Here is a 57,671-nt window from a genome sequence, read left to right as displayed (position 1 = left end):
ATACCTAAAAGTTCCTCTGGAAGAATTGCGAACCGTATCGAAATTTATCCCGATTGGGCAATTGAAGTTCTTTCCCCAGACCAAAGCCAAACTAAAGTCCTGAGTAAATTATTGCATTGTTCACGCAATGGCACTGAATTAGGCTGGTTACTAGACCCAGAAACAGAAAGTATTTTAGCAGTGTTTTCTGGTCAAAGAGTTGAAGTTTATGAAGGTGTTAATCAGTTGCCAATAATTGAAGGTATCGAGTTGGCATTGACAGTAGAACAGGTTTTTAGCTGGTTAAATTTTGATTAAATTTAAGTCCTGAAAAATTTAGGACTGACGCACTCGCCACGAAAATCAAGGCTTTGAGATTGCTTCTTTACGGTCGCAATGACGGAAATACGTGGTTGGTTACGTAAGTCCTGAAATTTATAAATTCCTATAGACTTCATTATCATTACGCTTACCAACACGGAAAACATCAACTAACTGATTCTCGTCATTGATGGTGTACAAAATTCTGTATTCACCTTGATCAACACGATAACCACCTTGATATCCCTTCAAAGCTTTACAGTCTTGGGGCTGAGGATTACCTTGAAGTGAAAAAATTTTTGATACAACCTGCTTAAACTGTTTGGCTTGCAAGTCTAATAAATCTTTTTCAGCAGTCTTGGCAATCCTCAAAGTATAGCGTTCACTCATTTTGCTGCTTGGCAATAATTTCCTCTAACGTAGTAAAGCCATCATTTGCCTCAACAGCACGATGAAGTTCAGCCGAATCAATTGCATCTTCTATAGCTTCTAGTAACTGCAAATCATTTAAACCAATAATTGCAACAACAGGCTTTCCATGACGCTGAATTAAAATGCGATCGCCTCGATACTCGGCACGATTCATCAGCTCTTGAAAGTTAGCACGTGCCTCAGTTGCACTGATGACATCCATAGGGTCTCACAAAATTAAATAATTTTTACTGCCTCAAATTATAAAATTGTACATTTTTAGCAATTTGTACAAATTATATATTTTGTAATAATATTTTACTCAATAGGACAGAAAATTGCCAGATAAAAAATAAACAAGCGATCGCCTGGCAAATAAGCGATCGCTCATCAATTCAATTTAAAATCATTACACGAGTAGTGATTGCATTAATGGTCTGTCTTCCGATAACTTACCAGTCCGCAACCATTCATTTAGTTCATCTGGTGCTTGCACTTGGTTGAGACGTTCCCGCAATTTGGCACCTTCGAGGATTTCTTTTTCTAACAATGCCTGTGCAGTCTCTTCTAACAACTCACGGTTATGATGCAGAATACTTAAAGCCATGTGGTGAGCATTGTCTACTGTCTGCTTAACTTCCCAGTCAATTTCCTCAGCCACTTTGGGACTAATAGCACGACGGGGATTACCATAACCTTCTAAAAACTGCTGTTGAATCTTCTCAAAAGCCACAGGCCCTAATTTTTCGCTCATCCCGTAAAGAGTAATGGCGCGTTCAGCCAAGTCGGTGGCTTTTTGGATGTCATCAGCAGCGCCAGTAGAAACCTTGCCAAAAACAACTTCTTCAGCAGAACGTCCACCCAATAAAGTGGCAATCCGTCCGCGAATTTCGTCTTCTATCATCAAGAAGCGGTCTTCTTCTGGCATTTGAATTGTATAACCCAACGCCCCGACACCACGGGGGACAACAGAGATTTTTTCGACTTTACCAGCACCAGGCATTAATGCACCGATGATGGCGTGACCAACTTCATGATAGGCTACCGTCGTTTTCTCAAGTTCATTCAAAACACGAGAGCGTTTTTCTAAACCAGCCACCAAGCGCTCAATGGCCTCATTAAAATCTGCCATGAACACGGCTTGGCTATTTTGTCGGGCTGCTAATAATGCCGCTTCGTTAACTAGGTTAGCTAAATCTGCACCCGCAAAGCCAGGAGTTCTCGCGGCAATAACTGACAAATCAACATCATTAGCCAATTTAACGTTTCTAGCATGGACATTGAGAATGGCTTCACGACCGCTTTTATCAGGGCGGTCAACTACAACTTGACGGTCAAAACGACCAGGACGACGTAAGGCGGGGTCAATTACTTCGGGACGGTTGGTAGCAGCAATGATAATGACTCCTGCATTAGCATCAAAGCCATCCATTTCACTAAGTAACTGGTTGAGGGTTTGTTCACGCTCATCGTTACCGCCCATCAGAGGCCCAGCACCGCCACGAGATTTACCTAGTGCGTCTAATTCATCAATAAAGACAATACAAGGGGCTTGCTGTTTGGCTTGGTCGAACAAGTCGCGCACACGGGATGCACCTACACCCACAAATAGTTCAATAAATTCGGAACCAGAGATGCTGAAAAAAGGCACGCCAGCTTCACCAGCAATTGCTTTGGCCAGCATGGTTTTACCTGTTCCTGGAGGCCCTACCAACAATACTCCCTTGGGAATTTTGGCTCCTAGTCTGGTGTATTTACCAGCATTTCTGAGAAAATCAACGATTTCTTCGAGTTCAGCTTTGGCTTCATCCACACCAGCAACATCACTAAATTCCACACCAGTGACACCTTCTGAGTAGATGCGGGCTTTACTTTTACCTACGGTCAATGCAGCCGGGCCACCAGCCTGACGATTGATTAAAAAGGCCCAAATTCCTAAGAAAATTAAGGGTGGTGCAATCCAACTTAGTAATGTGCCAATCCAACCGTTTTGTGATGGTGGTGGTGCAGTAAACTCTACATTATTTTCCCGGAGAATCTTTGGCAAATCTAAATCCAGGGCTACTGGTGTGGTGGTAAACACCTGTTCTATAGTTTCGCCTTCAGGGGTTTGAGTTTTGATGGTATATTCAATGCGATCGCCACCCACAAGAGCTTGTTCGACTTTACCGTCTTGCACCTGAGCGATAAATTCACTATAGGGAACTTGTGATTGACCCATCCCCAAGAAGCTGGGAACAATAAAGTTAAGCAGTAATAAAAAAGTTAACAGAATTAGTAAACTACCGCCAAACTGGCTGGTTTTCGGCTGTTTATTGGGTTTGTTGTTATTGGTTTCTACAGGCATTTAGATGTACCCTCCAAATTCGACATTAGGGGCTAGAGGCTAGGGGCTAGATGAGGATGGGTGTTGGTGTGATGGGGAAACGACAAAAATATTTAATACTGGTACTCTATGGCGATTAGGGTAATTATGAGTGATGAGTAAAGTATTGTATCGGTTAGGTCTATTCTAGAAAATAGAGACAGTAGCCCAATATTGGGTATACCCTACAGAAATATGTGTATTGCCGTACTACGATGGAAAATAATTTTGGAGTTGTGGGGAAATTGCTGTTACTTTCGGCTTTGCTGTCATTCTTGATTAAGTATGCAGCACCAAGTTTATCGATTCCAGCCACAGATGCTAATGCACTAATTATAGTTTTGTTACCCACACTGATCATAGCGATCGCTTTATTTTGGCGATTTCAGTCAGCATCAAAACAAAATTAGCGGAAGTTGCTACAATCAGCTAACCTCATTTGCATTATACAGCGGGGAGTCAGCCGGTGAACCTTGGTCAATGGATCGGCTTAATTGCTATAGTTCTCTGTTTATATATATTGTGGCAAATTCGGCAAGTACTTTTGTTGATGTTTGCCGCAGTGGTTTTGGCTACGACGTTAAATCGGCTAGCGAAACGCTTTCAAAGTTCAGGGCTAAAACGTGGATTTGCTGTTTTCTTATCGGTGACTATTTTCTTTGCCGGAGTCGTGTGTTTTTTCTGGCTGATTGTGCCGCCTTTTGCACAACAGTTTCAAGAACTAACTTATCGGGTTCCTCAAGGTTTTGCTCGTTTTAATAGTTGGCTACAACAACTAGAAACTCTCGTTCCTCAGCAATTGGCTCCTTACATCCCTAATCTCAATGATCTGATTGCACAGGCGCAACCTTTTGTGAATAAAATATTGGGTAGTTCTTTTGCCTTTGTTTCTGGCTCTTTAGAAGTCTTACTCAAAATTTTACTAGTCCTGGTATTAACAGGAATGTTCTTAGCCGATCCTCAGGCTTATCGCCGATTATTTATCCGGCTGTTTCCCTCTTTTTACCGCCCACGGATCGATGGAATCTTGGATAAATGCGAACTTTCATTGGAGGGATGGATCACAGGTACTTTTATTACTACGATTGTCGTGGGGCTGTTGAGTGTAATTGGCTTATCAGTTTTGGGAGTGAAGGCAGCTTTAGCTTTAGGAGTTTTGGCAGGATTTCTCAACTTAATTCCTAATTTGGGGCCAACATTAAGTGTCATACCAGCAATAGCGATCGCTTTGTTAGATAGCCCCTGGAAAGCTTTAATTGTGTTGCTACTTTACCTTGTAATTCAACAGATTGATGCTAATTTTGTCACCCCCACTGTCATGGCGCATCAAGTTTCGTTACTACCAGCAGTAACATTAATTTCCCAACTCTTTTTTGTCACATTCTTTGGCTTTTTAGGTTTATTTCTCGCCCTACCTTTAACTGTTGTGGCTAAAATTTGGCTGCAAGAAGTATTGATTAAAGATGTGCTAGATGAATGGGGTAATAGCCATCGCCAAGAAACTGAGTTGGTGATTATTTCTCAATCACCGATGTCAGATATTGATTGGTCAGTAGATAACAAAACTAGCGAGCCAGAGCATCCAATTGATGAACCTTTGCCACAAGAAGAGTAGTCATCTGCGGGGTCAATAGAGATACCCCTCTATACCCCAAACCTTTTGACTTCCAAAGCAGCGGTAGTAGTTACTTGGGTTTCGCAATATAACCCCTAGGCGGGAATTGTTTGCCAATCATCAAAATATTGCTTCAGGACTTGCTCTGTATTCTTTTGTTCCGGAAAATTAAATATGTTTCTGATAACTGCGATCGCCTGAACACGAGATATATTTTGATTGGGCTGAAAGGTTCCGTTAGGATAACCCACAACAAAATTTCTGTATGCAGCTATTTGAATGGCGTTATATGCCCAATGACTTTTCGGCACATCAGAAAAGTACACATCTTGATTCAGCGGGGGTACATTAACATTTGTCTGTTCATCTGTAGTTTTGGCAAATGCTTTTTGCAAAATTACCGCAAACTCAGCGCGGGTAATTGTTCCTTCTGGGCGAAAAGTTTGGTCGGGATAACCCTTAACTATTTGCCGAGATACTAACTGAGTTATACATTGTTGCGCCCAATGGTTCTTAATATCAACAGGATTTATCGACTCAAACATGATTTAAACAGGAATGTGTCCCCAAAGAAAATGTTGATATCATGTTACCAATACCTTGTGTTTTTTAATTCAAGTGCTTAAAAATTATTTTTAACAATTCTGCTCGGGTAAAAGGTTTGGTTAAATACCCAGATGCCCCGACAAATCTTGCTTTCACCTTATCAATAATTCCCTTGTAACCTGTGACAAAAATAATTGGAGTATGTTGAAATATGGGATTCTTGCGTATAATGCGGCACAACTCATAACCATCAAGACCTGCCATATTCAGATCCAATAAAATCAAGTCTGGTTTGTGCCTAATAATTGACATTACTGCCTTTAATGGTTCATTAATAGCGACTACATTAAAATTTTCATTTTCTAAGAAACGGCTAATTTCCTTGAGAATTGTGGGACTATCATCCACCGAAACAATTTTATAAAGCTTTTTAGGCGTTAGGGTAGCAGCGGTTACTCTTTGGGAGGGAGTATTTATGTTATTTGATATTACTGGTTCTTGTTCTCTTGTCGGCACAGCAATATCTGAAAAACCACTGGTGGACACATCTGCATCAGAGTGAGTCAAGTTTTTACTTACTGTTACTGCTGTATCTACTGTTTTGCGTTTAAGTAAGATTTTTTGATGGGTAGGAATTGCTGAAAACTTTTCTCCTGTATGCGGTAACTTATCAAATGGGGGGTCTGGTTCATGTAATATAATCCCGCCTTTGATAATGTAAGGATATAACTTTTTAGCCAGTTCAAGTTCATCTTGATTTGTAATTTCCGCAAGATGACGTAAACTGATACCTTTCATTTTATTAATTAAATTTGCTTGGAGGTCTGGAAATTTTTTACTGAGTAATGTGCTAGTGCTTAACACATACGGTCGTTGATAAGGTGAAGAGATATAGGGCGAAAAAGATTGCCAATTATGTAATTGTATTTGGCAGTATTCTATAACTTTTTCTACATCTAGTCTGCATATTTCTCTTACTTCTTCTTGTGCATCGCTTAACTCATAAGTACCAGTTTTGATTAACAAAAATGATTCAATTACTTCTTTGACTAATTCTTGAATCAATAATGTTGCTTGTGTATGATCCAGATATCCTTGATTAATTAGCCAATAGATAGCTTGATAATCAAGAGGCTGCTCACTGCTAACACGGTCATCCTCACTGTACTGATTGTATAATCCAGGTTCAAAAATCAAACGTAATTGCACATGAACTTCATGACTAATGAGAGGAATTTCATGACTGAGGCGATTGAGATGGCGTTCTATTCGCTCAAAAGGCTCGATTGAATGGGTTGCATAAGTTATTCTCCCCCGGTCTAAGTAAATTAACCAAGTAACTAAATTACTAGAGGCTGTTATGCAGGTAGTGTCATAACAGCTACATAATTGTCTTAACAAGCTTTGGGGACGTAGTGTGATGAAGGTGCCCAAATTATTCATATTTTCAAGTTTTTGTGTAATTATACCGAAAATATATTTATTGGGAATCCTTAAGCTGTGAGACTTTGTGATCTTTAATAATTCTTGACATTCTGTCCTTTAAAAAGACGCGGATTTTGGAATCAGCAATTGTAGGTAGTAGGGTAGGAATTACTCACCAAAACCTAGAAATTTTGGCAAAAGCCTATCAGGACTTACGTAACCAACCACGTATTCTCGTCATTGCACCGTAGGGAAGCAATCTCAAAGCCTTGATTTTCGTAGCGAGTGCGTAAGTCCTACCTATGTTACCTATATGCCAAAAATCCCATATAAGTAATTCTTTTGCTTCACAAGCAACAATTATAAAGATTTTCTTAAATAAATGTGTAGTTAATTTAGGGAAAATTATCTGTTTAATAAAGATTCAACTAAATAACTCGTAAATATCCATCTTTGGTCTTGTAGGCTCCGGAAATTAAACTATATACTTTGAAAAAAGGAAAATAAAGCAATTGCCATATAACATAACACAAAAAGTTATGCATGATACCTTAAGACTTGATGAAGTAGTAGAGTTTGCGGAAAATCCAGAACCACGTTGTCCTTGTGTTTTGTTGTTGGACACATCTGGCTCAATGCAAGGAGATCCCATCGAGGCTTTAAATCAGGGCTTGTTGAGTTTAAAAGATGAATTAGTCAAAAATTCTTTAGCAGCCAGAAGAGTAGAAGTAGCCATCATCACTTTTGATAGTCATGTCAATATAGTGCAAGACTTTGTGACAGCCGACCAATTCAACCCGCCGATTTTGACAGCGCAGGGTCTAACAACTATGGGGGCGGGAATTCATAAAGCCTTAGACATGGTGCAAGAGCGTAAGTCTCTTTATCGTGCTAACGGCATTGCTTATTATCGTCCTTGGGTCTTTATGATTACAGATGGAGAGCCACAGGGCGAATTAGATCATCTGATAGAGCAAGCGGCACAACGCTTACAAGGAGATGAAGCGAATAAGCGCGTAGCATTCTTCACAGTAGGGGTGGAAAATGCTAATATGATGCGTTTAAATCAATTAGCTGTGCGAACTCCGCTCAAACTCAAAGGATTAAACTTTATTGAGATGTTTGTTTGGTTGTCAGCTAGTATGTCAGCAGTTTCCCATTCTCAGGTAGACGAACAGGTAGCACTACCACCCATTGGCTGGGGAACACTTTAAGCTGCTTAACAGCTTACTCACACAGCTAGCTGCCTTTACAAAATCTATGAACACAACAAAACAGATATCTCATTGGCGGGTAGTCGCCGCATCTGTATGTGGTACAAGCCACGTCAAAAACAAGCAGCTGTGTCAAGATGCTCACCACTGGCAACTGTTGCCGGGTAATGTGTTAGTAGCTGCTGCTGCTGATGGTGCAGGTTCTGCCAGCCAAGGGAAAGTGGGAGCAATGGTGGCTGTGGAAACAGCAATAGAGACTCTATCTCTCAAAGAAATTACTCGAGAGTCTTTGGCACAAGATGCATTTGTGCAATCGCTATTAAATGAGGCTTTGCTAGCTGCCAAAAAAGCAGTGGAGGATGAAGCAGTAGCATGTAGCAAACAGCCTCAAGATTTAGCAACAACCTTAATTATTATGGTTGCTACGCCAGAGATGGTGGCAGTTGTCCAGATTGGTGATGGTTTGGCAGTAGCCAAGGATAATCAAGGTAACTTACTGGCACTGACTATACCTGACAATGGCGAATACATCAACGAAACCATTTTTTTAACTTCGCCTGGTGCCTTAGACTCGGCACAAATGAGATTATGGCGTGAAACTATAGTTAACGTTAGTCTCCTCACTGACGGACTACAAATGCTGGCTTTAAATATGGTTCTGGGTGAACCTCACAAACCATTCTTTTTTCCCTTGTTCGATTTTGTAGAAAGTGCCGACGATAAAACACTAGCAAAAGAACAGTTGGTGAAGTTTTTAGGTTCTGAGCGGATTACACAACGTACTGATGATGATTTGACGCTGATTGTAGCTGCCTTTAGAGATGAAGGGACTAGGGACTAGGGACTGGGGAGCAGAGGTGAAAGTCATTTTTCCCATGACTAATGACTAATGACTAGGGAATGTTTTGGTGATCTGCTAGATCGATTTTTCTCATAACTCCATTCACCGTGATTAAATCATGCAGGTACTACGTTGTTTTCCCAAGCAAGAAATTATCAACCTTAGCGTTAGCTTGGGGCGCGGCGGTGAAGCTTGTATTTATGCCGTACCGTCTTCTGGTGATTTAGTAGCAAAGGTTTATCATAAACCTACAGTTGCTCACGCCCACAAACTCCGAGCGATGCTTGCCAACCCGCCGGAAAACCCTACAGCTAGCTTGGGGCATATTTCTATTGCTTGGCCACAAGATTTATTAAGGGCGACAGATGCTAGTAATGGCATTATCGGCTTTTTAATGCCCCGGATTCGCGGGATGCGGCCAATTATCGATTTTTATAATCCCAGCACTCGGCGGCAACACTGTCCTTTATTCAACTATCAGTACTTGCTTCGCACTGCACGCAACTTAGCGGCGGCTTTTGCGGCTTTGCATAATAGTGGATATTGCGTTGGTGATGTGAATGAGTCAAATATTCTGGTCAGCGACACAGCATTAGTCACCTTGGTAGATACAGACTCTTTTCAGGTGCGAGATCCAGACAATAATGATCTTGTTTATCGCTGTCCAGTGGGTAAACCAGAGTTTACTCCACCGGAACTACAGAATAAAACTTTTGCTCAACATGACCGGGAAATTGTCCACGATTCCTTTGGTTTGGCGGTGTTGATCTTTCAACTATTAATGGAAGGTACTCATCCCTTTTCGGGGATATTTCAAGGAATTCCTGAGCCACCGCCTTACGAAGCCAGAATTGCCGCTGGACATTTTACCTACAGTCAAAAGCGACAAGTACCTTATCGACCTACGCCCATAGCACCTGCTTGGGAAGTTCTGCATCCCAAGTTACAGGAATTGTTTTTGCGTTGTTTTGAGGATGGTCACAATGACCCGCATCTGCGTCCCAGTGCCCAAACTTGGCTGTCAGCTTTAGCGGAAGCTGAAGATAGTCTAATTACTTGCACTGTTAATCCTCAGCACCGTTACAACAACCATTTGGAGAGCTGTCCTTGGTGTGAACGTGCTTCCCGCTTGGGTGGACGTGATCCTTTTCCATCTTCACGCGCAGTAGAAAATAAAGAACATCTCCGACCAAGAAGTATCCCTAAAAGGCGATATGCCCAGCGGCCCCGTTCACCACAGCCAGTGATGCCGCTATATCCAGTCAATTATTGGCAGCCTGTAGCTAACCCTAGCTATTCCTCTTATCCTGTTCAGAAGAAAGCGAAAGTGTATCCGGCTGTCTTGTGTCTACTCGGTGTGGGTGTGTTGGGTTATTTGGACGTGATGGTTAAATTTACTCGTCCCTATGTTTCCCAAAATGCTTTCACTCAACAAGCGTTGATGGCACGCCCAACACCAGACAAGGAGACTTTAACTTTCGCAGATTACTATCAACAAGGTCATGCTGCTTACCAAATCAGAGATTATGAGCAAGCAGTGGAGAACTTCAGCCAAGCCATAAAACAGGAACCGACAAGTGCCAGAGCATATGTTAACCGAGGTAATGCGCGCTACAACTTGAAAGATTATGAAGGCGCGCTGATAGACTATAACCAAGCTTTGAAAATTAATCCCCAAGAAGTCAAAGCTTTTGTCAACCGGGGCAATGCTCGTTACATGCTAGCTGAATTTAGCCATGATCCTGATGGAGAATATCACTTAGCGATCGCGGATTTCGATCAAGCTCTGCGGATCAACAATCAAGAAACAGAAGCTTTTCTCAGAAGAGGTATTGTCCGTTCGCAAATGGCTAGATATAGTAGCGAATCTTTAAGGGATTACAAACAAGCAATTGTTGATTTTACCCAGGCAATTCGATTGAATGTATCTAACGCCGAAGCGTATTTTCAACGAGGCGATGTGCGTTACAAAATGGCCCAATTTAGTAGCGATTTTATTCAAGATTATCAACAGGCGATCGCTGACTTTAACCAAGCACTGAAAATTAATGACAAATTGGCAAAAGTCTATCTCAAGCGAGGGATGATTCGCTATGAACTCACACAATATAGTGGTCAAGAATCTGATCCTAATAATCTCAAAGCTATTGAAGATTTACAAACAGCCGCTAAATTCTCCTTAGAACAAGAGGATACGGAAATTTATCAACAGGCACTCAGTAGTATTTGTGTAATTATAGAAAGTCAATGTAGTGCTTTTTTACAAAGTTCTGCCATGTGGCAATACACAAATACAAATTAATTAGAAAACTAGTAAATTTAAACACTAGTTTTTGCATAAACTTTTTTGTCTTTGTTCAGACAAAATTCCACATGATAAGGGTTAGCATTAGCTGACTCTTATCTTTTTTAAGTATTTTTTGGCTGTATTTAAGTTCTTTTATTTAGTTATTTAATCTTCATTATATAGGTGTTTATGAATGTTTTATAGATAAAAGGAAAATATTTACAACTTCTTTATGGATTTACTCAAAATAATTGTTAGATTATGTACGGAGAAAAGACATTATCTAGACAGTTTTTTCCTATAAATGTGCATCCTCTTCATCCCAAAAGTTTTGAAATAATCATCTCCCTACAAATCTCCAAGGTAATTTTATGAAAGCGGTGATTCTGGCTGGAGGACTTGGTACACGCCTCAGTGAAGAAACTAGTATCAGACCAAAGCCAATGGTAGAAATTGGTGGTAAACCAATTCTTTGGCACATAATGAAGACTTACTCTTCTCATGGTATTAACGACTTCATTATTTGTTGTGGATATAAAGGCTACATCATCAAAGAGTATTTTGCTAATTACTTTTTACACATGTCAGATGTGACCTTTGATATGCGATTTAATCAGATGAATATTCATTCTGGTTATGCCGAACCCTGGCGTGTCACCCTAGTAAATACAGGTGATTACACCATGACAGGTGGACGCTTAAAACGTATCAGTGAGCATATTGGTAATCAGACTTTTTGCTTTACTTACGGTGATGGTGTCAGTGATATAAATATTACTGAGTTAATCAAATTTCATCAAGAACAAAAGTCCTTAGCAACACTCACCGCAGTGCAACCAGCCGGACGCTTCGGCGCTATTTCGTTAGGGCAAGAGCAAACTAAGATCCACAGCTTTCGGGAAAAACCAGAAGGAGATGGTGCTTGGATTAATGGTGGTTATTTTGTTTTGGAACCAGAAGTAATTAACTTAATTGCTGATGACTCTACAGTTTGGGAGAAAGAACCATTAGAAAAGCTAGCTGATATGGAAGAGCTATCTGCTTTCAAACATTATGGTTTTTGGCAACCAATGGATACATTACGTGATAAAAACCACTTAGAGGAGCTATGGAAGAAAAATCAGGCTCCTTGGAAAGTATGGTAGTTAATGGTAGTTAATAGATATTAACTAGACAAAATACTCACTGACGATAATTTCAACTGCCATAATACCTATGTATGATTTTGCCATTATCGGTGGGGGAATAGTTGGACTGTCTACGGCTATGGCTTTAGGTCAGCGCTATCCCAATGCACGAATTTTAGTCTTAGAAAAAGAAAATAACTGGGCAGTTCACCAAACTGGTAATAACAGCGGAGTTATTCACTCCGGAATTTACTACAAACCAGGGAGTTTCAAAGCTAAATTTTGCCGTGATGGTAGTCACTCAATGGTGGAATTTTGCCAAGAACATGGAATTGAGCATGAAGTTTGCGGCAAAGTCATCGTAGCCACTGATGCAGAAGAACTACCTCGGTTAGAAAACATCTATCAACGCGGCTTAGAAAACGGCATCCCAGTCCAAAAAATTAGTCCCGCAGAAGTTAAAGAAATTGAACCTCATGTTAACTGTGTAGGTGGAGTTCGGGTATTTTCTACTGGTATTGTTAATTACAAACAAGTTTGTTTAAAATATGCCGAATTAATTGAGAAGCAGGGTGGAGATTTACGCCTGAAGACCAAGGTACTGAAAATCTCTTCTAATGGTAAAAATCAGGTACTGGAAACCAACAACGGCAATTTTGAAACACGTTTCTTGATCAATTGTGCCGGATTGCATAGCGATCGCCTTGCTAAATTAAACCAGGTAGAACCCCAGGCAAAAATAGTCCCCTTTCGCGGAGAATATTACGAACTCACCCCCGAAAAACGTTATCTGGTCAAAACTCTCATTTACCCAGTTCCTAACCCAGATTTCCCCTTCCTGGGTGTTCATTTCACCCGAATGATTGATGGTAGCGTTCATGCTGGGCCCAATGCAGTTCTCAGCCTCAAACGCGAAGGTTACAAAAAAACCGATTTTAATTTGCGAGATTTTGCCGAAGTTATCACCTACCCTGGTTTTTGGAAGTTAGCAGCTAAACATGCAGATGAAGGTATTCAAGAAATTATCCGTTCCTTGAGTAAAGCCGCCTTCACCAGAAGCTTGCAAAAGCTTATTCCTGAAGTTCAAGCCGAAGATTTAGTTCCCACTCACGCAGGAGTCCGCGCACAAGCGTTGATGAACGACGGCAAACTAGTAGATGACTTTTTGATCGTACCAGGTCAAAACTCCATCCATGTTTGCAATGCACCTTCCCCAGCGGCTACTTCTTCTTTGGAAATCGGCAAAGCTGTTGTAGCGCAAATTCCCCAACAATCTCATCTGGAGATGGTCGTTCGTCGTCATTCGTAATTACATTGACTATGCCTCTTCGTTTATAGGGCCTGCAATCTGACTCAACATTGATGTTGGTTTAGATGCGATTCAGCACATCTATATGTTTTTACTTCAGCACTTTATTGAAGGACAAAAATGAAAATTTTAGTAACTGGAACAGAAGGCTATCTAGGTTCGTTGTTACCTCCTTTATTAATTGAAAGAGGACACGAAGTTCTTGGGGTAGATACAGGTTTTTATAAAGTTGGTTGGCTATACAACGGTACTGAAGTCACAGCCAAAACTCTGAACAAAGATATTCGCCACCTCACTCCTGAAGATTTAGAAGGTGTGGAAGCTATAGTTCACATGGCGGAACTTTCCAATGACCCCACTGGACAATTATCACCCAATATCACCTACGACATTAATCATTTAGGTTCGGTTCGTTTGGCTAACTTAGCTAAAACAATGGGTGTGCGTCGTTTCGTCTATATGTCTTCTTGCAGTGTTTACGGCGTTGCGACAGAAGGTGATGTCACAGAAGAATCTCCTATTAATCCTCAAACAGCCTACGCAGACTGTAAAACTCTTGTAGAGCGAGATCTCAAACTATTAGCTGATGATGATTTCTCGCCTACATTTATGCGGAATGCTACTGCTTTTGGTGCTTCCCCAAGAATGCGGTTTGATATTGTTTTAAACAACTTAGCAGGCTTGGCATGGACTACCAAAGAAATCAAAATGACTAGTGATGGTACACCCTGGCGGCCATTAGTTCATGCACTAGATATCTGCAAGGCCATTGTTTGTGCGCTGGAAGCTCCCCGTGATGTTGTCCACAACCAAATATTTAATGTGGGCGATACAAGCAACAACTATCGAGTCAAAGAAGTTGCCGAAATTATCGCTGATAGTTTCCCTGGTTGTCAATTGAGTTTTGGGAATAATGGTGCAGATAACCGTAGCTATCGGGTATCTTTCGAGAAAATCAACACAATTTTACCGGGATTTAAGTGTGATTGGAATGCTCAACTTGGCGCACAGCAGCTATTTGAGTTGTTCAATAAAATTGATATGACTGAAGAGACTTTCTTCTATAGAGGTTTTACCCGTTTAAAACAGCTAGAGTATTTAATTCGTACTCAACAAATTGATACAGATTTTTTCTGGAATAAGAAATAATTCGCTTCTAGGAAGTTTAAGGAATCTTCCGAATTACATATTTTAAATTCGGAAGTATTTCATCTAAACCACATCTACATTGAAAACCGTAGTTTTATCCTAGAAAAACGCTTGGCTTAACAATGAGTAAATTACTGACTATCGCTATCCCTACGTATAATCGATCTGAGTTACTTGATAAACAATTAACATGGCTTTCTTTGGCTATTCAGGGGTTTGAATCTGATTGTGAGATTTTAGTTTCTGATAATTGTTCTACTGATCATACTCAATATATCATCCAAAAATGGCAGAAATACTTCAACAATATTACATTTAACACCAATAAAAATTCTCAGAATTTAGGGGTCATGAAAAATATCATGCACTGCTTAAAATCTGCCAAAACAAAGTATGTGTGGACAATTGGTGACGATGACCCAATTCAGACTAAAACTGTTGCCTATGTAATCAAAAAACTCAAGCAATACGAGCAGTTATCATTATTGTTTCTTAATTTTTCTGGGCGCAATAAAGTTACTGGTGAGCCAGTTCACCCGCCAACAATAGTTGGTAATCGTTGGTTTGATGCTGATAGTGAAGATGCTCTTGGTGATGGTAAGGCCATCTTTGAACATTGTTTTTCTAAAAGTGTTGGTGCAGTTATTTTTCTTACGGCGACAGTCTATCGAACTGACTTAGTAAAACGCGCTTTGGATATATGGCCGGATGCTGCTAATAATTGGATATCTTTAGCATACTTAGCTGGATATTGTGCTGCTAATGGTAGTGTAATTGTCACTAAAAAGACTTATTTGGAATGTATTGTTGGGGTGAGCTATTGGCAAAAAGAGCCAAAATCCGCACTGCTCATGCAATATAAACACATACCTGAGGTTATTTTAAAACTCCAAGAAATTGGGTATTCTCAGAAATTTTGCAGACGGATGCTGTTACAAAATGGCAAAGAAGTTAACTTAAAAGTTTTTTTAGGGGCTTTAAAAAAATGGCCTTTATCTGCCATCAAAACAGTTATTCCTTTTTTAGCTTTACTCAGTATAGCTGCTTTTGAGTTGATACCTTTTAAAGAATTTAAAATTTCCGAATTTAGTGAAGATTCCACTCCAGAAGCGCAATTTAATAACTATCAGCGATCACGCCATAAATCAATTAGGAAATAAACGTTTTTATCATGTTAAAAAGTCTGATTAATAAAATTTATGCTTTATATTCTGAATTAAGTTATGAGATAGCTCGTTGGCAGTATACCAAAAATTTACCTGCATTAACAGAAGGCGATCGCACAATTTTAAATGCTCTCAAAAAAGAAGGTGTTTATATAACAACACTGGACAAATTAGGATTAAATTCTCACCCAGAACTGCTAAAAGCCGCCTATGAGCAATTGTCTAGAATGGAAACAGCAAATAATCAGCATTTAGAGCAAAAGTGGCCGCAAATTCACACAGTTACAGGGTTATCGGAATTTTATCACTGGGGTATGGAAAAAAGGCTACTTGACATTATTGAAAATTATATTGGGTTACCAATTAAGTTTCATGGTGTACATTTACGTAAAGATTTTCCTAATGATAATCAGTTTGGTACACTGCTATGGCATAGCGACGCAGAAGACCATCGTATTATCAAAATTTTTATTTACCTGAATAATGTCGAACAAAAAACTGGGCCGTTTGAATATATACCCCGGTCTTTAACTTCTGTATTTAGCTGGAAATATTGGCAACTTTATTACAAACTTTGGCAGTCTAGCTATATGGGTATTGATGATGAAGAAGTAAAAAAAGTCATCCCTAAATCAGCGTGGAAACCCTGCATAGGCCCAGCAGGTACAGTCATTTTTGTAGACACAAAAAATACTTTACATCATGGCACAGTACGCTTAGAAGAACGAGTAACACTATTCTTTTGTTACACAGCCAATCCCCCCGAAAGACCAGAACTTTGTACTCAATATTGGGATGATACTTATCCTAGAGCCGAATTAATTAATTCAACCACAAATAATCTAGAAAAAATTCCTGTTTAGTTAAGTCTGATAGCGTAAAGACTAAACAATTGTAATTTTTCTGCTAATCATTATTCATTTTGAGGGAATCCATGATTTTTACTAAAACCGCACTCAAAGACGCATACATCATTGATTTAGAAGAAAAACCAGACCATCGCGGGTTTTTTGCTCGGAGTTTCTGCGCTCAAGAATTTGCAGCACAAGGTTTAAAGCCCACAGTTGCTCAATGTAACTTATCTTTTAACTATAAAAAAGGCACACTGCGAGGAATGCATTATCAAGTTGCACCAGCCGCAGAAACCAAAATAATTCGCTGCACTAAAGGTGCTATTTATGACGTAATTATTGATATGCGTCCTGATTCACCGACTTTTTTATCACACATTGGTGTGGAATTAACACCAGAAAACCGTCGTGCTTTGTATGTCCCAGAAATGTTTGCTCATGGCTATCAAGCATTAGAAGATGAAACCGAAGTGGTATATCAAGTAGGTGAGTTTTATACACCAGGATATGAAAAAGGTCTTCGCTATGACGACCCATTTTTTAAAATTGAATGGCCTCTAGACGTAACAGAGATTTCTGAGAAAGATTTAAATTGGACTTTATTTGAAAAGATACCCGTCGGATGTAGAGATTGAGTAATTCGTAATTCGTAATTACCTACTCCCTACTCCCTACTCCCTACCTACTCCCCATTTATACAGGAAATTAACTAATGATTATTGTTGATCGTGCTTTACAAGCCCGTGCTGAAGCAGGTAATCCCGTGAAAGTAGCCATGATTGGTGCTGGTTTTATGGGTCGTGGAATTGCTAATCAAATTATTAATTCAGTTCCTGGAATGGAGCTAGTTGCTATTTATAGTCGTCAAATTGATGCAGCTAAACATGCTTATACAGAAGCTGGCAGAGAAAATGTGCAAGTTGTTACGAGCGTAACTGAATTAGAAGACGCGATCGCTAACCATAAGTATGCAGTTACCGAAGATGCTCAATTACTCTGCCAAGCTGAGGGTATTGATGCCATCGTTGAGGTGACTGGTGCAGTAGAATTTGGCGCTCATATTGTCATGCAAGCGATCGCGCATCGCAAACATGTGATTATGATGAATGCTGAACTCGATGGTACTGTTGGCCCCATTCTCAAAGTTTACGCCGACAAAGCCGGAGTAGTTCTTAGCGCCTGTGATGGTGACCAGCCAGGGGTAGAAATGAATCTCTACCGCTTTGTGAAAAGTATTGGTCTGACTCCATTATTGTGCGGTAACATTAAAGGACTCCAAGACCCTTACCGCAATCCCACCACTCAAGAAGGATTTGCTAAACGTTGGGGTCAAAAAGCCCACATGGTAACCAGCTTTGCTGACGGGACAAAAATCTCCTTCGAGCAAGCCATAGTTGCTAACGCCACAGGTATGAAAGTCGCCCAGCGCGGAATGCTAGGGTACAACTTTAGTGGTCATGTAGATGAAATGACCCACATGTACGATATTGACCAACTTCAAGAACTAGGTGGCATTGTTGATTATGTCGTGGGGACAAAACCCGGCCCTGGTGTGTTTGTCTTCGCCACTCATGAAGACCCCAAACAACGTCATTATCTCAACTTGTACAAATTAGGTGAAGGCCCTCTTTATAGCTTCTATACCCCCTATCACCTCTGTCATTTTGAAGTTCCCTTATCTGTAGCGCGGGCTGTCTTATTCCAAGATCCTGTTTTATCTCCCATAGCAGGCCCAGTAGTAGATGTAGTCACCACCGCCAAAATTAACTTGAAAGCGGGCGAAATCCTAGATGGTATTGGCTTCTACATGACCTACGGCCAATGTGAAAATTCACCCATCGTGCAACAGCAAAACCTCCTACCAATGGGTTTAGCCGAAGGATGTCGTCTCAAACGCGATATTCCCCAGGATCAAGTCCTAACTTACGATGATGTAGAGTTACCAACCGGTAGACTTTGCGACCAACTCCGCGCCGAACAAAACGCTTATTTTGCATCAGAAAAAGTTCTGGCCACAGTTGGATAGCATCAATATTTCTCTACCAATATCGTTCAGTTAAGGTTTTGATCCCTCTAACTCCGTCAAAAAGGAGTTGGGGGGAATCTTCAACAAATAAATCTGCGTAAATTAAGTTGTAGAAAGAAACCAAATATCACCAATACTTTCTTTTCTTAATTCAGAATTACGTATTGCTAAAGCCTTCACATTGGGTGCATTAAACTGCTATGACGAATTATTAATTACGTTAGCGAAGCTCCTCTGAAAGAGGCATTACGAACTATGAAAATTGCTCTAGTCCATGATTATTTAACCCAACGCGGTGGAGCAGAGCGCGTATTTGAATTACTGTGTAAGCGCTATCCTGAAGCGGATGTTTTCACCTCTTTGTATAATCCGCAAAAAACTATTGATATGGGCGATCGCATAGTCAAAACTACTTTTTTGCAAAATATTCCGGGCGCAACTAAGTATTTTAGATTGATGGCTCCCTTGTATTTTCCGGCCTTTCGGGCGTTGGATTTACAAGACTATGATTTAATTATTAGTAGTAGTACCAGCTTCGCCAAAGCAGTACGCAAAAGACCAGATGCCAAACATATTTGTTTTTGTCATAATGTTACCCGTTTTTTGTGGGATACGGAAACTTATTTACGTGAATATGGAGATTATCGCTACTTCGCTCCGTTAATTGAACAAGTATTTCAGTTAATGCGAAACGTAGACCTAAAATATGCTCAAGAACCTGACCTTTACATTGCTAATTCCAGTGTAGTTGCTCGCCGTATCCAAAAAATTTACAATAAACCATCAATTGTCATTAACTATCCAATTGATACAAATAATTTTTTGTTTTCTGATATAAAGGATGAATATTATCTAGCCTCAGCGCGGATGATCAGCTATAAGCGCCTGGATATAATTATCGAAGCATTTAACTGGTTAGGTTGGCGCTTATTAATATCAGGTGATGGGCCAGAACAAGCACGTTTAAAATCCAAAGCTTTAGATAATATAGAATTCTTAGGACATGTCAGTGATAGTCAACGCAAAAACTTATTTTCCCAAGCCAAATCCATCATAGTTGCTGCCTTAGAAGACTATGGACTAGTTCCAGTAGAAGCAAATGCCAGTGGGACACCAGTTATTGCCTACGGTGCAGGTGGGGTATTAGATACTCAAATACATGGCGAAACCGGAGTTTTATTTAAAAGACAAACACCCGAATCCTTACAAGCTGCATTACTAGAATCCGGAGAAATCACTTGGAATTATGAAACTATTCGTAATCATGCAGTGAACAATTTTTCAGAACCAGTTTTTTTCAGTAAGGTTGAGAAACTTATTGAGCAAACTTGTGGTGCCAATTAACTATTTTGGTAATTTTTAGCCCGCTAAACGTAGCGTCTCGTAGATCAGGATAATAAACATGAATCAAGTTAGACTAAATCCGAGTCTCAGTCCAGGTATTGACTCTAATACAGAACCAAGTTACGGACAGTTATTTAAAATATTTATTCGCCGATTCCCTTGGTTTTTTGCAGTATTTATTAGTTGTGTTGCCATTTCAGCTTTTGTAACTTCGAGAACTAAACCTACTTTTAGAAGTTCCATGCAACTGCTGGTAGAACCAAACTATCAAGGTAGGAGAGAAGCCGGGCCAGATACTCAGTTTCTTGAGCCTGATGTGCAAATAGACACAGCGACTCAGCTGAATTTAATGCAAAGTTCAGGGCTGATTCAAAAAGCAGTTGATAAACTGAAGCCGACATATCCGGATATCACAATCAATGAAGTTAAACAATCTTTAGTCCTCACTCAAATCAGAAATCCAGAAGATAACATAGCCACAAAAATATTCCAAGTAGACTATACTGCCCAAGACCCACAAAAAACACAAACAGTTTTGGCTGCCATTCAGGAAGTGTATGTAGAATACAACAAACAGCAGCAGGATTCGCGTTTACAAAAAGGTCTGCAAGTTATTAGGGAACAGTTAAGTAAGGCGAGTGAAGAAGTGAATGCTTCAGAAACTAACCTACAACGCTTTCGCCGCAACCAGAACTTAATTGATCCTGAATCACAAGCCAAGGCGCTTGAAGATGCTTTAAATAATATTGAGCAAGAACGTCGTGCTACTCGTTCCCAATATCAAGAGGCTGTGGCGCGCCAAAAATCTCTACAAGAACAACTTAATCGTTCCCCACAAAATGCCTTGGTTGCTTCTCGTTTAAGTCAATCTACTCGTTACCAAGGCTTACTCAACGAGATTCAAAAAACAGAATTAGCCCTCGCTCAGGAACGTCTGCGGTTTACAGATGAAACTCCTAGTGTGCAGAAACTCCAAGAACAACTGCAAAGTCAGAAGGAATTATTGCAACAAGAGGTAAGCAGAACTTTAGGCGTACAGTCCAATGGGGTTTTGTCTTCTAAGGTACAGCTCCTCGAACAAGGACAATTCGGTGAAATTGACCTCAACCTAGCTAGTCAATTAGTGGAGACACAAACGACTATAGTTGCTTTAAGTGCCCGTGATCAAACTTTGGCAGAGAAAGAAAGTCAACTGAGTTTTGAAATCAAACGCTTTCCGCCTTTGTTAGCTTATTACAATCGCATCATGCCACAGCTACAATTTAGCCGCGAAAGGTTAGAACAGCTGTTACGTGCAGAACAAAAATTACGTCAAGAACTTGCCAAAGGTGGATTTAATTGGGAAGTTGTAGAAGAACCATTATTAGGGTCACAGTTAGGCCCTAATCTCCAGCAGAATCTTTTATTGGGTGCTGTAGTGGGTTTGATGTTGGGAGGGATTGCTGCTTTTATTCGAGAAGCATCTGATGATGCTGTCCACACGACGGCTGAATTGGAAAAGCAAGTGCCTTTACCATTGCTGGGAACCACCCCTAAACTGCAATCTACCAAAACCAGAGAATCAATTATCAAGTTGCCTTTTGGTAAGCCTGAAGTGTTAGCACCTTGGACAATTCAGGTGTTGCAATCTCCATCACGTTGGGAATCTCTGGATTTGATTTTCAAAAATATTGAACTGTTAAATACTGTTACTAGCTTAAAGTCTTTGATGATTACCTCGGCTTTACCGGATGAGGGTAAGTCTGCTTTGGCTTTAGGTTTGGCTATGAGTGCTGCACGTTTACACAAACGGGTACTACTGATTGATGCCAATTTAAGAGATCCCAATCTGCATGAGCAGCTGAATCTTCCCAATGAACAGGGGCTTTCGACACTCTTAGCTAGTGATGTTACTTTACCTGAGCAAATTGGTATCCAAACTTTAGGCTCCGCCTATATTGATATTTTGACAGCCGGGCCAAGACCGACTGACCCAGCGAATCTTTTAAGTTCTCCCCGGATGATGCAATTGATGAAAGCATTTGAGGAGAATTATGATTTGGTGCTGATAGATGCTCCACCAGTTTTGGGTTTGGTAGATGCTATGCTCACAGCATCGTCTTGTCGCAGTGTCGTATTAGCTGCAAGTATGAGTAAAGTGACTCGCAGCCAACTTGCTCAAGCTACAGCCATGTTGAGCAAGTTAAATCTGATTGGAGTTGTGGCTAATGGAGTTGCAGATTCTGGTAGTACCTATGTGCAGTATCCCCAGCCGTCTCAATTTGCCCTCAAACAAGCCTTGGAAAAATAATTAGTAGGACTAAATTCTGAAGTTTTATTGATGTGCGATCGCGCTTGGTATGTACAGTTTGTATGTAGGCGATCGCACATATCTTTTTGGCTAATTTTGTTGACTTCTCAATAATTAATTGCACATAATTTTACTGAAAAATCAGTATATTTATGTCAACTTTATCATATACTAGCAAAACTACGGACTGTTTGAAGACTAAATAAAGAATTTATCCCAGCATATGGTGATTTCTACAGAGTCTTATATCCTAGAGATTAAAGCCCCATACTCAACAGTTAAATAAGAAAGTCTACTTCACTGATTGACTAACTTTGACTCAGCGAGAAGTTGCAACAAGGGTATCTCTACATACAAAATTTGGTGGCTCAACACTTACAAGAAACATGTAGACTTGCCTAGATTATCTACAGTTTTCCGGAGTAAATCAAGATTTGGTTCAAAGTCTTTGGTATTGATAGCCTTCAATATCAACTCAGCAACTTACTATGGTATAAATCCAAAGACATATGACAATTTCATTAATTCCTGCGCTACAAGATTCGGCTTCCACAACCCCAGCTAAACAACATAATTGCTCTCCATATTGCTCACTTCAGTGGCGGCGCGGTAAATTGTTGGTGAAACTTCCTACACAGGCGAAACAGATATCTTTGCCTTCTTTAAATAACCAACAATTGTTAGTCAATTGTTTAAAACATTCTCTAGTAAATTTGGTAATTATAGATCCAAATATTGGTGAATATGGTGTAAAACTGTGGGTTGAAGCTTGTGAGCAAGCTGGTAAACCTGTATTTCTCCGCATACCATCTAGTAGTAAACTAATCAATCACAGTAGCCAATTACAGCAGTTAATTGGCTGGATGGTAGCTCTAGGGTTACTACTATTAATGAGTCCAATGATGCTGGCATTAATGGTACTCATGCAAATTGACTCACCAGGCTCACTTTTTACTTATGAGTGGTATGTTGGCGAACGGGGTAAACTGTTTCGCGCCGTCAAGTTTTGCACAACAGCAAACCATAACATGACAGCTTTAGGGCGCTGGATGCGTAAATACGATTTAGACTATCTACCGCAGTTGTTCAATGTACTACGAGGGGAAATGAGTTTAATGGGATCTCGTAGTTTGAGTTTGTCAAAAGCAGTGCGCCTAACTGTGGAAGAACAACAAACAATTACGGGTTCCTGGGAAGATTCCGAGTTGTTGCAATTGGATAGCCCAACGCTCTGATTTGCTTCTGAGGGAAGGGAATTCACAGTTGCAAAGACTGATAAAAGCCGGTATTTGCATCTGTGATTCCTTCTGAAAAACAACAAACTACTAATGTTTTTCTATTCTCATGTTTCCCGTTGGGATATTATTTGATAAAGGGGTTACGTCTATGGTGGCTGGTGTAAGTTACAAAAATATTGTTAGAAAATACAATGAAATTTTCCCTTTCTCAACAAATTCATAATTGGTTCAAATCTACTAAATTTTGGCAAAATAATTATTTGATTTTGCGAGAACTTAAATATTTTCGTAAAGTTGCCATATTTGCTTTATGTTTTTCTTTTCTAGCTGCTACCTTTGAAGGGTTTAGTATTGGTTTTTTGCTATCGTTCTTGCAAAATTTAACTACTCCCGATGCTGAACCAATACAAACTGGTGTTGCTTGGTTTGATACTTGGGTTTTAGCGGCTCATACAACAGCAATTAATCGGCTATATCGCATATCTTTTTTGATTTTATTGAGTACCTGGATACGTGCTGGGTTTAATTACTTATCACAGGTATATACAGAAATGGCTCAATTATTGCTAGCCAATCGCTTACGCAAGCAAATATTTGAACAACTGCAAGGATTACCGCTGAGTTATTTTGCTCAGACTCGTTCTGGCGAATTGGTTAACACTATTACCACTGAAATTGAAAGAATGCGACAGTGGTTTAGCGGGGCAGCATTTCTGATGACTAGAGGTATAACAGCTCTGGTCTACTTTATCTCCATGTTTTTATTATCATGGCAGCTTTCAATCATTTCTTTCTTCTTATTTACTCTGGTGGGAGTGGGATTATCAACTCTAAATTCTCGCGCTAGAGAAGCGAGTTTTAGCACTTCCATTGCTAACGGTAATTTTACCTCTATAGCCATAGAATTTATTAATGGTATTCGCACTGTACAGGCATTTGCTACTCAAGACTTTGAACGGCAGCGTTTTTATAATGCTAGTGATAAAGTAGTCACTACTGCCACTAAAGTGGTTTTAGCTTGGGCACTTGTCAGACCATTAGCTGAAGCTATAGCTAGTACAATTCTCATTGGCATGATTATTTTTGCCTTTACTGTATTTGTGGTTAATGGCAACTTACAAGTTGCTTCTTTATTGACATTTTTCTTTGTATTATTTCGGGTCGTACCCATTGTTCAGGACATTAATGGTACGAGAGCGCATCTGAGTACACTCCAAGGAGCGGCAGATAATATTAAAAATCTGGTGAGAACCGACAATAAATATTATTTGCCAAATGGCGAAACTAAGTTTAAACGCCTGAAGCATTCAATTGATATTGTCTCGGTAGATTTTGGTTATGATGCCGTTTCTACGGTGCTAAATAATATTACATTGAGCATCGAAAAAGGAAAAACAACTGCATTAGTCGGAGGGACTGGTGCTGGTAAGAGTACATTGATTGATTTAATTCCCAGATTTTACGATCCCACACAAGGTAACGTCCTGATTGATGGAGTGAATGTCCGCAACTTTGACATTAAATCACTCAGACAGAAAATTGCTGTTGTCAGTCAAGATACATTTATTTTCAATACTTCTGTGTTGAATAATATTGCCTACGGTACAGAAGGAGCTAGTGAAGCGGAAATTCGCCAAGTTGCACGATTAGCTAATGCACTTGAATTTATTGAAGAAATGCCAGAAGGCTTTGATACCCAATTGGGAGATAGAGGCGTGCGGTTATCTGGAGGTCAACGCCAGCGAATTGCCATCGCCCGCGCTCTCCTACGTGACCCAGAAATTTTGATTTTGGATGAAGCCACCAGCGCCTTAGATTCCATGACGGAACGCTTGATTCAAGACTCCATCGAACAGCTATCTGTCGGTCGAACAGTGATTGCGATCGCTCATCGTCTTTCTACTATTGCTAAAGCTCATAAGGTTGTTGTCCTCGAACAAGGACGCATTGTTGAACAAGGTAATTACCAAGAATTACTCGACCTCAAAGGTAAGTTGTGGGAGTACCACAAGACTCAGTACGAAATGGGTCAAGCGTGATCTAAGAAGGGAGTAGGGGGAATAAGAGGCAGCAGGGGGAGAGATTTTCGGTAAGTACCAACATCTTTGTTTTATCTCCCTCATCCCCCCATCTCTCCAGTCCCCAAATTCTTCCGGATTTTAGTCTTCTAGTTTGCAAACTAAATTGAGACCAAGGAATTGGTTTTTAACTGAGGTGAAGAAATGGTAAATATTGGCTATCATTCGGCTAAATTTCACGGTAAATTCAACCGCTCTTTATATAAATTCAAGCTGACTAAAACAGCAAAAATTGCTATCAAGTCAACTCATCAAGTCCCTCTAAATGTCTATGCTTTATCTTGTGAGCGGGATTTAGCTGAACAAGTAGCAAGTATTCGCTCATTTATCCGCCATGTTGGCATTCCCAATACATTCACTGTTATTTCTGATGGTAGCTACACTGACTTAAGTTGTGAGTTACTTTGCAGCCTTCATCCCTGCATTAAGGTTGTACATATCAATAAATTTATTAGAACAGATTTACCACAATGTGTAACTGACTACGCCCAAATCCATCCTATGGGTCGAAAGTTATCAGCTTTGATGTCAATTCCTGTTAATGGTGCCACTATTTATACAGATTCAGACATTTTATTCTTCCCAGGGGGAATTGATTTAATTAGTTTAGCTAAGTTAGATAGTAAATACTGTCATTATTTACCCGATTGTTCAGCTTCACTAGATGAACGAATGATTTATGAAGATGCTGAAAAAGTCAATCCTGTAAATGCGGGATTTATTTTATTTAAGGATAAACTAAATTGGGATTTTGCTATCAAACGTTTGGCAAATATCACGGGATTGCCTAACTATTTCACGGAACAAACAATTGTCCATCTGACAATTCACCATAATCAAGGTATACCATTATGCCCACAAAAATACATTCTCAATGTTGCCGACCAATTTATTTATCCAGATAAGTTTGCTAGTAAAGAAATTGCTTTACGGCATTATGTTAGTGATGTGAGGCACAAGCTTTGGATGAATGCTAGGGGCTAGATCAATTGATATAAAAAGCGGTGTAAATGAATTAATAAGGCATTCACAAATTGTCAAATTTATTTTCTAAAAACCAGGATTTTAGCTACAAATAAGTAGAATCTTTATGAGTTATACATTGGTTGATACAAAAATGATTTATCACTGCTCCCGTGCTGATATTAAGGGAGGTGGTGGTATTGAAACTTATTTAGCATCTTTAGTAAATTCTCAAATTCCTGGAGTAAGCGATCGCCCTATCTCTTGTTTGGAAACTACGAATCAGCAACAGGCTCAATTACTGCATATTCATGACCCTGATATGCTGGTTTATCTCCGGGAAGAATGCCCAGCAATTTTGACTTTGCATAATCATTGTAGCTACTGTCCTAGTGGCACTAAATATTTAGCGAATCGCGGAAAAGTTTGCGATCGCGTGATGAATCCTCTAGGTTGTACTTTGGGACATTTAGTAGACGGTTGTGGTAGCCTTCGACCCCAAAAAATTATGCAGAATTGGCATCAAGCATCCCAACCTCTAGAAATCTTGAAAAAGCTGAAGATTCCAGTAATTGCTAATAGTGATTATGTGCGTCAGCAAATCATTAGTAGTGGTTTAGCACCTGAGCGTGTTGTAACTCTGCGTTTTGGTGTGCAACCACCTAAAAGTACTCCTGAGCCTTTAAGTTTAGACATTCATCAACATCAGCGCATCTTATTTGCTGGTCGGATAGTTCCTGATAAAGGTGTGGAATGGCTAATTAAAGCGATGGTAAAAACCGACAGCCGGATTCATCTTGATATTGCTGGCGATGGGTGGAGTAAACCCAGCATGGAAAAACTAGTCCGTGATTTAGGGTTAAGCGATCGCGTTACGTGGCATGGTTGGTGTAATGGCGAAAAACTAGAAGCACTTTATCAACAATGCTTGGCTGTAGTCTTTCCTAGCTTGTGGCCAGAACCTGCTGGTTTGGTAACTCTCGAAGCTTATGGTCGCTATCGACCGATTATAGCTAGTGCAGTCGGTGGTATTCCCGAACATGTACGAGATGGTGAAACAGGTGTTTTGGTTCCACCTAATAATATCCAACGGTTAGCTGCTGCTATTAACGAACTAGCAAGTAATTATGATAAAAGCCGCTTCATGGGTGAAATCGGTCACGCTTGGTATCAACAAGAATTTACCATGGATATCCACGTGCAACGATTGGCAGAAATTTATGCCAAAACTATTGCTGAATTTGAGGCGAAAAATCCTGATCCCGTTGCTCTAAATTTTTTTCCAATTTAATAAGTAGGGAGTGGGGAGTAGGGAGTAGGAGAAATTATCAATCTAAAATCAAAAATTGTCTTATGTCATTAACTATTAAATCACCAGAACCACTAGTCAGCGTTATTATTCCTACATATAATCGCCCAGAGTATTTGCAGCAGGCGATCGCTAGTGCTGTGAAACAAACTTATCAAAATATCGAAATCATTGTTTCTGATAACTGTAGTCCAGAAAATCCCCAAGCCCTTGTAGAATCTTTTCAAGATCCACGCATTAGATTTTGGCGACATTCAGAAAACATTGGTATGATTGCCAATCAAATGAATGCCTTTAAAATGGCCAAGGGTAAATATGTGGCTAGCCTGCATGATGATGATATGTGGAATGAGGATTTTTTAGTGAAACTTGTCCCACCATTAGAGGCTAATTCTGAGTTAATTTTAGCTTTTTGTGACCAATATATTATTGATGCTCAAGGTCAGATTCAAGTTGCTGGTACTGAAGCTAATACACGGGGTTATAAGCGCGATAAACTAGCACCGGGGATTCATCAGAATTTCTCCAAAATTGGGTTAATCGATAAAAGTATAGCCACCGCCGCAGCTTGTTTAATTCGTAATCATGTAATTGATTGGGATAGCATTCCTTCAGAAATTGGCGGTATGTGGGATTTATATTTAACTTATCTTTGCTGTATATCTGGACTTGGTGCTTACTATTGTCCAGAAAGACTGACACGATATCGCGCCCATGAGCAAACTGACACTATGCTCAGTGGTAGTCGTAATATCCAGGCAAAAATTCGCAAAGCTAAAAGTGAAATGTTCTGTTACCAAATCATGATGCAAGATGCACGTTTACAACAATTTAAAACACATTTTTATAAAAAATGGTTAGAATCTCAAACAACTTTAGGTATAGGTTTACTACGAAATAAAGAAACTATTGCAGCCCGTTCTTATTTGTGGAAATCTCTCGGTCAACAAAAAGCTAATATGCGAACATTAGTAGCTTTAACTCTTAGCTTTACTCCACAAATATTAGCTAATTCTTTACTAGGAGTAGCCAAATAAATTAACGTGAGTTCGACGGAACCTAACCCCAACCCCTTCCCTACAAGGGAAGGGGCAAAAATATCTCACTTAGTACGAAATAATCAGCTTTTTACTCCCCTCTCCACGTCGGAGAAGGGTTAGGGGAGAGGTCAAAAAAGACTTAGCGAACTCACGTTAAATTAGTTAAACATAATTACGAATTACGAATTATAAAAGGAGGTGATACATGAAACTTTGCATTGTTACTCACACATTAAAAAAAGGTGATGGTCAAGGAAGAGTAAATTATGAAGTCGCCCAAGAAGCTATTCGTCGTGGTCATCAACTCACATTATTAGCTAGTGAAATAGCACCAGAATTAAAAGATGCTGTCAATTGGATACCGATTCAAGTAGAAAAATATCCTACTGAATTTATCCGCAATTTAATTTTTGCTCAAAAAAGCGTCCATTGGTTGAATCAACATCGTGCAAATTTCGATTTAATTAAAGTCAACGGCGCTATTACTAAAGTTGCGGCTGATGTCAATGCTGTACATTTTGTCCATAGTTCTTGGTTGCGATCGCCTGTGCATATTTCCCGCATTCGCCGCGATTTGTATGGGTTTTATCAGTGGTTATATACGGCTTTTAATGCCCGTTGGGAAAAACAAGCTTTTCAAAAGGCTAAAGTTGTTGTAGCTGTCTCTGAGAAGGTAGCCCAAGAACTAGTTAACATTGGCGTACCACGTTCGCGGATTCGGGTAATTGTCAATGGCGTTGACTTGCAAGAATTTGCTCCTGGTGTGGGCGATCGCCCAAAATTAGGTCTACCTACAGATGTAAATTTGGCCTTATTTGCCGGAGACATCCGCACGCCCAGGAAGAACTTAGATACAGTACTGCACGCCTTGGTGAAAGTTCCCGACTTACATTTAGCCGTGGTGGGGAACCCAGAAGGTAGCCCCTTTCCTGAGTTAGCAGCTTCTCTAGGGTTAAATGATCGCGTGCATTTTATGGGATATCGCCGGGATATTCCCGAAATTATGCGTTCAGTAGACTTATTTGTCTTTCCTTCCCGTTACGAAGCTTGCACCTTGGTATTATTAGAAGCCCTTTCTTCAGGACTACCTGTAATTACAGCCACGGCTACCGGTGGTGCAGAATTGGTGACTCCCGAATGTGGGATCGTTTTGTCAAATTCAGACGACACCGAGGCTTTAGCTGCTGCACTGTCGTCTTTAACAAGCGATAGTACTCAGTTGCAACACATGGGACAAGCCGCCCGCATAGTTGCAGAACAATATAGCTGGACGACTATGGCTCAAACTTATATGGATCTATTTGAGGAGTTAATTCATCATGAGGAACACAGTTCTCATCCCGACTTATCGCCGTCCTCAAGATCTATCACGCTGCCTTTTGGCACTGCAAGCACAAACTAAACCTGTTCATCAAGTGATTGTGGTGGTGCGGGACACAGATGCAGAAACTTGGCAATTTCTCGCAGAATTTCCAGAATATAACTTGCCATTGCATACTGTAACTGTGACACAGCCAGGAGTTGTCGCCGCCCTCAACGCCGGACTCACCGCAGTTACCGGAGATATTCTTTCCGTTACTGATGACGATGCTGCACCGCATCCTGATTGGTTAGAGAGAATTACCGCTCACTTGGTAGCAGATAGTTGCATTGGCGGTGTCGGTGGACGTGATTGGATATATCATGGCGACAAGCTAGAAGCCGATTCCCATCCAGTTGTCGGTAAATTGCAATGGTTTGGCCGCGTGATTGGTAATCATCACCTGGGAGTGGGAGAATCCCGCGAAGTTGATGTTCTCAAAGGCGTAAACATGAGTTTTCGTACCCAAGCCATTGGGAAATTACGCTTTGATGAACGGATGCGAGGCACAGGCGCACAGGTACATTTTGAAATGGCATTTACTTTAGCCATCAAGCGAGCTGGCTGGAAAATTATTTATGATCCGCAAGTGGCAGTAGATCACTATCCGGCGCAACGTTTTGATGAAGACCAGCGCAATAATTTTAATGAAATAGCCTTAATTAATTTAGTTCATAACGAAACCTTAGTTTTACTAGAACATTTGCCACCTCTGCGTCGCGCCGTTTTTTGGTTTTGGGCCTTATTAGTAGGGACACAAGATAGTTTGGGTTTGGTGCAATGGCTGAGACTTTTACCCACTCAAGGACAACTAGCAGGTCAAAAGTTGCTAGCCTCTTGGCGGGGACGTTGGCAAGCACATCGGCAATTTATACTCTCATATCCGGTTAATCAAACTGAATAAAAATATTTGCTCGTAGTCAGGACTTTAGTCCTGCTCTTAGGGACTAAAGTCCCCACTACAAAATCTCAAATTGGTAAATGCACAGTGATTTCTCAAGAAATACATTTTAATAGTTTTTTAGAAGCACATTTTTCGCCGCAAGAGCGATCGCTACAAGGTTGGCTAGCAATTGTAGGGTTTGTGCTGCTGACAATTACTTGTTATTTTGCCGGTGCAGCTGGTCAATTAAGGTTAATCTATCCGGCTACAGCTTTGGTGGTAGCTGTGTTTTTATACTTGCGCCATCCAATTTTGTATATTGGTTTTACTTGGTGGATGTGGTTTCTTTCACCTTTAGTTACCCGTTTAGTTGACTATCGCGTTGGTTGGGACCCCACCAGACAAATGCTCGTCGCCCCTTACTTGGTAGTATTTGTCACTATAGCTACGTTTTTACGGCATTGTCCCCGGTCTGCTCGTCAAGGGGGTTTACCGTTTATTTTGGCTTTTATCGGGGTGTTTTATGGCTTTTTAGTGGGTCTAATTTATCACGAACCTGTCCCCGTGGCCCGTGGTTTATTAGATTGGCTAAGTCCTATTATCTTTGCTTTCCACTTATTTATGAATTGGCGAGACTATCCCAGCTATCGCCAAAATATTCAACGGGTATTTCTTTGGACAGTATTGGTGATTGGCACCTACGGTATATATCAATTTGTGGTAGCACCAGAGTGGGATCGATACTGGTTAATCGAGTCAAAACTATTTACTAGTTCCGGCGACCCTGTACCGTTTGGAATGCGGGTATGGAGTACTCTGCACTCTGTTGGGCCGTTTGGTGCGGTGATGCAGACTGGTTTATTACTATTATTTACTAGTTCTGGGCCTTTAATCTTTCCAGCCTCAGCGGTGGGGTATGTGTCGTTTTTGTTGGCACAAGCACGAACTAACTGGATCGGTTGGCTTTTAGGAGTCATGATGATTATGGGTTCAGTCAAAGCCAAGATTCAAATGCGCTTGCTGGCCATAATTGTCGTGATGGCAATATGTGTAGTGCCGTTAGTTAGCATTGAGCCAATTTCTGATGTGGTGTCAGATCGGTTAGAAAGTTTTTCTAACTTAGAAAAAGATACTAGCTTTCAAGATAGATCAGATAGCTATGACCGAAACCTCACTCTAGCTCTTTCTAATGGACTAGGTAACGGTTTAGGTAATATTTGGAAAGTCAACGAAAAAACCGGACAAATCGAAGTTTTTGTGCTTGACAGTGGCATTTTAGATATGTTTTTCACCCTAGGTTGGTTTGGCGCCATCTTTTATCTGGGTGGATTAATCATGATTCTTTTCAGTGTCATCCAATATCGTGAAGCGCGTTTTGATAGTTTCGTTAGTACTGCTCGCGCCATTGGCATTAGTTCTTGCGCCCAGCTAGTTATTGGTAGCGGGATGCTGAGTGTAGCCGGCATGATTCTTTGGGGATTCTTAGCGATGGCTATGGCAGCACATAAATATTATCAACATCAAGCTAGAAATTACGACATTTCGACATTTAAATAAAGGTGGAAATTATGAAAGTTATAGTTGTCATGCCCTTAGCCGAACAAAGAGGCGGCGGTGAAATGATGCTGTGGGATTTGATGCATCAGGGACGTAACGCAGGTGTGGAATGGTTGGTGGTTTTTTTGGAAGATGGCCCAATGGTGGAACAGGTAAGGGCCTTGGGAATCAAGATCCGCGTATTAGAAAGTGGTAGATTGCGCCAAGTCCACCGTTTGATTGCTACGGTTTTCCAAATAGCCGCGATCGCTAAAAATGAAAGTGTTGATGCGATCGTTAATTGGATGTGGATTACCCATATATATGGGGGACTCGCAGCCATAATTGCGGGATTACCTGCTGTGTGGTACCAACTAGAAGTACCTTATGACAAGCCTAAGTTAGTCCGGTTAGCCACAGCAATCCCAGCCCGTGCAGTTATTACCCTTTCCCAAGATGGTAAGCAAGCACAGGCAGAAATTTGGCCCCACAGGCCCACACCTTTGGTTTATCCTGGTGTCGCTCTAGATAGATTTGAACCTGCTAATCTGCCTTCTCCCATAGAAGCACGGCAGAAATTGGGCTTACCCTTGCACGGGCCATTAATTGGTATTGTCGGACGATTGCAACGATGGAAAGGAATGCATGTACTTATAGACGCCATGCCCAAAGTGTTGCAGAAGTATCCTGATGCCCATTGTGTCATTGTTGGCGGTAAACACGATTTAGAACCAGATTATGAGGAATTTGTCAACAACAAAATAGCCGCTCTAGGGTTGCAAGAAGAAGTAATCATGGCTGGGTTACAACGTAATATCCCTGAGTGGGTACAAGCAATGGATGTCTTTGTTCATGCTTCCGATAAAGAACCCTTTGGTATTGTGATTATTGAAGCGATGGCATTAGGGAAACCAGTGATAGCTGGTAATGTAGGCGGCCCCACAGAGATTATTACAGACGGGATGAATGGGCTACTTACACCTTACGGTGATCCAGATGCACTAGCGATCGCAATTCTCCGCTATCTTGACGAGCAAGAATTTGCTCAACGTGCGGGAGTTGCAGCACGCCAACGCGCCCTCGATTTTTCGACACAGCGTTATGCCGAAAATTTTATCAATACAATTCGTTCTGTAATGCCAAATGTTTCCTCCATAAAAAGTTAATTAAAGGTTTGTCGTGTTCGCGCAGCGTCTCGCAGAGAGGACTTTAGTCCTCAAAAAAGACTTGCAAACACCAAAAGCCTTCAGTAATCAATTCCTGAAGCTACACAAACATGAGGTATAGCGTCTTCCCGCAGAGTAAAGACTGAATTTGTTTAGCCGTTCCAATAGTTCGGGCTTACTACAACATAAGACATATTAAATATTTTTAATCCCTGATTATTTAGTTGTGATTTAACGAGAGTTGTTTAGCTAAAGCCTGCTTTAACTCTTCATTAAACTCATAACAAATAACCAGGGATATTTAATTAAACGTGAGTTCGATGAACCTCTCCCCAACCCCTCTCCGACGCGGAAAGGGGCTTAAATATCCTAAAACGCCACTTGCTACAACGCGGGGAACCTTGCAGAGGAGAGGAATGGAAGCGGGGTTTTTAAGCACGGCGGGACAACAGACCCTACAAATAATTTATTTTTCTTCATATAAATTGAATTTTATCAGGACTTACGTAATCGTAATCAACCACGTATTTCCGTCATTGCGACCGTAGGGAAGCAATCTCACCAACTTATTTACGAGAAATAAAAAATGCCCACAGGCGGGGCATTAAGTAGGCTTTCTGTCACTTTTATTGGCTACAATCATGTTGTATCATGATGTTTTTATTTTTCTCTATTCCCAATTAGAAATCAAGTCTAAAAAATTACGTCTTTAGACATAAATTAGGGAATTATATCTTTTTTATTTATATCTTTAAAGAATAATTTTTACCTTGGGTATAGTTTTATATATATGGATTAGCAATTGGTATTAAATGATTGCTCGTTAGCATATTTTTACCATGAAAACACATCATCTCTTTGGGACTAAATTTACATATTTATGTCCACTATAATTTTGATTTTTCCAAAATTTTATATTACAAATAGAAGTGTGGTCAGGTTAGAAACCCCAGGGATTCCCAGTCCTGGGGTTTTACTTCTCGGTTTGATAATATCTGGATGATAAATTTTAACGTTAAAATATAATGTTTCATGCAGTATTAATTCAGCACTATACCTCAAACATTATATTGGGCATAGGTGACAAAATCTACAATGTTAATAATTTAACTGTTGTGTATATAACTTGATTGATATTCAAATTAAATTTTTCTATAGAAAAATCAATAAAAAATCTTACTGCAAAAACAAAAATATTGAAATTAACCGCAAGATAGATGAAATAAATTCAGCAATTAGCCTATATTTTATATATAAAACAAAGAGCGTTACAACTTGAGTGCATCTACTATAATGAAAAGCCCATATTAACACAGGGTAAAAATATAATCCTTTACTCTGTGTCTATTTAATATTATATATTTTGAAATTATAGTATTGTTTGAGTTATTTATTTAGCACTCACAGATAATGAATTGCCAGATATCATTTTCATTCCCCAATAGGATGACAAAAGATTTTGTTTATAAGACTTGATAACCCCGACAAAAAAACCGGGGTTATGTGCTTTTACAAAGAATTAAGGATGAAGATTGCTACTTATCAGCAGGTGTTCACACTAAAACAGGATGCAGTTAATGCAAATACTTAAACTTCAGCACCTGGTTTCGGTTCAGCACCCATTGGTGAAACATAATCACGGAAAAGATTAATCTGTTTCTCAAAAGGTAGTGCCTTAATTTTGTTCAGCAGTGTTTCCGCTGAAGATGAAAGCTTGTAACTAGGAGGCATAGGAATAATTCTCGAATTCTCCATACCTTGCGCTAAACGATACCAAAATAATAGCTTTGTGGTATCACTTAAAGAGCCATATTCACGGCTAAGTTGATTATCTACTTTGTTGATGATGTCGCGCTGAAGTTGCAATTGTTCTTCGTGGCTTAATTCTTGAAATTGATTGAATAAACCTTCGGCAATTTCAGGTGAAACGGTGCTAGCACCAGGGGCTGCTGGTGTAATTGAATCACCCATTTCTTCATAAATGAACCAAAACAAAGCCAACTGTTGATCTACATCTAAGTTTTGCCAAGATTCGACACATTCACGAATATTGGGATCGCTGGTTTGGGTGTATGTCATAACAAATGTTCTTGTGATTAATGAGTGTTATGAATAACTGTAACAAAAAGCTATTTGCTACTTAACCCTACTGAAGACAGATGTATCTAAATCAAAGAGTAGAACAATTATAAAAAGAACCTAGTAGAGGCTGGATGCTTTGTATATCAGGATTACAAGTATTGAAAACGGACAAAATACTCAAATCCAAAAGTAAGAATCATGCTTGTCAACCTGAAACAGCCGACTAATAGATGATGAAATTTACAGGAGGTATTCCTTTGGTTAGACGTTTAGATGGTAAGGTGGCGATTGTGACTGGTGCTGGTGCTGGAATTGGCGAGGCGATCGCTCATAAATTTGCCAAAGAAGGTGCATCAGTAATTGTTAATTCTTAATCTTTTTTACATAAGTATCCGGTTCATAATTGTGTAAGCCGGTAGTAAAAAATAGTTTAGTAGTAAATGCCAAATGTTTGATCAACACTTTGCATGAATATCTGCTGATCTCATGTATTTATGTTATAAAACTCACAGAAATTGATGCCAAGTGGAAAAATGCTTTATGGAACCAGAAAAACTGGAATGTTTTAAAGAGTACGGGGAATTTATTCTCCAAAAAATAGATTCAGTACCGCAATATCCCTCTAAACAAGAAGATTGGATACCTGTCAGCTTGGATGACTGCCTTGTAAGTCTCCGCGAAGCTGCTGAGAAAACTGTAGAACTTGCCACATCGCCTGTGAAAATTGGGGTGATGGGAGAATTTAGTAGCGGCAAGACCTTGCTTTTAGGTAGTTTAATGGGGTATGCAGATGCTTTGCCCATTAGTGAAAATCCCACCACAGGCAATGTCACGGCTATTCATCTTGTACCCCAAGACAGCTTTTTAACTACTCAAATTGGTAATTTTACCATAGAGTACCTTTCCCATGAAGGTGTCAATGAGTGTCTACGTTTTATGTTGGCAGAAGCCAATCAGAGGGCTAAAGCAGCGGGACTGACCCTGATTTCTCCGACAAAGTTAAACAGTGGCAGAGATATTGTCAATTGGTGCGAGGATGCGTGGAACACCAGTAAGAATCTAGAGTTACGTTATTTACTGCGGGAATTGGTATTGTTTGTACGTGCTTATCAATCCTATGGACAAGCAATGTGCAATGGACGTTACCAAATTGATGCCATCACCGCCCGTGAGGGGCTACAGCTAGCCGAACAGCCAATGGCTATCCAAACTCTCAATTTTGAGGATTTACCGCCTGTTCATATTAAATTACCGAGTCCACCCCAGAGATTACCTACCAAGTTATTGCAAAACAGCTTCCCATTAATTCGCCGTGTGGATATTGAGGTGAAAATAGCACGGGAAATTTGGGATTTTACAGGTGCTTCGGAATTTATCTTGTTGGATTTTCCCGGCTTAGGGGCGGCTAATTCCGGTGCTAGGGATACCTTTTTATCACTGCGGGAATTGGCAGAAGTACAGACAATTTTAGTCTTACTGAATGGGAAAACCCCCGGAAGCGATCGCGCCAATAAAATTTTCACCATGATGCAGCAGCAGCGACCAGGACAAGACCTCAAGGATTTGATTTTGGTGGCTGTGGGTCGTTTTGACCAACTACCTTTAGATAGTGAAGGTGGCGAACGAGAACTTGATCAACTGATAGCCGATCCTCATCCTTTAACAGAAAAAGATGTCTTATCCAGGTTGAAAGTTCTGCAAACCACCATTGACGCCGCTAGTGCATTCACCAGCCAACCAGACCGCATTGTTTTATCATCGCCACTGTTAGGACTAGCTGAGTTAGCTAAACGTTCTAGTAGCGTCAAAGCAGGTTCACCAGAATTTTTGGCGAATTTGGACTATCCTGATTATCTGGAACGGTCGAAGCGGTTGCAACGAAAATGGCAGCTATTAAGTGAACGGCTATTAGAATCTGATCCTCGTAGTCGTTTAGGCAGACAACTAGGTTACTTTGCCCAAGATGGGGGTATCGCTAAACTCCGAGAATTAATTCAAAATCACGTCGCCACCCACGGATTAAAACAACTTTATCAAGATACTTGTAGGGCTGCCGATAATTTACGTCAGCAGCAAGATTACCTCAAAAATATTATTGAAGAAATTCATCAACAAGGCATACCCACAACAGATACCCCAGATTTAATTGAGTTGCGTGCTGCCATTGAAAACTTAGATAAAACTTATCGCAATTTCCAAAAAGATTTAGGAAAAGAACCACTCAAAGACCGCCGAGGAGAGGTAGTTAGTGATGTAGTCAAAGATGAACTTACATTTAAAATCCTCAATTGGAATGAGTGGACTTTATTGTTTAATAAAGCCAGTAATGGGATGATTTCTTTGTCAGAATCTAAAGGAGCGGCAGGCAAATTATTTAACCGAGGTAATCGAGTTAATAGTGCCTTACCGACAAAGAGTGATGACTTTTATCTGTCCTTTGAAAAAACAGTTAAAGAACTAGAAAACTTTGCCCGCGATCGCATCCACCAAGCAGTGGCAGATTTATTAAATAAGCTATCAAATCACATAGCTCCAGAACGTGATTATTTGCAAGAACTTCTGCAACCAGAAATGGAACCAGAAATTGAAAGCAAATTTGGTGTAGAATCAGCCGATATATTTTATCAATTGCTACTAGGATGTGATCCTATCCAATGGCAAGAAGCAATTATTTCCGAAATTAATAGTCAAGAAAAAACAATTTCACCAGAGATAATGTTTCCCTTAGCGCGACAAGACGAAAAACATAATATTGGTCAAATCTTTGATTGGGCGCCAGAAAAAAGTCAAGACGTCCCAAGAACCGCCAATCATCAACTTTTCGTATTGCGACTCAGAGATGAAATCATCGCTAGTGCCAGTTTACATTTAGTCCAATACGTCAGCGAAATCAATCAGCAAGTAAACGCCGAACTTGAAGGGATTTTAGATCAAATTATTCCGACGCTACAAAATTTGTCTAAAAAAGAAGAATTACTCAGACATATTGCTACTAGCGACTCCCCAGGTAAAGTTGCTATTCCCACCTGGTTGCAGATTCTTTCGGCAATTTCTACTATGTCTTATTCAGAGGTAGAGAGGAGTTAGAAGAGAACTCAGTACATCTGCATAAACAACCTCATATTTTTTTCTTTGTACCTTTGCGCCTTTGCGCCTTTGCGCGAAATAAATTCAGATTTTCAATCATCAACGCCAAATAATTTTTAATAAACCACTTCCCAACAAAAGAAAAACCATGCCTGTAGAAATTCGACTCCCGCCCAACTTCCAGATACGTATTAACGAAAGTGAATATTTGGAACTACCCACTATTCAACTTGTTGCTGCTGGTGATAATGTGCCTCACATAGCCAGAATTAATTGCATTGTCACTGGTACACCAGATGACTTAGCTATGCAAATTAAAAAAGCGTATAAACCATTTGATTCAGTAACTCCAAAAATTTCTCAAATTGGGCAATTAGAACAATATCCTTGTAAATTAGAAACCCCTTTAACAGAACCAATTAATTGTACTCTAGAAGTAACTGTTGAGTATTTCGATTCTGATCCTTTAGGCGATCCGCTGCTATCTGAACCTCGGCAAAGCGAAGCTTCCTGCTATTTGTGGTCACCTCTAGTTTATGATGAAAAAATTATCGATGTAGATGCTGTTAGCGCCGATTTTCAACTCAGTAATTATGTTCTGCAACAAGCAATTAAAAAACAGCAAAAACGATTTCCTGGATGGTTCGCTTTAGATTTTGGGACATCCAATTCTACAGTGACATTGTTTGACCCCATTGAAGTGCCAATTGCCGAAATTTTACCAAAAGAACAAGAAATTAGATTGCGCGATCGCCTGTCACAATGGTTGAGTTCTCCTGTTGAGGAAGCGTTACCTGATGTCAATCCCTATGAATGGGAAAAGTTTATTGCTGATATTAGTAAAAACTTGGAAATTGAACCGAGTCGCTTGTGTGAAATTTTTGCGAGTGACCAAAAGGCAGGATTTTTGGAAGCCATTCGCCAAATCGAATTATGTTTAGGAAATAGTGATAAATTCCGCCGGGCGGTTAGTAAAAAACTTTATCAGATATATCATGAAGTTTTCCGTGTTCCTACCTTAGAATCGCAAAATTTAATTCCTGTAGTCTTAGATATTGACCGCCGGGATACAGAAATTCCCAGTGAGTTGGAAGTGGCTAGCTTACCCGATTTACGCTTACGCATGGGAAGAGAAGCTAGAGATAACAGAAAAAAAGCGATCGCCCAAGGTACAAGTAGTTCATTAAAGGAAATTATCAGCAGATTCCACCACTCACCCAAGCGCTATTTTGGGCAGGATCGGTCTTTTCCAGTAATGATAGATGGTGAGGAAGAGTCAATTCATGTTAGTGAACTGATTCAAGCAGCCTGGGCCCATCTCATCGAGTTAACAGAAGACTACCGCCAACGCGCCAGACGTAAATTTTCTGAGGGCGAATTTCTCACAGCCGTGGTAACTTATCCCACCGTCGCCCCTCCCGTAGTGCGGAAGGAAGTGAGACAATTAGTTGAACAGTTGGGTATTGATGATGTCCAAACCGCCTACGATGAAGCCGTCTCGGTAGCCATATTCTTTCTCTGGCGAGAATTTGGCGGTAATCTGAATATTGGCATTGAGTCATTTAAAACTCGTTGTCGCCAAGTAGGGAATAAATGGTCACAAAACGTTTTAGTTTTGGATATCGGCGGCGGAACTACTGACTTAGCGTTAATAGAATTAACTTTAGAAGATAAAACCCCGATTTTTGCTGAACATGAAGATAGAGGATTAGGTGGACGTTACTATAAACTCACCCCAAAACTATTAGGTTCATCGGGACATTTACAGTTGGGTGGTGAATTAATCACCTTGAGAATCTTCAGATTATTGAAAGTAGCGATCGCCGATTTTCTGCTCACAGCAGTAACTAACGGTGACCTGGATTGTGAAAAGTTAGAAGATTTAATTAGTGCCGAATTAAACGAACGTTTCCTCGAACAAGGCAAATTTAAAAATGGCAGCTTATTAAAATGTTTAGATAGAGAAAATCCTGAAGGTGACGCTGCTTATAAAGATGCCCTAGATACAGCCGAAAAAGTATTACCTACCCGCTGGCAACAAGCACCCCAAAGACTACAAACCTTTTATACATTATGGGATTATGCCGAAGCTGCCAAACTGCAACTAGGACAAAAACCACCAGCAGATAATTCACTGTTAACCTTTACAGTTTCCGAACAGCAAATTTTAGAATTACTGCATCAAAGTGTGATTAAATTCCAAGTTAGAGATCCAGATAGTATCAGTGTCACCTTAGATAGCCAGCAATTTGAACGTGCGGCATCTTCCGCCATCAAAGAAGGAATTGGCATTGCTAAAGGACTCATGGAAAGTCGCCTCAGCGCCCAAGATACAGATACTTGGAACACCCATAAAGTTGATTGGTTAATTCTTTCTGGTAAAACTTGTAATCTTGATTTAGTACAACGCCATATTTATCAAGAATTTAGTAACTCACCGTATTTTGTTTGGAACCCCGAACGTATTACCTTTGTTTTAGAATTTACCAAACTAGCCACCTCCGCCGGTGCTTGCTACGCCGAAAAACTGCGAAGACTCAGATTCGACCCCGAAGAATCCAAAGAATTACTCAGAAAAGGTGCAAATCAACTGGAAATAGACGTTAAAAACCTATTTTATTATTTGCCCTGCAACTTCAAACGCAAAACCCAAAGTAACGAACTCTTACCCATATTCAAAGCCGGACAAGAACTTTATCAAATCGCTCCCAGCGAAACAGCCGCCAAAGTGCGTACCGAATGGCAAGGGATACAATTAACCAACATAATTTACCGTCAAGACTACGAAGACGGAGACTTAAGACTGTGGGGTAGCTTCGACGGCAAAAACCTGATGCAGAAACTAGGAATGCAAGAAGCCGAGTTTCTCAAAAAAATCAAAGTCCAATTTGAAATCGACCAAACCCTACAATTTAGCGTCTTGCTATGTCAAGGAACACCCCATTATTTAATTGACGTTCCCGGAATCGATGTCGGCGCAGCCTTAGCCGCAGCCTCCGAAACATCAACCCTATTTGCCGATGGTAACTTGAAATGGAATATAGCCGTAGAAGGCCCCAAACAAAACTTAAATGATGGTGATATTGCCGTCAACGTCATTGAGTCAGCCACAGTTGATCAACCAAATGCCTATCACCTAGTCTTTGAAATCGACAAAGATAATAATCAATTGCTGCGAGAATTTCATTATGTCCATGATGGCGCCGCCCATCCAGAATATGGTTTAGTTAGTAACTCCTTACCTCCCTTTCCCCATACCAGTCAACACACCTTTTATATTTATCAAACAGATAGTACAACCAACACCAAAAAATGGATACGCATTGGCGCTTTAAGCAAACCCGACATCACCACAGATTATCCTTGCCAATATTGCGTCACTCTCGATAACCGAGGCATTTTACGAATGCACGCCGGCGAAGTTCCCTACTGGACATCAACCAGTCAAGAATGTCTCAAACAAGAAGGATGCGTTTATCGCGCCGAACTAGAACTGCAACCCAACGAAGTAGATAAAGAACGCGATCCCTTTTGCGGCATACATTAAGACGGGAGTGGGGGAATTTCTCTGTAAACAATTTGACTAACTCACTCAAAAATCCTCTCCCACACTCTTACCTTTGCCCCTTTTGCGGTTAGTTAATTCTTAATCTTCATGCAGCATTTACACCAACTACTAGCAATAGAAAACTCAGAACTAGCCAAACTACTCAAATTTAGTCTACACGGACTAGAGGCTACCTTAAACCAGGCACGTACAGAACTACCACTAGATCCAGGGGCCGAAATATGCGACGAACTACTGCAAGAAATTCATAACTTACTGCAACCAAAACCCGATGATATTCCCGAAACAATCACCCTACCTAGTGAACTAAAACTTATACATCTGCGCGATGCTTTTAATGCTGACACCGAACTCAACTTATATTTAGGAAATTCGCCATTACAAAGCCAAACAGACGGCGAATTATGGAACGAAATTCACCGAAAATTGCTCCGCGTACCAGAAAATTTGGCAATAAATTGGCGACAAAAAGTATTAGACTTAGCCCAAGAAATTGGGGCTACAGCAGATAATGTGCATTTAGTTAAACTGCCTTTTAGTCGTGATGAAATTATCTACCCCGGATTAAATGGTACAGTCAAAGCCAAAGGCTTGTGCTTATCAGAAAAAGCCCTATTTAATTGTGGCATCGACCCCAATGCAGGCTCTCAAGAAGTGTACTTATTCGCCGGATTTGTCCACTTATTACTCACACTGATAGACATAGACCCAGAATTACATCATGCCTTAAAAAGCGTGTTTAGCTTCGATGTGATCAACTTACAATCCAAACCAGAACAGCGCACTCAATATATAGATACCTTAAGCGATCGCCTGCACCGCATCCAAAAAGCTGAGGAAAATCTTGACCTATTATTAACCCTACGAGCTGGCATTGACATAGATGAAGCCATACACTCATTAATATTTGTCCCCCCAGCTGAACGCTATTCTTGGTGGGGTAAGTTGCAACAAGAATCACGGCGCATCTTGAAAAAAATGGCACAAAAAGCCATTAGTGCAGGACATGACATACGGATTCGTCAATTGTCAGGAATTTATGCCGATATCTGCCCTTTATCCAAAGACGACCTCCAACTAGACTGCGGCGGGATTCCTGGAGAAGTTTTAACTTGTCTGCGGGTGTATACAAGAATTAATCAACAAGAGTCTCCGGGAAGAGTCATATTTCGCTCATTAAAATAAGTAAATACATTTAGGTAGTCAAAATTAATTCTTCAGTATACCGAGCTAGTTGCAATTGTTTATATGACTTTATATAACACTTTTGCCATTTCCTCCCTAAAAGTTATTTGCTATGCAATGATGGGTAGTGAGAGTTAGATCGGTTAACAGCATTTGTTTTTAGTATTGACAGCTTTTGCGTTTTTGGTATTTACAAATTTTTCTCCGAAATCTAAATCTCTACATATTTACAATTTCGGAGACAATCTATGTCAGTTTACGTAGGCAATCTTTCTTACGACGTTACAGAAGAGACACTTAATGCTGTGTTTGCAGAATATGGTTCTGTTAAGCGCGTTCAGCTACCTACCGACCGTGAAACAGGACGTTTACGCGGCTTTGGTTTCGTAGAAATGGGTACAGATGATGAAGAAACAGCTGCCATTGATGCCCTAAATGGTGCAGAGTGGATGGGTCGTGATCTTAAAGTCAATAAGGCTAAACCCAGAGAAGAAAGAGGTTCCTTTGGTGGTGGCGGTGGTGGTGGTAACCGCGGTGGATACGGCGGCTCACGCAACCGCTACTAAGCTTAATAAATTGAGCTATTTGAGCTAATTTATTGATCTAGTAAATTCATTTTATTTTGCAGTGGCTCAGGCAAAAATGCTTGAGCCTTTTTGATATTTAGATTAATCAAAACTTACTTTTTTGGAGTTATCTATGACAGACTTATCCTTTCCTGTAGAATCTGCTGTCCTCATCACTATCATTTGTGAAACAGTACTCAAAGACCGGATTGTTAAATTATTAAAAAACCACGATGTCAGCGGTTATACCATTAGTCAAGTACAAGGTGAGGGCGGACATGGAAGACGCTTGTCAGATTTAGCAGGTTACAACACCAACATTGAAATTAAGATTATTGTTTCACTAGAATTATCTGATACTATCTTTTTATCAGTGAAAGAGGAGCAGGGTAATCACGCTTTAATTGCCTACCGCCACAATGTAGAAGCTTTCTTTTAATGAGTAATTGCTGCTGACTTGTAGACAAAATTAGCGATATCTAGGGGCAAACTTGCTAAACAACTTATTATTGTTCATTAGAATTACCTAAATTTTCTTTTTGCGTCACTGAGTCCATAGTTGTTACGCCGCATATCTACCTATACCTGAGTGAAAAGCGTCGTACTTCATTAGCAGCTTCTTTGCGTAAATTCATTGGTTCAAGCCCAGCTAACTCTTGCCAGACAACATTAATAGGCATTAACATACCCTGATTAACACCAATTAAAGGATATTCACAACCTGGATAATCTTCTCTAACAACCCAATTACCTTTTACTCTACGCCGCATAACCTCTCCCACATATGCGACTAAATTGTCATACAACTCAGCTGGAATTTTTTCCAGTTCATAATCTTCAGCTTTACTAGATAAAATATCTAAACTTTTGTAAGAAAAGTCTAGCTGATCGTTAGCAATATCTAAACATATTGTCAATTCATTGATTAATTCATCAATATGATTAACAAGCTGCACTTTATGTTTTGAATAATATCGCCAATGAGCTACAGAATTACCACGACCATTAGCATAGTCTTCTCTTACTTTCTGTGTCCATTGAATCATGCGTAAGAAATATTCTTTGGAATAAATATCACCTTTGCCAGGAATTGAGATTTCTTGGGGATCAAAAACAAATAAAAATCTATCATTTGATAGCTCATAAACTAAAGGTTGATTTTTGTATCCATTACTATAAGTCTCCTCAAAACACTTTGTAAATTCTTGATGCAGCTTACCCTCAGATTCTACTAATTCTTGAACCTGCTTTTTTGTAAGTCGTTTTGGATTGAGAGATTTTTTCTTGCCCATTTTTAGAACAAATATAGATTCTAATAATAACTTAAAGTTGATAAACACAAGCTCATCAATTCATCGGTATTGGATACATTTTCTACATTTAAGCTTAATAATCCAAGTTGATTGATGTCATCAATTATTCGCTGATTGTATAAGCAGTTCCGTTCCCAGAACTTGTCGATCAACATTTTTTCGTATGGGGATTTTGTTTCATATTGACTTGCAGTATAAATTCTTCGCCTTAAAAAATCGTTGCAAGCCGTCAGCCAAATGCTAGAAATGTTGTCAAAGTTGAGAGTAATCACCAACTCAGGCAATAAAGCTGAACCTTCCATTACCATTTTTTTAGATGACGCATCGGTGGTATGAGAAGTAACAATATTTTCAATAAGCGGCCAGACATTTTTTTTGTAATGATGAAAAACGTCCTCAATTAGTTCATCGGCTGACAGTAATTGATAATGTTCAGCTACGTGTTGAGGGATATCCTTTGATTTTATTTGCCAAGGACGTCCAGGATGACGAGCTAATTTGTCTGTGGAACAGTCATTCCATCTAAAATGAGATGCTAGAGACTGAGCAAGTGTTGATTTGCCAACATGGGATGAGCCGCCAATGAGAAGAAGTTTTTGTTCATCACGCATATGCTTTTATATACTTTTATGTATCTCTGAGCAGCATTTTTTATCCTTATATTTTGTGATTTGGTGTTATGAAATTAATCCGAAATGCCAAATTTCTCTGCCTGATACCCCTATTTCGTTGCACTTTATTTCTATGGCGATTACCTATAAATCTTGGTACATTAATGTTTTACTATTCTTCAGCATAACCTACTTAATTATTACTGCTCAATCCGCTCGAGTTCTTCGCGAACGACTCTGCGTAATATTTCCTCCAAAGGCTCACGACTTTGCTGAATATACTCTAGCAAGGCTGCATTAATTAAAGTTTGGTAGTTTCCTCCACCTGCTAAATTAACTTGCTCACGAAACCACGTTAGAATTTCGTCATCTAACCGAATTGTAATGCGAGTTTTTCCAGGTAGTGTTGGGTCGATGGCCCCTCGTTTACCTTGACTAAAATCATATTCTGCTTCCATAATTATCCCTCTTCATATTGCTGTTGTTCGTGCCGAGTTGCTTTGCGGGCAGAAATCAGCCGTATCTCATCGTTCCGTAGGGTGTAGACAATCACTAAAACCCTACCAAATGCATCAATACCGATTGTGACAAACCGTTCGTCTGGAATGGTAATTGCCAGATCATCTGAGAAAACAGATACTGCATCAGCAAACTCAATACCATGCTTGCGAATATTAGCTTTTGCCTTATCCCTATTCCATTGGTAAGCCATCTCAATTATAGTGTGTACACCTGTACATACTACCAATCACTCTGAATAAACAAAAACTGGTACTCTTTTATAAGCAGGCGTACCAGAATGCGGGTCAATATTGGCGTGAAAAATTACATTAACTTCGGGATAAAACATCATCGCCGCACCAGCACGAATATCTCCGCAAATAATTTCTATATTTTCTAACTTACCTGCATCGCCTTGAACTGTTACCCGTTGATGTTCTCGAAAATTAGCTTTTTCTACATCTTGATGATTCATTAAAAGACAATGACGATGCGGCATTCCTCGATAATAATCTCCATCTTTATACACAACTGTATTATGTTGTGAATAACTTCTAGCTGTACCTAAAATTAAAACAATACCTGGTGTATCTTCATTGATACCAAAATATGTTTTATCGGGTAAATTTAAATTTGGTAAAGCAGTAACAAACATCTTCGCTTTACCTGTAGGTGTAGCAAATTTCGGTTCATCAAAAATTCTGCCAGCAATCGTAAATTCTTCCCCAGTATTATCAATATTGGCAATCTTTTCATAACCAGGAATTGTCTGACTAATCAATTCCCGCACATACTTTGTATCTTGCAACTTTCGCCAATTTATCGGAGAATCACCTAAAACTCGATGGGCAAATTCTACAATTAATTCAACTTCAGAAATCAACTCAGCATCTTGTAAATGAGTTTTTCCTCCATCATTCAACCGCACAAAATTATTCCCCGATTCTGTGGTAGTTTTGTGAGGATTTTCAAAACGAGTAAATACAGGCAGAATAATTGTATTTTGCTTGGCTAAACCGTGAAAATGTCCGAGATTGGGTTTAGTAGCAATGTAAAAAATAGTATCAATTTGTCCTAAAGCGCGTTTTGCTTGGTTTAAATCAGGGTTAGCTGCATATAGATTTCCCCCCAAACAAATCAACGTGTCTACTTTTCCCTGATCCGCAGCCGTAATTAAAGCCCTGGTATCATAGCCTGGAGTGCGACTTAAAGGACGTTGCAGCAGTTTTTCTAAAGCTTGCTGAATTTCTTGTTTCAAGTTGATGGTAACACCCATCGAACCAAATCCTTGGACGTTGGAGTGTCCGCGAATTGGCATAGTTCCTGCACCGGGTTTGCCAACATTTCCCGTCAACAGAGCAGTATTGGCAATACTATGAATATTATCCACACCATTTGCTTGCTGAGTGACTCCCATTGCCCAAGCAAACACCACACCTGTAGATGTCCCAATTATCCTGGCGGCGGCGTGAATTTCTTCTAGGGAAATCCCGCAAGTTGCAGTGATGACTTCCCAAGAAGTAGTTTGGGCGTGTTGAATAATTGCTTCCCAGTTTTCGGTATGTGATCGCAGAAAATCTGGTTTAATTAAATTTTCCTCAATTAACGCTTTTTGCATACCCACAAATAAAGCCACATCACTACCGGGAATTGTTTGCAGATATAGCGAAGAAATTTCCGAACCACCAGCCAGCATGGATTTCATAGGATACGCTGGGGAAGCAAATCTGACTAAACCAACTTCTACAGTCGGGTTGACAACTATTACCTTCCCGCCCCGTTCCCGTAACTTAATCAATTCGTTCATTAACCGGGGATGATTGGCTGGGGCGTTAGAACCTATTAATACTACACAGTCGGCTTGTTTGAGACTTTCTAAACTCACCATCGAAGTCCCAGAACCAAACATCTGCTTTAATCCCACCGTCGAAGCTGCATGACACAAATCCGAACAATCAGCTAAGTTATTAGAATCAAGCGATCGCATCATCAACTGTAACAAAAATGCCGCTTCGTTCGATGATCTGCCAGAACTATAAGAAGCGATTTTTTCTGGTGGTTTTTTCAATGCTGTCTCAGCAATTTGATACACGTCATCCCAAGAAATCCGTTCATAACGGGAACCACCAGCCCGTAAAATCACAGGATGACTCAACCTACCTAAATTATTTGCCGACTGAGAACTTAATTCCTGCAACTTTGCCAGAGTATACTGCTGTTCAAAATAAGTCGCGTCTTGTAATTCCGAGGCGATCGCTTCTACACTCTTAGCACAGCGTTGTAACACTTCACCATCTTCATTGACAAAACCCCCTTTTTGTCCACCAGTCCCCCAGGCGCAAGAAAGACAAGCACTTTTATGCCATAATTTCTGCCAAACCTGGACACCATTTGCAGATATGGTCTTTTCTGCCCAATACTTAATTACAGGTATTCCTCCGCCTACATCTGGTGTTTTGTCAGTACTCATAACTTTACCTAGAAACAATAAAAGCTTGTAGTGAGGACTTTAGTCCTCAAAAAAACACTAAAGCCCCTCACCATTCGCCATATTTCCTGCAAAAACGCTCGTGGTAAGCGCAGCTACGCCCGCCAGGGCTTTAGTCACCCAGTATAACTACTACAAAGCAGGCGCTACCAAAGTAAATACCGTAATTTCAGGTCTAGCAAATAACCGTATATGCATTCCTGTCATACCTAAACCACGGTTAGTGTACAACTGCATATTACCCACCTGATAACTTCCTAAATAATACTTTTTACCCCAAGGGGGCAAAATCGGCGGTTTCAAAACAGGTAAACGCACCTGGCCACCGTGAGAATGTCCTGATAATTGCAAATCAAATCGCCCCGTAGTCGCACTAGTGTTAGCAAAATCCGGTTCATGTGCCAATAATACCGCTGCACCTTGTTGAGGTAACTGCTTTAATACCAAATCTAAACGGGCTTTACCCATACCCACATCATCTACACCTGCAATATTTAACAGCGCTTTTCCACGTTTTAAGGTGTAAACTTCATTACATAAGTGGACTATCCCATTTTGTTCTAGAACCCGGACAAGCGCCTGCACGTTGTTTTCATGGTCGTGATTACCTAACGTTGCTACAGTGGCATCTTTAGGGGCTAATCCACTCAAAGTAGAACCCAAGGAAAGAATTAACTGCGGCGAATCACGAGTCATTAAATCACCTGTAATTGCTACCAAATCTGGTGATTGCTGATTGACTAAACGCACAACACGCCGTAATCGCTGGGGATTCATCCATTTATCTCGGTGAATATCGCTAATTTGGACAATGCGATAACCATTAAATTCCGCAGCCAGATGAGGTAAAGTTAATTGCAAAGAATTGATCTCAATCCAATTGGGTTCAATCAACTTGGCGTATAATAAAGTGCAACAGCCTAACAGCAAGCACCATCTGCAACATCGAAAAGCTAAACGACTGGCTTTTTTTAGCCACTTACGATTGATCAAGGCACAAACTCCTTCGACGTGACTGCCAGGTTCTCCGTTATGCTATTTCTTTAAATTTGGCAGTGAATCAGTATGGGATCGGAAAAATTAAATAAAGAATTAAAGTCGCTAAAATAGAGAGACATGATATACTGTGTCTCTCACTCACCCTGGTTTTATGGGACTGCCAATTGTTGCTATTATCGGACGCCCGAATGTGGGCAAATCAACCCTGGTTAATCGCCTCGCCGGGGAACAAACGGCGATTGTCCACGATGAACCGGGTGTAACGCGCGATCGCACTTACATGCCAGCTTACTGGTGCGATCGGGAATTTCTCGTGGTCGATACAGGTGGCTTAGTATTTGACGACGATACCGAATTTTTGCCCCTGATTCGCCAACAGGCCTTAACGGCACTCAAAGAAGCCAGCGCTGCTATTTTTGTTGTCGATGGTCAAACAGGCCCTAATGCGGCTGATCAAGAAATTGCCACATGGTTACGCCAACAGCCTGTTCCCGTCTTACTGGCGGTGAATAAATGTGAATCTCCCGAACAAGGTGCAATTCAATCTTCTGAATTTTGGGTATTGGGATTAGGTGAACCTTTCCCCATCTCCGCCATTCATGGCAGTGGTACTGGTGAACTACTCGACGAGTTAATTAATCACATCCCCATTGTCACAGAAATACCGGAAACTAACGAAATTAAAGTTGCCATTGTCGGCCGCCCCAATGTCGGTAAATCCAGTCTCTTAAATGCTTTCGTTGGCGAAGAGCGGGCAATTGTCAGCCCAATTTCTGGCACCACCCGTGATGCCATTGATACCGTCATAGAACGCAATAAGCAAATTTACCGCTTAATTGACACCGCCGGTATTCGTAGAAAGAAACAAATAGATTACGGTACAGAATTTTTTAGCATTAACCGTGCCTTCAAAGCTATTCGCCGCGCCGATGTAGTGTTATTGGTTATAGATGCCCTAGACGGCGTTACCGACCAAGACCAAAAATTAGCCGGGCGGATTATCGATGAAGGTCGAGCTTGTATTATCGTCGTCAATAAATGGGATGCTGTTGAGAAAGACTCTTACACCATCTACGACTACGAAAAAACTTTAGAATCCCGGTTACACTTTACCGAATGGGCAGAAACCATCTTTGTCAGTGCCTCCACCGGTAAACGGGTAGAAAAGATTTTAGAATTGGTGAATCAAGCTGCTGAGTCACATAAACGCCGTGTCAGCACATCTGTAGTCAACGAAGTCCTCACAGACGCAGTGAGTTGGCATTCACCGCCAGCGTCGCGGGGTGGTCGTCAGGGCAAAATTTATTATGGTACTCAAGTAGGTATCCAACCACCAACCATCGCCCTATTCGTCAACGAAGCCAAACGCTTCAATGATAACTACCGCCGCTACATTGAAAGGCAATTCCGCCAACAATTAGGATTTAAAGGCACACCCATGCGTTTACTCTGGCGCAGTAAAAAAGTCAGGGATATGGAAGTTGGTAGTGTAAATAGAGCGACTCGCGTTAAATAAATAACAATCATATACTGATGATGCAGATCCCCGACTTTTTAAAGAAGTTGGGGATTTTGGTATTTGGCACTCTTGAGAAATTTTCTTGTTTTCTATGCCTTTGTAATAATTATTACTTACCAATATCTTCATTCCAAAGTTCGGGATTAGTTTCAATAAATTCACTCATCATTTGTTCGCATTCATCCAGATTTAGATCAATTACTTCCACTCCGTGGGATACCATAAATTCTTTAGCACCGGGAAAAGTTCTCGATTCGCCGGCGATGACTTTTTTAATGCCAAATTGCACTACTGCTCCAGCGCACAAATAGCACGGCATTAAGGTTGAATATAAGGTTGTACCTCTATAGCTACCAACTCTCCCAGCGTTGCGGAGACAATCTATTTCGGCGTGGGTGACAGGATCATCGTCTTGTACACGCTTGTTGTGTCCTTTCCCGATGATTTTGCCATCCTTGACAAGAATAGAACCGATGGGAATGCCACCTTCTTTTCTACCTTGTTTTGCTTGGGCGATCGCAGCTTCCATAAATTCATCCATTTGTTAATTCTCCTAATAGTGGCTTTTACCTTCTTATCTTTAACCCGAACTCAGGTTATACTAAAAAGCCTAGCTTGTCATCTGACAATCATATTTGTTATTTATACTGACTCAGCAAATTGCCTGAGAAAATATTACTTGAAATCAGCCATGCAAAGCAGATCTCGACAAGAACTACAAGAGTTAGTACGAGAACAGTTGCAAGTACTACTAGAACAGGAAAACTTTCAAGGTGCTAAAGCTTTGTTAGTTCCTGTCCAGTTTGCGGATATTGCCGAAGCAATTGAAGGTTTGCCAGAGGCTATGCAAGCGATCGCTTTTCGGTTGCTGTCTAAAGAAGAAGCAATTGAAGTCTTTGAATACCTCAATCCAAGTGTGCAACAGACACTACTTGAAGATTTTAAGCGTCAGGATGTGCAAGATATCGTTGATCGCATGTCACCTGATGATCGCGCTCGCCTGTTTGATGAACTACCCGCCAAAGTTGTCCGGCGACTATTACAACAACTCAGTCCTGCGGAACGGGATGCAACTGCCCTGCTTTTAGGCTACACACCTAATACGGCTGGGCGAATTATGACTCCTGAGTATTTGTCGCTCAAAGAAAATGTCACGGTAGCACAAGCACTAGAACAGATTCGTTCCCTGGCTAACTTGAGAGAAACTATCTACTACATGTATGTTACTGATGATGCTAGTCGCTTAACTGGAATTTTATCGCTCCGCGATTTAATTGTGGCTCAACCAAACCAAACTATTGGTAGCATCATGACCTGTGAAGTGGTATTTGTGAATACTGGTACTGACCAAGAAGAAGTTGCTCGGACAATTCAGCACTACGATTTTGTGGCAATTCCTGTGGTAGATACAGAACAACGTCTAGTGGGCATTGTCACAGTGGATGATGTCCTTGATATTTTAGAGCAAGAAACCACTGAAGACATCTATACTTTGGGTGGGCTTGAATCTGGTGGAGATAATTATTTTCAAACTAACTTATTTACCGTTGCCCGTAAGCGTGTCGTGTGGTTGCTGATTTTATTGGTTACTAATAGTGCTACGGCTGCGGTGATTACTAATCAAGAGGATATTTTAGAAAAAGTAGTTGCTTTAACTGCCTTTATACCCTTGTTGATTGATACAGGCGGAAATGTGGGAGCGCAGTCTTCAACCGTCGTGATTAGAGGCTTAAATACAGAAGAAGTCCGTCCTAAAGAGGCTTTAGGCATCGTGAAACGAGAAGCGATCGCAGGCATCTTGTTAGGAACAATGTTAGGTATTGTAGTAGTTGTGTGGGCATTCTCCTTACAAGGAAATTGGTTAGTGGCGATCGCTGTTGGTATTAGTCTTTTTTCTATATGCATCTTAGCCTCAGTATCCGGTTCCGCCTTACCATTTCTGTTTCGCTCTTTAGGCTTAGATCCCGCTTTAATGTCGGCTCCGTTTATTACCACTGCTGTTGATGTGTTAGGAGTTTTGATTTATCTGAATGTAGCAAGATGGATTTTAAGTTTTTCATAAAACTGACTAATTTTAAAAAATCCCTCTTACAAAACTTTACATCGTGATAAATTTTGCGCGTATCTTGTCTTTACCCCGTTTAAATTAATATCAATAATAGAAGTCAAGCAAAATCAGGAACCTGTTCATTTTACGCCTACGCTACTTTATATGAATTAACAAAAGGTAAACGGATAACGCTTGCAGTTAGAGGAGTACGTTGGCTTGATACAAATGTGGCGATTATAACTTACTTATTATCCGAGCTAAATACCCTTAAAAGTGAAATAAAAACCCTCTATTTAGATAGAGAGTTTTTTAGTGTTCCTGTTATCAGATGGCTACAAGCATTGGATATTCCCTTTATAATGCCAGCGATTAGGAGGGGTAAAAGAAGAGGTATTAATAGTTAAGCAAAAAATGTATCTTTGATTACAAAATCTTAGCGTTTGCTCTTTTGAAAAAAAACTTTGCGATTTACTGAATATGTCAAAACAACTTGTATTCATGGATCATGATGGCGGTGTAGATGATTATTTAGCAACTATGCTGCTGTTGACGATGGATCATATAGAACTTCTTGGTGTCGTCGTCACCCCAGCCGACTGCTACATTCAACCAGCCGTCAATGCTACACGTAAAATTATCGATTTGATGGGATTTTCTCACATCCCGGTGGCAGAAAGCACTGTGCGCGGAATTAATCCTTTTCCCCGTCTTTATCGTCGTGATTCATTTATTGTTGACCATCTACCAATTCTCAATCAAAGGGAAACGATTAACACACCTTTGGTAGCAGAATCAGGTCAAGATTTCATGATAAAAGTTTTACGCGCAGCACCACAACCAGTCACACTGATGGTGACAGGGCCATTAACAACGGTAGCAATAGCCCTAGATCAAGCACCAGATATTGAAGCAAAGATAGAAAAAATTGTCTGGATGGGAGGGGCGTTGAATGTCCCTGGTAATGTGGAAAAGAGTTTAGAAGCCGGACAAGACGGTTCCGCCGAATGGAACGTTTATTGGGATGCAATTTCCGCAGCGCGAGTTTGGCAAACCCAAATTAAAATTATTATGTGTCCTTTGGATTTAACTAACAATGTGCCAGTGACATCAGAGTTAGTGCAAAAAATGGGAAAACAACGCCACTACCCCGTCTCTGATTTAGCCGGACAATGTTATGCCCTAGTGATTCCCCAAGATTATTATTTCTGGGATGTCTTGGCAACTGCATACTTAGGACATCCAGAATTTTATCAACTACGCGAATGGGAAACAGAAATTATTACTACTGGCATTAGTCAGGGACGGACTAAGGTAGTCGCTGGGGAACGGAAAGTTTATGCGATGGATAAAGTAGATAAAAATGCTTTTTATGATTACATCTTAAAGCAATGGGCGCGTTAATTTTTTGATTTTGGTGTGAAATTTCTTTTAAAAAGCAACCTGAGTAGATTTAAAAAAATTAGCAACTTCGGGAATCTCTACATCCAGAACATAATGTTCAATATCAGAGTAAGTTCTATCCACACCAGGAACAACCCAGCGGCGAGCGATCGCGAATATCTCGACTACTTTTCTGACTAAACCACCACCCACCAAATCCTAAAAACAGCATAATTACTGAAAGAGGAATATTCGCGCATCCACACCCATTGGGCTTTTTTTCTGTTGCGACATAGTAATATGGTGTCTGGTTGTCAATGCTGTTATAACATCAAAGACAACCAACACTAATACGAATGTGCTTTCTAAAACATAGGAAGTAGGGAACAAGGGGACGTAGTTTGCCCAATGCCCAATGATTAATAATTACGGATAAAGACCTCTATCAGCTAAAGCCTGAGCAACTCTACCTACACCCAGAGTATAGGCTGCTAATCGTAGAGGAATTTGTCTGATCTGCGATTGCTCAATCACCTTGTGATAAGCCTGCACCATTAAATGTTCCATTTCCCGATTGACACGTTCTTCATCCCAAAATAGATAAGAAAGACCCTGCACCCATTCCAAATAACTAACGACAACACCGCCAGCATTAGCCAAGATGTCTGGTAATACTGTCACGCCATGCGATTCGAGGTATTGATTAGCTTCTAAAGTAATAGGCCCATTAGCTGCTTCTGCGATAATTTGCGCCTGTACTTGACTCACGTTATCCTTAGTGATTTGATTTTCCAAAGCTGCTGGTATCAAGACATCACAAGGCAAAGTTAGTAAGTCTGCATTACTAATAGGTTCTGCTTGGGGAAAACCCACAACACTTTTACGATTTGTCGCAGCGTAGGCTTTCAATGCGGGAATATCAATACCATCTTCAGCAAAAATACCTCCTGCACCTGTGGAGACAGCGATAATTTTAGCCCCTAATTCATATAACAATTGGGCGGCTGCACCTCCTACATTGCCGAAACCCTGAATAACTACTCGCGTTCCCTCTACAGATTTACCTTGATTTTTCAGTGCTTCACGGACAACAATCATGACACCTCGTCCGGTGGCCATTTCTCGTCCTAGAGAACCACCAACAGAAATCGGTTTACCTGTGACAACTCCGGGGACAGCATGACCAACGTTGACAGAATAAGTATCCATCATCCAAGCCATTTCACGGGCAGAAGTACCCATGTCTGGTGCGGGAATATCTACGGAAGGGCCAATGTCTTTAATTAATTCACTGGTATAGCGGCGGGTAATTCTTTCTAGTTCGCCGATACTATAACTTTTCGGGTCTATGGCTATGCCTCCCTTAGCACCGCCGTAAGGTATACCTAATAAGGCACACTTCCAAGTCATCAGCATGGCCAAAGCTGATACTTCCCGCAATGACACAGCCGGATGGTAACGGATTCCTCCTTTATAGGGGCCTAAGATATCAGAATGCTGTACCCGATGACCAGCCAAAACCTGAACTTCCCCATTATCTAGTTTCACAGGAATGGAAACCGTTACCACTTTGCGGGGATGACTGAGAATTTCCAATACACCGGAATCTAGCTTTAATTCTTTACCTGCCGCATCCAAGTAACTACAAGCTTGATCAAACGGGCAAATATGCGCTGGAGTAGCAGCTTCCAGCGGTCGCAGAGGTGTTGCAACCATAAAATTTTTCTCCTAATCGCGGTATCTTCGCGCACCGGATATGTATATGCCTAATATGCCTAGCTTATCTCGGTTTTCTTAAAAAGGTAGATTTTTGTAGTTTTTGTTACATTTTTATCTAATCAAGCTAGAAGACTCCCGTTACAATGCACCAGCATTTAGCGGGAGACGGCAGTTGCTCATGGGGGAAACCCCCAAGACCGCACTGCCTCATGAATAGCGGTTAAAAACGAAACACCCTGTTAGAAGATATTTTGTGACACGAAATGATTCTAGCAGGGTAGTTGAGTTTTTGACAAAACAATGATACTCTAATTAACAGTAACCAGACAAAAGAATGATAGTTTACGAAGCAAAAGCAGAAACAACAAAAGAGCAGTCACTTAAGGTAAATGAAGCCTTAAGGACTGCTCTTTTTGTTAGAAATTCTTGCTTACGCTACTGGATAGATGGTCATGCAAAAACTGGTTACGACTTGAATAAATATACCAAGGTTCTGGCTGACAATCCTGAATTTCCGTGGGTAGAAAAACTTAACTCAACGGCAAGACAGGCAATGGCAGAAAGAACATGGTCAGCGATATCAAGGTTCTTTAGTAATTGCAAAAAGAAGATACCAGGAAAGAAAGGATTCCCCAGATTTAGACGAATCCAAACTAGGCTATCCGTAGAGTATAAACAAAGTGGTTGGTCACTATCAGCGTGTCGCCAGTACATTACATTCACAGATGGATTTGAAATTGGAAAACTCAAACTCAGGGGAACCC

46 protein-coding genes and 3 pseudogenes (1 of these 49 running past the window's edge) are annotated in these 57,671 nt (G+C 40.4%); 34 read left to right on the top strand and 15 right to left on the bottom strand.

The window, feature by feature from the left end; translation table 11 throughout:
- On the top strand, nt 1–297 hold the 3' portion of the coding sequence (locus tag ACM0OT_RS16890; protein ID WP_414565580.1) for a Uma2 family endonuclease. Its footprint begins 264 nt before the window's first position; 297 of the gene's 561 nt are visible here — the last part of the coding sequence; its start codon lies beyond the left edge, outside the window; its stop codon occupies nt 295–297.
- A 117-nt stretch (nt 298–414) separates the two neighbouring features.
- Here the strand turns inward: ACM0OT_RS16890 and ACM0OT_RS16885 are convergent, their stop codons facing one another.
- From ACM0OT_RS16885 to ftsH, 3 genes are all read right to left on the bottom strand, one after another.
- Nucleotides 415–690, bottom strand: a complete 276-nt coding sequence (locus ACM0OT_RS16885) for a type II toxin-antitoxin system RelE family toxin (protein ID WP_414565579.1) — start codon at nt 688–690, stop codon at nt 415–417.
- A complete protein-coding gene (locus ACM0OT_RS16880) occupies nt 683–934 on the bottom strand; it encodes a type II toxin-antitoxin system Phd/YefM family antitoxin (protein ID WP_414565578.1) in 252 nt (83 codons plus the stop codon). Before ACM0OT_RS16880 ends, ACM0OT_RS16885 begins: the two co-directional genes overlap by 8 nt.
- A gap of 186 nt (nt 935–1,120) precedes the next feature.
- Nucleotides 1,121–3,058 carry an ATP-dependent zinc metalloprotease FtsH gene (gene ftsH, locus ACM0OT_RS16875; protein ID WP_414565577.1) on the bottom strand — a complete coding sequence of 646 codons (1,938 nt, stop codon included), beginning with the start codon at nt 3,056–3,058 and terminating at the stop codon, nt 1,121–1,123.
- Between the two features lie 233 nt (nt 3,059–3,291).
- On the opposite strand from ftsH, the gene ACM0OT_RS16870 reads away from it, so the two are divergent.
- Entirely contained in the window at nt 3,292–3,486 is a 195-nt protein-coding gene (locus tag ACM0OT_RS16870) for a hypothetical protein (RefSeq protein ID WP_414565576.1), read from the top strand.
- Nucleotides 3,487–3,542: 56 nt separating this feature from the next.
- Complete coding sequence (locus ACM0OT_RS16865) at nt 3,543–4,691, top strand: AI-2E family transporter (protein ID WP_414565575.1); 1,149 nt, start codon at nt 3,543–3,545, stop codon at nt 4,689–4,691.
- Nucleotides 4,692–4,786: 95 nt separating this feature from the next.
- On the opposite strand, the gene ACM0OT_RS16860 is transcribed toward ACM0OT_RS16865, so the two are convergent.
- Together ACM0OT_RS16860 and ACM0OT_RS16855 are read right to left on the bottom strand one after the other, a co-directional pair.
- On the bottom strand, nt 4,787–5,236 hold the full coding sequence (locus tag ACM0OT_RS16860; RefSeq protein WP_414565574.1) for an S-layer homology domain-containing protein: 450 nt from the start codon (nt 5,234–5,236) through the stop codon (nt 4,787–4,789).
- A gap of 64 nt (nt 5,237–5,300) precedes the next feature.
- Nucleotides 5,301–6,680 (bottom strand): response regulator, encoded by a 1,380-nt coding sequence (locus tag ACM0OT_RS16855; RefSeq protein WP_414565573.1) that lies wholly within the window; start codon nt 6,678–6,680, stop codon nt 5,301–5,303.
- Between the two features lie 521 nt (nt 6,681–7,201).
- Between ACM0OT_RS16855 and ACM0OT_RS16850 the strand changes: the two genes are divergently transcribed.
- From ACM0OT_RS16850 to ACM0OT_RS16750, 21 genes are all read left to right on the top strand, one after another.
- Nucleotides 7,202–7,876 carry a vWA domain-containing protein gene (locus ACM0OT_RS16850; RefSeq protein ID WP_414543098.1) on the top strand — a complete coding sequence of 225 codons (675 nt, stop codon included), beginning with the start codon at nt 7,202–7,204 and terminating at the stop codon, nt 7,874–7,876.
- 46 nt (nt 7,877–7,922) lie between these two features.
- Nucleotides 7,923–8,717, top strand: coding sequence for a PP2C family serine/threonine-protein phosphatase (locus tag ACM0OT_RS16845; RefSeq protein WP_414565572.1), 795 nt, complete (start codon nt 7,923–7,925; stop codon nt 8,715–8,717).
- A 118-nt stretch (nt 8,718–8,835) separates the two neighbouring features.
- On the top strand, nt 8,836–11,019 hold the full coding sequence (locus tag ACM0OT_RS16840; protein WP_414565571.1) for a tetratricopeptide repeat protein: 2,184 nt from the start codon (nt 8,836–8,838) through the stop codon (nt 11,017–11,019).
- A gap of 356 nt (nt 11,020–11,375) precedes the next feature.
- The gene (gene rfbF, locus ACM0OT_RS16835; protein ID WP_414565570.1) at nt 11,376–12,149 is read left to right on the top strand and encodes a glucose-1-phosphate cytidylyltransferase; all 774 of its coding nucleotides are present in this window, start codon (nt 11,376–11,378) and stop codon (nt 12,147–12,149) included.
- Between the two features lie 70 nt (nt 12,150–12,219).
- Nucleotides 12,220–13,440, top strand: a complete 1,221-nt coding sequence (lhgO, locus tag ACM0OT_RS16830) for an L-2-hydroxyglutarate oxidase (protein ID WP_414565569.1) — start codon at nt 12,220–12,222, stop codon at nt 13,438–13,440.
- 120 nt (nt 13,441–13,560) lie between these two features.
- Nucleotides 13,561–14,589 carry an SDR family oxidoreductase gene (locus ACM0OT_RS16825; protein ID WP_414565568.1) on the top strand — a complete coding sequence of 343 codons (1,029 nt, stop codon included), beginning with the start codon at nt 13,561–13,563 and terminating at the stop codon, nt 14,587–14,589.
- A gap of 122 nt (nt 14,590–14,711) precedes the next feature.
- A complete protein-coding gene (locus ACM0OT_RS16820; RefSeq protein WP_414565567.1) occupies nt 14,712–15,749 on the top strand; it encodes a glycosyltransferase family 2 protein in 1,038 nt (345 codons plus the stop codon).
- Between the two features lie 11 nt (nt 15,750–15,760).
- A complete protein-coding gene (locus ACM0OT_RS16815; RefSeq protein WP_414565566.1) occupies nt 15,761–16,618 on the top strand; it encodes a phytanoyl-CoA dioxygenase in 858 nt (285 codons plus the stop codon).
- A gap of 71 nt (nt 16,619–16,689) precedes the next feature.
- Nucleotides 16,690–17,241 (top strand): dTDP-4-dehydrorhamnose 3,5-epimerase, encoded by a 552-nt coding sequence (gene rfbC, locus ACM0OT_RS16810; protein ID WP_414565565.1) that lies wholly within the window; start codon nt 16,690–16,692, stop codon nt 17,239–17,241.
- A gap of 77 nt (nt 17,242–17,318) precedes the next feature.
- Nucleotides 17,319–18,632: an NAD(P)H-dependent oxidoreductase gene (locus ACM0OT_RS16805; protein WP_414565564.1), complete on the top strand. Its 1,314-nt coding sequence runs from the start codon at nt 17,319–17,321 to the stop codon at nt 18,630–18,632.
- 255 nt (nt 18,633–18,887) lie between these two features.
- A complete protein-coding gene (locus ACM0OT_RS16800; protein WP_414565563.1) occupies nt 18,888–19,976 on the top strand; it encodes a glycosyltransferase in 1,089 nt (362 codons plus the stop codon).
- A gap of 58 nt (nt 19,977–20,034) precedes the next feature.
- The gene (locus ACM0OT_RS16795; RefSeq protein WP_414565562.1) at nt 20,035–22,266 is read left to right on the top strand and encodes a GumC family protein; all 2,232 of its coding nucleotides are present in this window, start codon (nt 20,035–20,037) and stop codon (nt 22,264–22,266) included.
- Between the two features lie 509 nt (nt 22,267–22,775).
- Nucleotides 22,776–23,501, top strand: a complete 726-nt coding sequence (hepC, locus tag ACM0OT_RS16790; RefSeq protein ID WP_414565561.1) for a heterocyst development glycosyltransferase HepC — start codon at nt 22,776–22,778, stop codon at nt 23,499–23,501.
- 194 nt (nt 23,502–23,695) lie between these two features.
- Entirely contained in the window at nt 23,696–25,543 is a 1,848-nt protein-coding gene (gene hepA / locus ACM0OT_RS16785) for a heterocyst formation ABC transporter subunit HepA (protein ID WP_414565560.1), read from the top strand.
- Between the two features lie 183 nt (nt 25,544–25,726).
- Nucleotides 25,727–26,566 (top strand): hypothetical protein, encoded by an 840-nt coding sequence (locus ACM0OT_RS16780; RefSeq protein WP_414565559.1) that lies wholly within the window; start codon nt 25,727–25,729, stop codon nt 26,564–26,566.
- A 106-nt stretch (nt 26,567–26,672) separates the two neighbouring features.
- The gene (locus ACM0OT_RS16775; RefSeq protein WP_414565558.1) at nt 26,673–27,836 is read left to right on the top strand and encodes a glycosyltransferase family 4 protein; all 1,164 of its coding nucleotides are present in this window, start codon (nt 26,673–26,675) and stop codon (nt 27,834–27,836) included.
- 62 nt (nt 27,837–27,898) lie between these two features.
- On the top strand, nt 27,899–28,891 hold the full coding sequence (locus ACM0OT_RS16770) for a glycosyltransferase family 2 protein (RefSeq protein ID WP_414565557.1): 993 nt from the start codon (nt 27,899–27,901) through the stop codon (nt 28,889–28,891).
- A gap of 208 nt (nt 28,892–29,099) precedes the next feature.
- Entirely contained in the window at nt 29,100–30,296 is a 1,197-nt protein-coding gene (locus ACM0OT_RS16765) for a glycosyltransferase family 4 protein (protein WP_414565556.1), read from the top strand.
- Nucleotides 30,214–31,158, top strand: coding sequence for a glycosyltransferase family 2 protein (locus ACM0OT_RS16760; RefSeq protein ID WP_414565555.1), 945 nt, complete (start codon nt 30,214–30,216; stop codon nt 31,156–31,158). Before ACM0OT_RS16765 ends, ACM0OT_RS16760 begins: the two co-directional genes overlap by 83 nt.
- A gap of 84 nt (nt 31,159–31,242) precedes the next feature.
- On the top strand, nt 31,243–32,694 hold the full coding sequence (locus ACM0OT_RS16755) for an O-antigen ligase family protein (protein ID WP_414565554.1): 1,452 nt from the start codon (nt 31,243–31,245) through the stop codon (nt 32,692–32,694).
- 11 nt (nt 32,695–32,705) lie between these two features.
- Nucleotides 32,706–33,839: a glycosyltransferase family 4 protein gene (locus ACM0OT_RS16750; RefSeq protein ID WP_414565553.1), complete on the top strand. Its 1,134-nt coding sequence runs from the start codon at nt 32,706–32,708 to the stop codon at nt 33,837–33,839.
- A 1,587-nt stretch (nt 33,840–35,426) separates the two neighbouring features.
- Here the strand turns inward: ACM0OT_RS16750 and ACM0OT_RS16745 are convergent.
- Nucleotides 35,427–35,918, bottom strand: a complete 492-nt coding sequence (locus ACM0OT_RS16745; protein ID WP_414565552.1) for an orange carotenoid protein N-terminal domain-containing protein — start codon at nt 35,916–35,918, stop codon at nt 35,427–35,429.
- 236 nt (nt 35,919–36,154) lie between these two features.
- Here ACM0OT_RS16745 and ACM0OT_RS16740 point away from each other — a divergent pair.
- The 6 genes and pseudogenes from ACM0OT_RS16740 to ACM0OT_RS16715 all read left to right on the top strand — a co-directional run.
- Nucleotides 36,155–36,289 (top strand): annotated as a pseudogene (locus ACM0OT_RS16740) (SDR family NAD(P)-dependent oxidoreductase); the annotation flags it as partial.
- Nucleotides 36,290–36,461: 172 nt separating this feature from the next.
- Nucleotides 36,462–39,008: a proteasome protein gene (locus tag ACM0OT_RS16735; protein ID WP_414565551.1), complete on the top strand. Its 2,547-nt coding sequence runs from the start codon at nt 36,462–36,464 to the stop codon at nt 39,006–39,008.
- Between the two features lie 148 nt (nt 39,009–39,156).
- Nucleotides 39,157–42,555 carry a molecular chaperone gene (locus ACM0OT_RS16730; protein ID WP_414565550.1) on the top strand — a complete coding sequence of 1,133 codons (3,399 nt, stop codon included), beginning with the start codon at nt 39,157–39,159 and terminating at the stop codon, nt 42,553–42,555.
- Between the two features lie 108 nt (nt 42,556–42,663).
- Entirely contained in the window at nt 42,664–43,761 is a 1,098-nt protein-coding gene (locus ACM0OT_RS16725; RefSeq protein WP_414565549.1) for a hypothetical protein, read from the top strand.
- 248 nt (nt 43,762–44,009) lie between these two features.
- Nucleotides 44,010–44,327, top strand: a complete 318-nt coding sequence (locus tag ACM0OT_RS16720) for an RNA recognition motif domain-containing protein (protein WP_414565548.1) — start codon at nt 44,010–44,012, stop codon at nt 44,325–44,327.
- A 133-nt stretch (nt 44,328–44,460) separates the two neighbouring features.
- The gene (locus ACM0OT_RS16715) at nt 44,461–44,766 is read left to right on the top strand and encodes a P-II family nitrogen regulator (RefSeq protein ID WP_414565547.1); all 306 of its coding nucleotides are present in this window, start codon (nt 44,461–44,463) and stop codon (nt 44,764–44,766) included.
- A 136-nt stretch (nt 44,767–44,902) separates the two neighbouring features.
- On the opposite strand, the gene ACM0OT_RS16710 is transcribed toward ACM0OT_RS16715, so the two are convergent.
- The 6 genes from ACM0OT_RS16710 to ACM0OT_RS16685 form a co-directional block, all read right to left on the bottom strand.
- A complete protein-coding gene (locus ACM0OT_RS16710) occupies nt 44,903–45,667 on the bottom strand; it encodes a hypothetical protein (RefSeq protein WP_414565546.1) in 765 nt (254 codons plus the stop codon).
- Nucleotides 45,640–46,251 (bottom strand): 2-phosphoglycerate kinase, encoded by a 612-nt coding sequence (locus ACM0OT_RS16705; RefSeq protein WP_414565545.1) that lies wholly within the window; start codon nt 46,249–46,251, stop codon nt 45,640–45,642. Before ACM0OT_RS16705 ends, ACM0OT_RS16710 begins: the two co-directional genes overlap by 28 nt.
- Nucleotides 46,252–46,451: 200 nt before the next feature.
- Nucleotides 46,452–46,709, bottom strand: coding sequence for a BrnA antitoxin family protein (locus tag ACM0OT_RS16700; RefSeq protein ID WP_414565544.1), 258 nt, complete (start codon nt 46,707–46,709; stop codon nt 46,452–46,454).
- Nucleotides 46,710–46,711: 2 nt separating this feature from the next.
- The gene (locus ACM0OT_RS16695) at nt 46,712–46,963 is read right to left on the bottom strand and encodes a BrnT family toxin (RefSeq protein WP_414565543.1); all 252 of its coding nucleotides are present in this window, start codon (nt 46,961–46,963) and stop codon (nt 46,712–46,714) included.
- A 36-nt stretch (nt 46,964–46,999) separates the two neighbouring features.
- The gene (locus tag ACM0OT_RS16690; protein WP_414565542.1) at nt 47,000–49,222 is read right to left on the bottom strand and encodes an FdhF/YdeP family oxidoreductase; all 2,223 of its coding nucleotides are present in this window, start codon (nt 49,220–49,222) and stop codon (nt 47,000–47,002) included.
- A gap of 150 nt (nt 49,223–49,372) precedes the next feature.
- A complete protein-coding gene (locus tag ACM0OT_RS16685) occupies nt 49,373–50,233 on the bottom strand; it encodes a metallophosphoesterase (RefSeq protein ID WP_414565540.1) in 861 nt (286 codons plus the stop codon).
- A 157-nt stretch (nt 50,234–50,390) separates the two neighbouring features.
- Here ACM0OT_RS16685 and der point away from each other — a divergent pair, with 157 nt between their 5' ends.
- A complete protein-coding gene (gene der, locus ACM0OT_RS16680) occupies nt 50,391–51,755 on the top strand; it encodes a ribosome biogenesis GTPase Der (protein WP_414565644.1) in 1,365 nt (454 codons plus the stop codon).
- A 112-nt stretch (nt 51,756–51,867) separates the two neighbouring features.
- Here der and ACM0OT_RS16675 read toward each other — a convergent pair whose 3' ends face one another.
- Nucleotides 51,868–52,299: a nucleoside deaminase gene (locus ACM0OT_RS16675; protein WP_414565538.1), complete on the bottom strand. Its 432-nt coding sequence runs from the start codon at nt 52,297–52,299 to the stop codon at nt 51,868–51,870.
- Between the two features lie 150 nt (nt 52,300–52,449).
- On the opposite strand from ACM0OT_RS16675, the gene mgtE reads away from it, so the two are divergent.
- On the top strand, nt 52,450–53,820 hold the full coding sequence (mgtE, locus tag ACM0OT_RS16670) for a magnesium transporter (protein WP_414565536.1): 1,371 nt from the start codon (nt 52,450–52,452) through the stop codon (nt 53,818–53,820).
- Nucleotides 53,821–54,285: 465 nt separating this feature from the next.
- A complete protein-coding gene (locus tag ACM0OT_RS16665) occupies nt 54,286–55,209 on the top strand; it encodes a nucleoside hydrolase (RefSeq protein WP_414565534.1) in 924 nt (307 codons plus the stop codon).
- A gap of 30 nt (nt 55,210–55,239) precedes the next feature.
- Here the strand turns inward: ACM0OT_RS16665 and ACM0OT_RS16660 are convergent.
- Nucleotides 55,240–55,362 (bottom strand): annotated as a pseudogene (locus ACM0OT_RS16660) (glycoside hydrolase family 10 protein); the annotation flags it as partial.
- A 252-nt stretch (nt 55,363–55,614) separates the two neighbouring features.
- Nucleotides 55,615–56,904: a Glu/Leu/Phe/Val family dehydrogenase gene (locus ACM0OT_RS16655; protein ID WP_414565532.1), complete on the bottom strand. Its 1,290-nt coding sequence runs from the start codon at nt 56,902–56,904 to the stop codon at nt 55,615–55,617.
- 337 nt (nt 56,905–57,241) lie between these two features.
- On the opposite strand from ACM0OT_RS16655, the pseudogene ACM0OT_RS16650 reads away from it, so the two are divergent.
- Nucleotides 57,242–57,671 (top strand): annotated as a pseudogene (locus ACM0OT_RS16650) (RNA-guided endonuclease TnpB family protein); the annotation flags it as partial.

The organism is Anabaena sp. CCY 9613 (assembly GCF_963920895.1).
In the GTDB taxonomy this organism is placed as follows: Bacteria; Cyanobacteriota; Cyanobacteriia; order Cyanobacteriales; family Nostocaceae; genus Cyanocohniella.
Note: the sequence above shows the minus strand (reverse complement) of the source record. Positions and strands in the feature narration are given on the sequence as shown.

What these genes read in the sequence shown, in the direction of transcription:
- ACM0OT_RS16885 (WP_414565579.1), bottom strand. Translation starts at nt 690, where the DNA reads ATGAGTGAACGCTATACTTTGAGGATTGCCAAGACTGCTGAAAAAGAT.
- ACM0OT_RS16880 (WP_414565578.1), bottom strand. Translation starts at nt 934, where the DNA reads ATGGATGTCATCAGTGCAACTGAGGCACGTGCTAACTTTCAAGAGCTG.
- ftsH (WP_414565577.1), bottom strand. Translation starts at nt 3,058, where the DNA reads ATGCCTGTAGAAACCAATAACAACAAACCCAATAAACAGCCGAAAACC.
- ACM0OT_RS16870 (WP_414565576.1), top strand. Translation starts at nt 3,292, where the DNA reads ATGGAAAATAATTTTGGAGTTGTGGGGAAATTGCTGTTACTTTCGGCT.
- ACM0OT_RS16860 (WP_414565574.1), bottom strand. Translation starts at nt 5,236, where the DNA reads ATGTTTGAGTCGATAAATCCTGTTGATATTAAGAACCATTGGGCGCAA.
- ACM0OT_RS16855 (WP_414565573.1), bottom strand. Translation starts at nt 6,680, where the DNA reads ATGAATAATTTGGGCACCTTCATCACACTACGTCCCCAAAGCTTGTTA.
- ACM0OT_RS16850 (WP_414543098.1), top strand. Translation starts at nt 7,202, where the DNA reads ATGCATGATACCTTAAGACTTGATGAAGTAGTAGAGTTTGCGGAAAAT.
- ACM0OT_RS16845 (WP_414565572.1), top strand. Translation starts at nt 7,923, where the DNA reads ATGAACACAACAAAACAGATATCTCATTGGCGGGTAGTCGCCGCATCT.
- ACM0OT_RS16840 (WP_414565571.1), top strand. Translation starts at nt 8,836, where the DNA reads ATGCAGGTACTACGTTGTTTTCCCAAGCAAGAAATTATCAACCTTAGC.
- rfbF (WP_414565570.1), top strand. Translation starts at nt 11,376, where the DNA reads ATGAAAGCGGTGATTCTGGCTGGAGGACTTGGTACACGCCTCAGTGAA.
- lhgO (WP_414565569.1), top strand. Translation starts at nt 12,220, where the DNA reads ATGTATGATTTTGCCATTATCGGTGGGGGAATAGTTGGACTGTCTACG.
- ACM0OT_RS16825 (WP_414565568.1), top strand. Translation starts at nt 13,561, where the DNA reads ATGAAAATTTTAGTAACTGGAACAGAAGGCTATCTAGGTTCGTTGTTA.
- ACM0OT_RS16820 (WP_414565567.1), top strand. Translation starts at nt 14,712, where the DNA reads ATGAGTAAATTACTGACTATCGCTATCCCTACGTATAATCGATCTGAG.
- ACM0OT_RS16815 (WP_414565566.1), top strand. Translation starts at nt 15,761, where the DNA reads ATGTTAAAAAGTCTGATTAATAAAATTTATGCTTTATATTCTGAATTA.
- rfbC (WP_414565565.1), top strand. Translation starts at nt 16,690, where the DNA reads ATGATTTTTACTAAAACCGCACTCAAAGACGCATACATCATTGATTTA.
- ACM0OT_RS16805 (WP_414565564.1), top strand. Translation starts at nt 17,319, where the DNA reads ATGATTATTGTTGATCGTGCTTTACAAGCCCGTGCTGAAGCAGGTAAT.
- ACM0OT_RS16800 (WP_414565563.1), top strand. Translation starts at nt 18,888, where the DNA reads ATGAAAATTGCTCTAGTCCATGATTATTTAACCCAACGCGGTGGAGCA.
- ACM0OT_RS16795 (WP_414565562.1), top strand. Translation starts at nt 20,035, where the DNA reads ATGAATCAAGTTAGACTAAATCCGAGTCTCAGTCCAGGTATTGACTCT.
- hepC (WP_414565561.1), top strand. Translation starts at nt 22,776, where the DNA reads ATGACAATTTCATTAATTCCTGCGCTACAAGATTCGGCTTCCACAACC.
- hepA (WP_414565560.1), top strand. Translation starts at nt 23,696, where the DNA reads ATGAAATTTTCCCTTTCTCAACAAATTCATAATTGGTTCAAATCTACT.
- ACM0OT_RS16780 (WP_414565559.1), top strand. Translation starts at nt 25,727, where the DNA reads ATGGTAAATATTGGCTATCATTCGGCTAAATTTCACGGTAAATTCAAC.
- ACM0OT_RS16775 (WP_414565558.1), top strand. Translation starts at nt 26,673, where the DNA reads ATGAGTTATACATTGGTTGATACAAAAATGATTTATCACTGCTCCCGT.
- ACM0OT_RS16770 (WP_414565557.1), top strand. Translation starts at nt 27,899, where the DNA reads ATGTCATTAACTATTAAATCACCAGAACCACTAGTCAGCGTTATTATT.
- ACM0OT_RS16765 (WP_414565556.1), top strand. Translation starts at nt 29,100, where the DNA reads ATGAAACTTTGCATTGTTACTCACACATTAAAAAAAGGTGATGGTCAA.
- ACM0OT_RS16760 (WP_414565555.1), top strand. Translation starts at nt 30,214, where the DNA reads ATGAGGAACACAGTTCTCATCCCGACTTATCGCCGTCCTCAAGATCTA.
- ACM0OT_RS16750 (WP_414565553.1), top strand. Translation starts at nt 32,706, where the DNA reads ATGAAAGTTATAGTTGTCATGCCCTTAGCCGAACAAAGAGGCGGCGGT.
- ACM0OT_RS16745 (WP_414565552.1), bottom strand. Translation starts at nt 35,918, where the DNA reads ATGACATACACCCAAACCAGCGATCCCAATATTCGTGAATGTGTCGAA.
- ACM0OT_RS16735 (WP_414565551.1), top strand. Translation starts at nt 36,462, where the DNA reads ATGGAACCAGAAAAACTGGAATGTTTTAAAGAGTACGGGGAATTTATT.
- ACM0OT_RS16730 (WP_414565550.1), top strand. Translation starts at nt 39,157, where the DNA reads ATGCCTGTAGAAATTCGACTCCCGCCCAACTTCCAGATACGTATTAAC.
- ACM0OT_RS16725 (WP_414565549.1), top strand. Translation starts at nt 42,664, where the DNA reads ATGCAGCATTTACACCAACTACTAGCAATAGAAAACTCAGAACTAGCC.
- ACM0OT_RS16720 (WP_414565548.1), top strand. Translation starts at nt 44,010, where the DNA reads ATGTCAGTTTACGTAGGCAATCTTTCTTACGACGTTACAGAAGAGACA.
- ACM0OT_RS16715 (WP_414565547.1), top strand. Translation starts at nt 44,461, where the DNA reads ATGACAGACTTATCCTTTCCTGTAGAATCTGCTGTCCTCATCACTATC.
- ACM0OT_RS16705 (WP_414565545.1), bottom strand. Translation starts at nt 46,251, where the DNA reads ATGCGTGATGAACAAAAACTTCTTCTCATTGGCGGCTCATCCCATGTT.
- ACM0OT_RS16700 (WP_414565544.1), bottom strand. Translation starts at nt 46,709, where the DNA reads ATGGAAGCAGAATATGATTTTAGTCAAGGTAAACGAGGGGCCATCGAC.
- ACM0OT_RS16695 (WP_414565543.1), bottom strand. Translation starts at nt 46,963, where the DNA reads ATGGCTTACCAATGGAATAGGGATAAGGCAAAAGCTAATATTCGCAAG.
- ACM0OT_RS16690 (WP_414565542.1), bottom strand. Translation starts at nt 49,222, where the DNA reads ATGAGTACTGACAAAACACCAGATGTAGGCGGAGGAATACCTGTAATT.
- der (WP_414565644.1), top strand. Translation starts at nt 50,391, where the DNA reads ATGGGACTGCCAATTGTTGCTATTATCGGACGCCCGAATGTGGGCAAA.
- ACM0OT_RS16675 (WP_414565538.1), bottom strand. Translation starts at nt 52,299, where the DNA reads ATGGATGAATTTATGGAAGCTGCGATCGCCCAAGCAAAACAAGGTAGA.
- mgtE (WP_414565536.1), top strand. Translation starts at nt 52,450, where the DNA reads ATGCAAAGCAGATCTCGACAAGAACTACAAGAGTTAGTACGAGAACAG.
- ACM0OT_RS16665 (WP_414565534.1), top strand. Translation starts at nt 54,286, where the DNA reads ATGTCAAAACAACTTGTATTCATGGATCATGATGGCGGTGTAGATGAT.
- ACM0OT_RS16655 (WP_414565532.1), bottom strand. Translation starts at nt 56,904, where the DNA reads ATGGTTGCAACACCTCTGCGACCGCTGGAAGCTGCTACTCCAGCGCAT.